Source organism: Streptomyces parvus, from assembly GCF_014648875.1.
Lineage (GTDB): Bacteria > Actinomycetota > Actinomycetes > Streptomycetales > Streptomycetaceae > Streptomyces > Streptomyces parvus.
The window spans coordinates 667,199-724,869 of record NZ_BMRY01000004.1; the positions used below are offsets into that span (position 1 = coordinate 667,199).

Annotated in this window: 52 protein-coding genes and 2 riboswitches (2 of these 54 running past the window's edge); of the genes, 37 read left to right on the forward strand and 15 right to left on the reverse strand. The window is 71.7% G+C overall.

Annotated features, from left to right (window positions below; genetic code table 11):
- The 13 genes from IE140_RS16520 to IE140_RS16580 form a co-directional block, all read left to right on the forward strand.
- On the forward strand, positions 1-384 hold the 3' portion of the coding sequence (locus IE140_RS16520; protein ID WP_189460474.1) for a GntR family transcriptional regulator. 375 nt of this gene lie to the left of the window's left edge; the window shows 384 of its 759 coding nt (coding positions 376-759); its start codon lies beyond the left edge, outside the window; its stop codon occupies positions 382-384.
- Positions 385-760: 376 nt separating this feature from the next.
- Positions 761-1,765 (forward strand): sugar ABC transporter substrate-binding protein, encoded by a 1,005-nt coding sequence (locus IE140_RS16525; protein ID WP_444545635.1) that lies wholly within the window; start codon positions 761-763, stop codon positions 1,763-1,765.
- Positions 1,762-2,817 (forward strand): ABC transporter permease, encoded by a 1,056-nt coding sequence (locus tag IE140_RS16530; protein WP_093443948.1) that lies wholly within the window; start codon positions 1,762-1,764, stop codon positions 2,815-2,817. Before IE140_RS16525 ends, IE140_RS16530 begins: the two co-directional genes overlap by 4 nt.
- Positions 2,814-3,668: an ATP-binding cassette domain-containing protein gene (locus tag IE140_RS16535; RefSeq protein WP_093443945.1), complete on the forward strand. Its 855-nt coding sequence runs from the start codon at positions 2,814-2,816 to the stop codon at positions 3,666-3,668. The genes IE140_RS16530 and IE140_RS16535 overlap by 4 nt, the downstream gene beginning before the upstream one ends.
- Before the next feature lie 134 nt (positions 3,669-3,802).
- Positions 3,803-4,969, forward strand: a complete 1,167-nt coding sequence (locus IE140_RS16540) for an ROK family glucokinase (RefSeq protein WP_030814486.1) — start codon at positions 3,803-3,805, stop codon at positions 4,967-4,969.
- 74 nt (positions 4,970-5,043) lie between these two features.
- Positions 5,044-5,640 carry a hypothetical protein gene (locus tag IE140_RS16545; RefSeq protein ID WP_093443943.1) on the forward strand — a complete coding sequence of 199 codons (597 nt, stop codon included), beginning with the start codon at positions 5,044-5,046 and terminating at the stop codon, positions 5,638-5,640.
- 487 nt (positions 5,641-6,127) lie between these two features.
- Positions 6,128-7,540: a family 2B encapsulin nanocompartment shell protein gene (locus IE140_RS16550; RefSeq protein WP_032775386.1), complete on the forward strand. Its 1,413-nt coding sequence runs from the start codon at positions 6,128-6,130 to the stop codon at positions 7,538-7,540.
- A gap of 80 nt (positions 7,541-7,620) precedes the next feature.
- Positions 7,621-8,931, forward strand: coding sequence for a family 2 encapsulin nanocompartment cargo protein terpene cyclase (locus IE140_RS16555; protein ID WP_150193550.1), 1,311 nt, complete (start codon positions 7,621-7,623; stop codon positions 8,929-8,931).
- A 17-nt stretch (positions 8,932-8,948) separates the two neighbouring features.
- Positions 8,949-9,833 carry a geranyl diphosphate 2-C-methyltransferase gene (locus IE140_RS16560; protein ID WP_093443941.1) on the forward strand — a complete coding sequence of 295 codons (885 nt, stop codon included), beginning with the start codon at positions 8,949-8,951 and terminating at the stop codon, positions 9,831-9,833.
- Positions 9,834-10,106: 273 nt separating this feature from the next.
- A complete protein-coding gene (pcaDC, locus tag IE140_RS16565; RefSeq protein WP_150193549.1) occupies positions 10,107-11,396 on the forward strand; it encodes a bifunctional 3-oxoadipate enol-lactonase/4-carboxymuconolactone decarboxylase PcaDC in 1,290 nt (429 codons plus the stop codon).
- 12 nt (positions 11,397-11,408) lie between these two features.
- On the forward strand, positions 11,409-12,062 hold the full coding sequence (locus IE140_RS16570; protein ID WP_150193548.1) for an MBL fold metallo-hydrolase: 654 nt from the start codon (positions 11,409-11,411) through the stop codon (positions 12,060-12,062).
- A 42-nt stretch (positions 12,063-12,104) separates the two neighbouring features.
- Positions 12,105-12,884: an exodeoxyribonuclease III gene (locus tag IE140_RS16575; RefSeq protein ID WP_093443935.1), complete on the forward strand. Its 780-nt coding sequence runs from the start codon at positions 12,105-12,107 to the stop codon at positions 12,882-12,884.
- Positions 12,885-12,962: 78 nt separating this feature from the next.
- A complete protein-coding gene (locus tag IE140_RS16580) occupies positions 12,963-13,709 on the forward strand; it encodes a Clp protease N-terminal domain-containing protein (RefSeq protein WP_150193547.1) in 747 nt (248 codons plus the stop codon).
- 36 nt (positions 13,710-13,745) lie between these two features.
- On the opposite strand, the gene IE140_RS16585 is transcribed toward IE140_RS16580, so the two are convergent.
- The gene (locus IE140_RS16585; RefSeq protein ID WP_093443931.1) at positions 13,746-14,525 is read right to left on the reverse strand and encodes an SDR family NAD(P)-dependent oxidoreductase; all 780 of its coding nucleotides are present in this window, start codon (positions 14,523-14,525) and stop codon (positions 13,746-13,748) included.
- 109 nt (positions 14,526-14,634) lie between these two features.
- On the opposite strand from IE140_RS16585, the gene IE140_RS16590 reads away from it, so the two are divergent.
- The 5 genes from IE140_RS16590 to IE140_RS16610 all read left to right on the forward strand — a co-directional run bounded on the left by IE140_RS16590 (position 14,635) and on the right by IE140_RS16610 (position 18,460).
- Entirely contained in the window at positions 14,635-15,075 is a 441-nt protein-coding gene (locus tag IE140_RS16590; protein WP_032767886.1) for a DUF6278 family protein, read from the forward strand.
- 145 nt (positions 15,076-15,220) lie between these two features.
- Positions 15,221-15,964, forward strand: a complete 744-nt coding sequence (locus IE140_RS16595; RefSeq protein ID WP_032775401.1) for an amino acid ABC transporter ATP-binding protein — start codon at positions 15,221-15,223, stop codon at positions 15,962-15,964.
- Between the two features lie 11 nt (positions 15,965-15,975).
- The gene (locus IE140_RS16600; RefSeq protein WP_150193546.1) at positions 15,976-16,905 is read left to right on the forward strand and encodes a glutamate ABC transporter substrate-binding protein; all 930 of its coding nucleotides are present in this window, start codon (positions 15,976-15,978) and stop codon (positions 16,903-16,905) included.
- A gap of 17 nt (positions 16,906-16,922) precedes the next feature.
- Positions 16,923-17,567 carry an amino acid ABC transporter permease gene (locus IE140_RS16605; protein WP_006128632.1) on the forward strand — a complete coding sequence of 215 codons (645 nt, stop codon included), beginning with the start codon at positions 16,923-16,925 and terminating at the stop codon, positions 17,565-17,567.
- The gene (locus tag IE140_RS16610; protein WP_093443927.1) at positions 17,564-18,460 is read left to right on the forward strand and encodes an amino acid ABC transporter permease; all 897 of its coding nucleotides are present in this window, start codon (positions 17,564-17,566) and stop codon (positions 18,458-18,460) included. Before IE140_RS16605 ends, IE140_RS16610 begins: the two co-directional genes overlap by 4 nt.
- A gap of 167 nt (positions 18,461-18,627) precedes the next feature.
- On the opposite strand, the gene IE140_RS16615 is transcribed toward IE140_RS16610, so the two are convergent.
- A complete protein-coding gene (locus IE140_RS16615) occupies positions 18,628-19,821 on the reverse strand; it encodes a L,D-transpeptidase (protein ID WP_150193545.1) in 1,194 nt (397 codons plus the stop codon).
- A 142-nt stretch (positions 19,822-19,963) separates the two neighbouring features.
- Here IE140_RS16615 and murJ point away from each other — a divergent pair, with 142 nt between their 5' ends.
- Positions 19,964-21,613, forward strand: coding sequence for a murein biosynthesis integral membrane protein MurJ (gene murJ, locus IE140_RS16620; protein WP_150193544.1), 1,650 nt, complete (start codon positions 19,964-19,966; stop codon positions 21,611-21,613).
- An 11-nt stretch (positions 21,614-21,624) separates the two neighbouring features.
- On the opposite strand, the gene IE140_RS16625 is transcribed toward murJ, so the two are convergent.
- On the reverse strand, positions 21,625-22,368 hold the full coding sequence (locus IE140_RS16625) for a hypothetical protein (RefSeq protein WP_150193543.1): 744 nt from the start codon (positions 22,366-22,368) through the stop codon (positions 21,625-21,627).
- A gap of 105 nt (positions 22,369-22,473) precedes the next feature.
- On the opposite strand from IE140_RS16625, the gene ggt reads away from it, so the two are divergent.
- Together ggt and IE140_RS16635 are read left to right on the forward strand one after the other, a co-directional pair.
- The gene (ggt, locus tag IE140_RS16630; RefSeq protein WP_150193542.1) at positions 22,474-24,291 is read left to right on the forward strand and encodes a gamma-glutamyltransferase; all 1,818 of its coding nucleotides are present in this window, start codon (positions 22,474-22,476) and stop codon (positions 24,289-24,291) included.
- Positions 24,292-24,372: 81 nt separating this feature from the next.
- Complete coding sequence (locus IE140_RS16635) at positions 24,373-25,074, forward strand: glycoside hydrolase family 75 protein (RefSeq protein ID WP_100561258.1); 702 nt, start codon at positions 24,373-24,375, stop codon at positions 25,072-25,074.
- 34 nt (positions 25,075-25,108) lie between these two features.
- On the opposite strand, the gene map is transcribed toward IE140_RS16635, so the two are convergent.
- Complete coding sequence (map, locus tag IE140_RS16640) at positions 25,109-25,876, reverse strand: type I methionyl aminopeptidase (RefSeq protein WP_150193541.1); 768 nt, start codon at positions 25,874-25,876, stop codon at positions 25,109-25,111.
- A 73-nt stretch (positions 25,877-25,949) separates the two neighbouring features.
- On the opposite strand from map, the gene IE140_RS16645 reads away from it, so the two are divergent.
- The 8 genes from IE140_RS16645 (at position 25,950) to IE140_RS16680 (ending at position 34,864) form a co-directional block, all read left to right on the forward strand.
- The gene (locus IE140_RS16645; RefSeq protein WP_150193540.1) at positions 25,950-26,255 is read left to right on the forward strand and encodes a helix-turn-helix domain-containing protein; all 306 of its coding nucleotides are present in this window, start codon (positions 25,950-25,952) and stop codon (positions 26,253-26,255) included.
- A gap of 41 nt (positions 26,256-26,296) precedes the next feature.
- The gene (locus tag IE140_RS16650; protein WP_150193539.1) at positions 26,297-26,677 is read left to right on the forward strand and encodes a PPOX class F420-dependent oxidoreductase; all 381 of its coding nucleotides are present in this window, start codon (positions 26,297-26,299) and stop codon (positions 26,675-26,677) included.
- A gap of 160 nt (positions 26,678-26,837) precedes the next feature.
- Positions 26,838-28,391 carry a hypothetical protein gene (locus tag IE140_RS16655; RefSeq protein ID WP_189460476.1) on the forward strand — a complete coding sequence of 518 codons (1,554 nt, stop codon included), beginning with the start codon at positions 26,838-26,840 and terminating at the stop codon, positions 28,389-28,391.
- A 197-nt stretch (positions 28,392-28,588) separates the two neighbouring features.
- On the forward strand, positions 28,589-29,431 hold the full coding sequence (locus tag IE140_RS16660) for a nitrilase-related carbon-nitrogen hydrolase (RefSeq protein WP_032767870.1): 843 nt from the start codon (positions 28,589-28,591) through the stop codon (positions 29,429-29,431).
- Entirely contained in the window at positions 29,428-30,711 is a 1,284-nt protein-coding gene (locus IE140_RS16665; RefSeq protein ID WP_150198316.1) for an aspartate aminotransferase family protein, read from the forward strand. Before IE140_RS16660 ends, IE140_RS16665 begins: the two co-directional genes overlap by 4 nt.
- 101 nt (positions 30,712-30,812) lie before the next feature.
- Positions 30,813-32,213, forward strand: coding sequence for a dihydropyrimidinase (hydA, locus tag IE140_RS16670; RefSeq protein WP_006128644.1), 1,401 nt, complete (start codon positions 30,813-30,815; stop codon positions 32,211-32,213).
- Between the two features lie 11 nt (positions 32,214-32,224).
- On the forward strand, positions 32,225-33,226 hold the full coding sequence (locus IE140_RS16675; protein WP_093439479.1) for a TIGR03842 family LLM class F420-dependent oxidoreductase: 1,002 nt from the start codon (positions 32,225-32,227) through the stop codon (positions 33,224-33,226).
- A gap of 90 nt (positions 33,227-33,316) precedes the next feature.
- A complete protein-coding gene (locus IE140_RS16680; protein WP_189460478.1) occupies positions 33,317-34,864 on the forward strand; it encodes an NCS1 family nucleobase:cation symporter-1 in 1,548 nt (515 codons plus the stop codon).
- On the opposite strand, the gene IE140_RS16685 is transcribed toward IE140_RS16680, so the two are convergent.
- Positions 34,851-35,612 (reverse strand): hypothetical protein, encoded by a 762-nt coding sequence (locus IE140_RS16685; protein WP_150195994.1) that lies wholly within the window; start codon positions 35,610-35,612, stop codon positions 34,851-34,853. The two genes, IE140_RS16680 and IE140_RS16685, sit on opposite strands and share 14 nt — an antisense overlap.
- A 200-nt stretch (positions 35,613-35,812) precedes the next feature.
- Here IE140_RS16685 and IE140_RS16690 point away from each other — a divergent pair, with 200 nt between their 5' ends.
- Complete coding sequence (locus IE140_RS16690) at positions 35,813-36,199, forward strand: hypothetical protein (protein ID WP_032775423.1); 387 nt, start codon at positions 35,813-35,815, stop codon at positions 36,197-36,199.
- Positions 36,200-36,370: 171 nt separating this feature from the next.
- Positions 36,371-37,894, forward strand: coding sequence for an amidase (locus IE140_RS16695; RefSeq protein WP_150195991.1), 1,524 nt, complete (start codon positions 36,371-36,373; stop codon positions 37,892-37,894).
- A 61-nt stretch (positions 37,895-37,955) separates the two neighbouring features.
- Here IE140_RS16695 and IE140_RS16700 read toward each other — a convergent pair whose 3' ends face one another.
- A complete protein-coding gene (locus tag IE140_RS16700) occupies positions 37,956-38,834 on the reverse strand; it encodes an RNA polymerase sigma factor SigF (protein ID WP_150195988.1) in 879 nt (292 codons plus the stop codon).
- Positions 38,835-38,967: 133 nt separating this feature from the next.
- Here IE140_RS16700 and IE140_RS16705 point away from each other — a divergent pair, with 133 nt between their 5' ends.
- The 3 genes from IE140_RS16705 (at position 38,968) to IE140_RS16715 (ending at position 43,297) form a co-directional block, all read left to right on the forward strand.
- Positions 38,968-39,156 carry a hypothetical protein gene (locus IE140_RS16705; RefSeq protein WP_229826818.1) on the forward strand — a complete coding sequence of 63 codons (189 nt, stop codon included), beginning with the start codon at positions 38,968-38,970 and terminating at the stop codon, positions 39,154-39,156.
- 176 nt (positions 39,157-39,332) lie between these two features.
- Positions 39,333-41,555, forward strand: coding sequence for an NADP-dependent isocitrate dehydrogenase (locus tag IE140_RS16710; protein WP_093444544.1), 2,223 nt, complete (start codon positions 39,333-39,335; stop codon positions 41,553-41,555).
- Between the two features lie 158 nt (positions 41,556-41,713).
- A complete protein-coding gene (locus IE140_RS16715) occupies positions 41,714-43,297 on the forward strand; it encodes a molybdopterin-dependent oxidoreductase (protein WP_150195986.1) in 1,584 nt (527 codons plus the stop codon).
- 12 nt (positions 43,298-43,309) lie between these two features.
- Here the strand turns inward: IE140_RS16715 and IE140_RS16720 are convergent, their stop codons facing one another.
- The 8 genes from IE140_RS16720 to IE140_RS16755 form a co-directional block, all read right to left on the reverse strand.
- Positions 43,310-44,959 (reverse strand): FAD-dependent monooxygenase, encoded by a 1,650-nt coding sequence (locus IE140_RS16720; RefSeq protein ID WP_109180689.1) that lies wholly within the window; start codon positions 44,957-44,959, stop codon positions 43,310-43,312.
- A gap of 81 nt (positions 44,960-45,040) precedes the next feature.
- Positions 45,041-45,907: an oxygenase MpaB family protein gene (locus IE140_RS16725; protein ID WP_109180690.1), complete on the reverse strand. Its 867-nt coding sequence runs from the start codon at positions 45,905-45,907 to the stop codon at positions 45,041-45,043.
- A 40-nt stretch (positions 45,908-45,947) separates the two neighbouring features.
- Positions 45,948-47,012, reverse strand: coding sequence for a lipoate-protein ligase LplAB (lplAB, locus tag IE140_RS16730; protein ID WP_150195984.1), 1,065 nt, complete (start codon positions 47,010-47,012; stop codon positions 45,948-45,950).
- Between the two features lie 152 nt (positions 47,013-47,164).
- Complete coding sequence (locus IE140_RS16735) at positions 47,165-47,974, reverse strand: enoyl-CoA hydratase (protein WP_150195982.1); 810 nt, start codon at positions 47,972-47,974, stop codon at positions 47,165-47,167.
- On the reverse strand, positions 47,971-48,894 hold the full coding sequence (gene mmsB / locus IE140_RS16740; RefSeq protein ID WP_150195980.1) for a 3-hydroxyisobutyrate dehydrogenase: 924 nt from the start codon (positions 48,892-48,894) through the stop codon (positions 47,971-47,973). Before mmsB ends, IE140_RS16735 begins: the two co-directional genes overlap by 4 nt.
- Positions 48,891-49,958: an enoyl-CoA hydratase/isomerase family protein gene (locus IE140_RS16745; RefSeq protein ID WP_189460480.1), complete on the reverse strand. Its 1,068-nt coding sequence runs from the start codon at positions 49,956-49,958 to the stop codon at positions 48,891-48,893. The genes mmsB and IE140_RS16745 overlap by 4 nt, the downstream gene beginning before the upstream one ends.
- Positions 49,955-51,109 carry an acyl-CoA dehydrogenase family protein gene (locus tag IE140_RS16750; protein WP_093444551.1) on the reverse strand — a complete coding sequence of 385 codons (1,155 nt, stop codon included), beginning with the start codon at positions 51,107-51,109 and terminating at the stop codon, positions 49,955-49,957. Before IE140_RS16750 ends, IE140_RS16745 begins: the two co-directional genes overlap by 4 nt.
- On the reverse strand, positions 51,106-52,608 hold the full coding sequence (locus IE140_RS16755) for a CoA-acylating methylmalonate-semialdehyde dehydrogenase (RefSeq protein WP_150195978.1): 1,503 nt from the start codon (positions 52,606-52,608) through the stop codon (positions 51,106-51,108). The genes IE140_RS16750 and IE140_RS16755 overlap by 4 nt, the downstream gene beginning before the upstream one ends.
- A 227-nt stretch (positions 52,609-52,835) precedes the next feature.
- Positions 52,836-53,014, reverse strand: a riboswitch (cobalamin riboswitch).
- 91 nt (positions 53,015-53,105) lie between these two features.
- On the opposite strand from IE140_RS16755, the gene cobF reads away from it, so the two are divergent.
- On the forward strand, positions 53,106-53,975 hold the full coding sequence (gene cobF / locus IE140_RS16760) for a precorrin-6A synthase (deacetylating) (protein ID WP_150195976.1): 870 nt from the start codon (positions 53,106-53,108) through the stop codon (positions 53,973-53,975).
- A gap of 10 nt (positions 53,976-53,985) precedes the next feature.
- Here cobF and IE140_RS16765 read toward each other — a convergent pair whose 3' ends face one another.
- The gene (locus tag IE140_RS16765; protein ID WP_006128668.1) at positions 53,986-54,183 is read right to left on the reverse strand and encodes a hypothetical protein; all 198 of its coding nucleotides are present in this window, start codon (positions 54,181-54,183) and stop codon (positions 53,986-53,988) included.
- Between the two features lie 327 nt (positions 54,184-54,510).
- Positions 54,511-54,700: riboswitch (cobalamin riboswitch) on the forward strand.
- Between the two features lie 176 nt (positions 54,701-54,876).
- Between IE140_RS16765 and metE the strand changes: the two genes are divergently transcribed.
- Entirely contained in the window at positions 54,877-57,201 is a 2,325-nt protein-coding gene (gene metE / locus IE140_RS16770; protein ID WP_150195973.1) for a 5-methyltetrahydropteroyltriglutamate--homocysteine S-methyltransferase, read from the forward strand.
- Positions 57,202-57,328: 127 nt separating this feature from the next.
- Positions 57,329-57,671 carry the start of an Imm49 family immunity protein gene (locus IE140_RS16775; protein ID WP_150195970.1) on the forward strand. It continues 623 nt past the right edge of the window, so the window shows 343 of its 966 coding nt (coding positions 1-343); its start codon is at positions 57,329-57,331; its stop codon lies beyond the right edge, outside the window.

Here is a 57,671-nt window from a genome sequence, read left to right on the forward strand (position 1 = left end):
GTCGCCGCCGCGCTCGGGGTCGCCGAGGGCAGCGAGGTCCATCTCGTGGAGCGGCTGCGCAGCGCGCACGGCGAACCGATGGCGCTCCTGCGCAACCACCTGCCGCCGGGGCTGGTGCCCCTGCGCATCGACGAGCTGGAGGCCACCGGCCTCTACCGGCTGATGCGCGCCGCCGGCATCACGCTGCACAGTGCCCGCCAGACGGTGGGCGCGCGCGCCGCGACGGTGGGGGAGGCGCGGGACCTGGACGAGGAGCCGGGGGCGCCGCTGCTGACGATGGAACGCGTGACGTACGACGACACGGGGCGGGTGGTGGAGTTCGGGTCCCACGTCTACCGCGCGGCGCGCTACGCCTTCGAGTTCCAGCTCCTGGTCCGCCCGTAGCCCACCCCAGCCCGTTCCCGGGTGCCCCATCCAGCCCGTCCGGCGTTTGAGGACGGAACCCTCGGGCTGGTGGCCCGCAGACTCCCAGGGGCCTGGGCCCCGGGAACCCCGCAGGCGCGGCCGACACCACCGCAACGGTTCCGTCCTCAATCGCCGGACGGGCTTGAAGGCGCGGGCCCGCCCAGGCCCGCCGGGCGGCGGAAAAGGTCCAGGCACACGGGTTGCGCTCGGCCGCCCCGTGCCCCAGGCTCCTGTGACCGTCGGCCACCCGCGCAAGGCCCCGGGGCAGGGCTCGGGGATACTGGGCAGCCGGCCCGGGACCGCACACCCCCGGCCAGGTCAGGCGAAGCGGACAGCAGAAGAAGGGCACGGTGTCGTGGCAAGGGTTCGGACAGGGGTACGCGCACTGGGCGCCGTGCTGGCAGTGATGCTGGCAGCCGCGGGATGCAGCAGCACCGGCGGCAAGCGGGCGGAAGAACGCGCGGCCGAGGCCGCCGAGGGGCGGGCCGCGGTGAACACCCCCCGCTGGACCTTCGCCATGGTCACCCACTCGGGAGACGGCGACACGTTCTGGGACATCGTCCAGAAGGGCGCCGAGCAGGCGGCCCTCAAGGACAACATCAACTTCCTCTACTCGCACAACGACGAGGCCAACCAGCAGGCCCAGCTCGTCCAGACCGCGATCGACAAGAAGGTCGACGGCCTGATCGTCTCGCTGGCCAAGCCGGACGCGATGAAGGCCGTGGTCGCCAAGGCCGTCAAGGCCGGCATCCCCGTCGTCACCGTGAACTCCGGCTCCGCCGAGTCGAAGGAGTTCGGCGCGCTCACCCACATCGGCCAGGACGAGACCATCGCCGGTGAGGCCGTCGGGGACGAGCTGAACAACCGGGACCGCAAGAAGGCGCTGTGCGTCCTGCACGAGCAGGGCAACGTGGGCCACGAGCAGCGCTGCGCCGGAGCGAAGAAGACCTTCGACGGCACGATGCAGAACCTGTACGTCGACGGCACCAACATGCCCGACGTCACCGCGTCCATCGAGGCCAAGCTCCAGTCCGACAAGAGCATCGACGCGGTCGTCACCCTCGGCGCCCCCTTCGCCGACGCGGCCGTCCAGGCCAAGCAGACGGCGGGCAGCAAGGCCGAGATCGACACCTTCGACCTCAACGCCAAGGTCGCCACCGGCCTCCAGAGCGACAAGCTCGGCTTCGCCGTCGACCAGCAGCCCTACCTCCAGGGCTACCAGGCCGTCGACCTGCTCTGGCTCTACCGCTACAACCGCAACGTGCTCGGCGGCGGCCAGCCCGTCCTGACCGGCCCGCAGGTCATCACCAAGGACGACGCCGACGCCCTGGCCGACTACACCAAGCGGGGCACCCGATGAGCGGCTCCACCGCCGCCCCGGAGAAGCCCGCGCAGCTCGACGAGCGCCTCGTCCACACCTCGCCGCTCCGCAAGCTGCTCGGCCGCCCCGAGCTGGGCTCGGTCGTCGGCGCGGTCGCCGTCTTCCTGTTCTTCGCGATCGTCGCCGACAGCTTCCTCCAGGCGTCCAGCTTCGGCACCGTCCTGTACGCGGCCTCGGTGCTCGGCATCATGGCCGCCCCGGTGGCCCTGCTGATGATCGGCGGCGAGTTCGACCTCTCCGCGGGCGTCCTGGTGACCAGCTCCGCGCTGATCTCGTCGATGTTCAGCTACCAGATGACGGCCAACGTCTGGGTCGGCGTCCTGGTGTCCCTGCTGGTCACGCTCGCCATCGGCGCGTTCAACGGCTTCATGCTGACCCGCACCAAACTGCCGAGCTTCATCATCACGCTCGGCACGTTCCTGATGCTGACCGGTCTGAACCTCGGCTTCACCAAGCTCATCAGCGGCACCGTCTCCACCAAGGCGATCGGCGACATGGAGGGCTTCGACTCGGCCCACGCCCTGTTCGCCTCCACGCTGACCGTCGGCAGCGTCGAGTTCAAGGTGACCATCCTGTGGTGGATCGCCCTCGTCGCCGTCGCCACCTGGATCCTGCTCCGTACCCGCTTCGGCAACTGGATCTTCGCGGTCGGCGGTCAGGCCGACGCGGCCCGCGCGGTCGGCGTCCCGGTCGTCCGCACCAAGATCGGCCTCTACCTCGGCGTCGCCTTCGCCGCCTGGATCTCCGGCCAGCACCTGCTGTTCAGCTACGACGTCGTCCAGTCCGGCGAGGGCGTCGGCAACGAGCTGACGTACATCATCGCCGCCGTCATCGGCGGCTGCCTGATCACCGGCGGCTACGGCTCCGCGATCGGCTCGGCGGTCGGCGCCTTCATCTTCGGCATGACCAGCAAGGGCATCGTCTACGCCGAGTGGAACCCGGACTGGTTCAAATTCTTCCTGGGAGCGATGCTGCTCCTGGCCACCCTGCTCAACGCGTGGGTGCGCAAGCGCGCGGAGGCGACGACATGACGGCCACGTCCGAGACGTCCGGGAAGACCGCCGGCCCCCTCGTCGAGCTGGACGACGTGTCCAAGTTCTACGGCAACATCAAGGCCCTGGAACACGTCTCGCTGGAGGTTCACGCGGGCGAGATCACCTGCGTCCTCGGCGACAACGGCGCCGGCAAGTCCACCCTCATCAAGATCATCGCAGGGCTGCACGGACACGACGCCGGACGCTTTCTGATCGAGGGCGAGGAGACGACCCTCGCCAACCCGCGCGACGCCCTGGACCGGGGCATCGCCACCGTCTACCAGGACCTCGCCGTCGTCCCGCTGATGCCGGTCTGGCGGAACTTCTTCCTCGGCTCCGAGCCCACGACCGGCGTCGGCCCCTTCAAGCGCCTCGACGTCCGGAAGATGCGCGAGACGACCCGTACGGAACTGCTCCGCATGGGCATCGACCTGCGCGACGTCGACCAGCCCATCGGCACCCTGTCCGGCGGCGAGCGCCAGTGCGTCGCCATCGCCCGCGCCGTCTACTTCGGCGCCAAGGTCCTCGTCCTGGACGAGCCGACCGCCGCGCTCGGCGTCAAGCAGTCCGGGGTGGTCCTCAAGTACGTGGCGGCCGCCCGCGACGCCGGCCTCGGCGTGGTCCTCATCACGCACAACCCGCACCACGCCCACCTCGTCGGCGACCGGTTCGTCCTCCTCAAGCGCGGAGTGATGTCCGGCAGCCACACCAAGGACGACATCACGCTCGACGAGCTGACCCGGCAGATGGCGGGCGGCAGCGAGCTGGAGGAGCTCAGCCACGAGCTGGAACGCACTCCCGCGCCCACCCTCCCGGGCACGTCCGCGGCGACCGAAGAAGGATCCTGACCGACGACCCGTCCCGGCGCGGCCGACCCCGCCCGTCGGCCCGCCGGGGCCGGGCAGTGGCAGAATCGAGCCCGGCGGGCGCCGTCCGCCGCCGGCCGCGACAGCGGCCCGGCCCCCCAGACCCCGCAGGGACGATGAGCACGTACCGCGACTTCGCCCACCGCGGCTCCGCCCGCGCCACCGTCCTCAGGACGGTCGGCACCAAGGAACGCCGCTCGCACCTGTCCGCGCCCCGCGTCCCCACGGTCGGGATCGACATCGGCGGTACGAAGGTGATGGCGGGCGTCGTCGACGCCGACGGCAACATCCTGGAGAAGGTCCGCACCGAGACGCCCGACAAGTCCAAGAGCCCCAAGGTCGTCGAGGACACCATCGTCGAGCTGGTGCTGGACCTCTCCGACCGGCACGACGTCCACGCGGTGGGCATCGGCGCGGCGGGCTGGGTCGACGCCGACCGCTCCAAAGTCCTCTTCGCCCCGCACCTCGCCTGGCGCGACGAGCCCCTGCGCGACGCCATCGCCTCCCGGCTCGTCGTCCCCGTCATGGTCGACAACGACGCCAACACCGCCGCCTGGGCGGAATGGCGCTTCGGCGCGGGCCGCGGCGAGGACCACCTCGTCATGATCACCCTCGGTACGGGCATCGGCGGCGCGATCCTGGAGGACGGCCAGGTCAAGCGCGGCAAGTACGGCGTGGCCGGTGAGTTCGGCCACATGCAGGTCGTCCCTTCGGGGCACCGCTGCCCCTGCGGCAACCGCGGCTGCTGGGAGCAGTACAGCTCCGGCAACGCCCTCGTCCGCGAGGCCAAGGAGCTGGCCGCCGCCGACTCCCCGGTCGCCCACTACCTGCTGGACCGGGTGAAGGGGAACGTCTCCGACATCACCGGGCCGCTCATCACCGAACTGGCCCGCGAGGGCGATGCGATGTGCATCGAACTCCTCCAGGACATCGGCCAGTGGCTCGGCATCGGCATCGCCAATCTGGCCGCCGCGCTCGACCCCTCCTGCTTCGTCATCGGAGGCGGCGTCAGCGCCGCCGACGACCTCCTGATCAACCCCGCCCGGGACGCCTTCAAGCGCCATCTCACCGGCCGCGGCTACCGTCCCGAGGCCAGGATCGCCAAGGCGCAGCTGGGCCCCGAGGCGGGTATGGTCGGCGCCGCGGACCTGGCGCGGCTGGTCGCCCGCCGCTTCCGCCGGACCAACCGGCGGCGCGTCGAGCGGTACGAGCGCTACGCCCAGATCTACGACCAGGCGGCGAGCACCATCCGCAACACGCGGTCCACCCGTACCGCCGACTGAACCGCGACCGCCCTTTCCGGCGTCCACCCCTCCGTACGCCTCACGTCGCCGCAGCACCTAGGGACCACCTGATCATGATCGCAGCCGAGCACCCCGTGGTGCCGCACCAGTCGGAGTCTCCGGGCGACGGCGAGGGCAGACCGCCCGAGGACCGCCGGCGGGTGTTCAAGCGGCGCTTCATCACCGCCACGATCATCGTGCTGCTGATCGGCATCCCGGCCGGCTACCTGCTGATCTCGGCCGGCCAGAGCCGCCGCTCGGGCATGGACAAGGAGACCGAGGCGGCCGCCCAGGGGCTGCGCGAGGGCTGGCCCTCCAAGATGCAGCGCCGGATCTTCGAGATCCCGGTGCCCGGCAACGGACAGGGCGTTCAGTACTACGAGACGAACAACTGGAAGGCCAGCCGGCTGTACGTGAAGTTCCGTACCACCTCCGCCGGTCTCGACCGCTTCCTGACCGGGGTGGGCACCGGACGTGCGGCGCTGGAGCCCGACAGGATCTCCATCAGCCCGCGGGACATCAAGATCACCGGCTGGTCCTTCGGCCCGGGCGAGCACTGGGCCGGCACCACGCACAGCAACAAGAAGCCGCGCCCCACCCAGAACATCACGGTCAACATGACCGATCCGGCCAGCCCCGTCGTCTATGTCGTATCGGCGGCGACCCCCTGACCGTGAGCCCGTGTGGCGACCCTTGGGCGTGAGCCCGTGAGCCCGTGAGGCGCCCCCCCCCGCGGAGCCTGAGCGAGTCGGCCCCGGCGGATATCCCACCCGCCGGGGCCGACTCGCGTGTGCGTGGCCACTCTCCGCAGCCGCCCTACCCTGTCCCGCGCGGCACTGCCACCGCCTGCCCGCCCAGGCAGGCCGGATTTCGTCGCGCATGGGCCGTTGTGGGCTCCACCAGCCCGGGACGCCTGCCGGACGGCCCTCGCAAGCACGGCTGAAATCCGTCCAACGCGGCCAAACGTTCCTCGGGCGCGATCATCGTATCGAGCTAACGTCGGTGGATTTCCTTGGTCCGAACGGTGGCGGGGCCCTTAGTGTTCCCCTGGATCTGGAGGGGGTTCATCTCCTTATCGGATCTTTCCTCCGCATTCCCACCCCTACGACCGTTCGCGTCGCATGCGCGCGTCCCGCCCGACCAAGGAGAGCCTGCCCGATGACTGTTGAATCGAGCCCGGAAGCCCGGCTGGAAGTGCCCCGGCAGTCCAGCCTGGGGACGGCCGCGGCCCGCAACCTCGCCAGCACGACGAAGTCCGCCCCGCAGATGCAGGAGATCACCTCCCGCTGGCTGCTGCGGATGCTCCCGTGGGTCGAGACCAAGGGCGGTGCCTACCGGGTCAACCGACGTCTCTCCTTCACGGTGGGTGACGGACGGGTGGAGTTCGTCCAGGACGGGGCCACGATCCGGGTCATCCCCCAGGAGCTGGGCGAACTCGCCCCGCTGCGGGACTTCGACGACATCGAGGTCCTGACCGCCATCGCCGACCGGTGTGTCCAGCGTGACTTCCGGGCGGGGGAGACGCTGGTCGAGCGAGGCGCGGCCGCGGACCAGCTCCACCTCGTCGCGCACGGCCGGATCGGCCAGACCTCCGTCGGCAGCTACGGCGACGAGGTCACCCTGGACGTCCTGGCGGACGGGGACCACTTCGGCGAGCACGTCCTGCTGGACGACGACGCCCGGTGGGCGCACACCGCCACCGCCGAGACCGCCGGCACCCTGCTCACGCTCTCCCGCGCGGACTTCGAGGCCATCGTGTCGAGCTCGGCCGAGCTCCGGGCCCACCTCGCCGAGTTCACCGCACGCTCCCGGCAGCGGCAGAACCACCGCGGTGAGGCGGAGATCGCGATGTCGGCCGGCCACGTCGGCGAGCACGAGCTGCCCGGCGCCTTCGCCGACTACGAGCTGCGCCCGCGCGAGTACGAACTCTCGGTGGCCCAGACCATTCTGCGGGTCCACACCAGGGTCGCCGACCTCTACAACGGTCCGATGAACCAGACCGAGGAACAGCTCAGGCTCACCATCGAGGCGCTGCGGGAACGCCAGGAGCACGAGCTGATCAACAACCGGGACTTCGGTCTGCTCCACAACGCCGACTTCAAGCAGCGCATCCAGCCGCACTCCGGCCCGCCGACCCCGGACGACCTGGACGAGCTGCTCTGCCGCCGCCGGGGCACCAAGTTCTTCCTCGCGCACCCCCGGACGATCGCGGCGATGGGGCGCGAGTTCAACGCGCGCGGCCTCTACCCGGACCACACCGACCTCGGTGGCCAGCAGGTCCCCGCCTGGCGAGGCGTCCCGATCCTGCCCTGCGGCAAGATCCCCATCACCCCGGAGAAGACCAGTTCGATCCTCGCCATGCGTACCGGCGAGGAGAACCAGGGCGTCATCGGTCTCCGGCAGACCGGGCTGCCGGACGAGTACGAACCGGGCCTCTCGGTGCGCTTCATGGGCATCGACGACAAGGCGATCATCTCCTACCTCGTCAGCACCTACTACTCCGCCGCCATCCTGGTGCCCGACGCGGTCGGCGTGCTGGAGAACGTACAGATCGCCCACTGGCCCAGGTAGTGGGCGCGGCGCGGAGCCCGCAAGCGGACCGCGTGCCCGGACGTCGTCGAAGACCAGCCCACCTCATCAAGGAGCCACGCATGCCCGTGCCCGACCTGCCGCTTCCGCGGTCGAGCCTGCCGGAGGCCCTCTCCCGCTTCGGGGCGACCGCGGGCGCCGCGGTCGAGGCCTGCGCCCCTGGCCTCGGTGCCGCCGCCTGCGCACCGTCCGAAGCAGCCGCGACGCCCCCATCGGTCGGCCTCCCCCCGGGCCCTTCACCGGTCGTCCCACCGCAGGCCGGTGGGACGGAGGCCGCGTGGACGGGCCGGGCGGGCGGCCTGGAACGGCTGTTGAGCGGACCCCACGGCCTGGGCACGGCAGGTCTGCGGCTGACACCGCGCGAGGAGCCTCCCGCGCCGGCGGCCGCGGAGCGCGGCCGACCGGTTCCGGGTCTCTACCACCACCCGATCCCCGAGCCCGACCCGGTGCGGGTCGAGGAGGTCAGCCGTCGCATCAAGGACTGGGCCCTGGACGAGGTCTCCCTGTACCCCGAGGAGTGGGAGGAGCAGTTCGACGGCTTCTCCGTGGGCCGGTACATGGTCGGCTGCCACCCGGACGCGCCCACCGTCGACCACCTGATGCTCGCCACCCGCCTGATGGTCGCCGAGAACGCCGTGGACGACTGCTACTGCGAGGACCACGGCGGGTCGCCCATCGGCCTCGGCGAGCGGCTTCTGCTCGCGCACACCGCGCTGGACCCCCTGTACACCGCGCGCGAGTACCAGCCGGACTGGTCGGCCTCGCTCCACGCGGACGCCCCCCGGCGCGCCTACCGCTCCGCCATGGACTACTTCGTCCGCGCGGCGGCACCCTCCCAGGCGGACCGGCTCCGCCACGACATGGCGCGCCTGCACCTGGGGTATCTCGCCGAAGCGGCCTGGGCCCAGCAGGACCGGGTCCCGGAGGTCTGGGAGTACCTGGTGATGCGCCAGTTCAACAACTTCCGGCCCTGCCCCACCATCACCGACACCGTCGGCGGCTACGAACTCCCGGCGGATCTGCACGCCCGCGCCGACATGCAGAAAGTCATCGCCCTGGCCTCCAACGCGACGACGATCGTGAACGACCTCTACTCGTACACCAAGGAACTCGACGCTCCGGGCCGGCACCTGAACCTGCCCGTCGTGATCGCCGAACGCGAGGGGCTGTCGGACAAGGACGCCTACCTCAAGTCGGTCGAGATCCACAACGAGCTGATGCGCGACTTCGAGACCGAGGCCGCCGCACTGGCCCTCTCCTGTCCCCTTCCGGGCGCGCAACGCTTCCTGCGAGGCGTCGCCGCCTGGGTCGACGGCAACCACCACTGGCATCAGTCGAACACCTATCGCTACAGCCTCCCCGATTTCTGGTAGAAGAGAAGGAAACATCTGTGACCAGCGCCGAACTGACCGCCACCGCTCCCGCCGCACTGCACATCCCCGGCCCGGCGACCCCCTACCAGGGAGACATCGCCCGCTACTGGGACGGCGAGGCCCGGCCCGTGAACCTGCGACTCGGCGACGTCGACGGCCTCTACCACCACCACTACGGGGTCGGCGATGTCGACACCGCCGCGCTCGGCGACCCGGAGGACAGGGGGTACGAGGACCGACTGATCGCCGAGCTCCACCGCTTGGAGTCCGCGCAGGCGGACGTTCTCCTCGGACACCTCGGCGCCATCGGGCGTGACGACACCGTCGTGGACGCGGGCTGCGGCCGCGGCGGCTCCATGGTGATGGCGCACCAGCGCTTCGGGTGCTCGGTGGAAGGCGTGACCCTGTCGGCCAAGCAGGCCGACTTCGCCAACGGGCGTGCCGCGGAGCTGGGCATCGACGACCACGTCCGCGCCACGGTGTGCAACATGCTCTCCATGCCCTTCGCGACCGGCTCCGCCGCGGCCTCCTGGAACAACGAGTCGAGCATGTACGTCGACCTGGGCGATCTCTTCGCCGAGCACGCCCGTGTCCTGGAGGTCGGCGGCCGCTACGTGACCGTCACCGGCTGCTGGAACCCGCGCTACGGTCAGCCGTCGAAGTGGGTCTCGCAGATCAACGCGCATTTCGAATGCAACATCCACTCCCGCCGGGAGTACTTGCGCGCCATGGCGGACAACCGCCTTGTGCCGCAGGCCGTGATCGACCTCACCCCCGACACCCTGCCCTACTGGGAGCTGCGGGCCACGTCCTCGCTGGTCACGGGGATCGAGGACGCGTTCATCAACTCCTACCGGGACGGGTCCTTCCAGTACGTCCTCATCGCGGCCGACCGCGTCTGACGGCACCGGCCCAGGGGCGGCCGGCGCCGGGGATCTCCCGGTGCCGGCCGTTCTCGCGTCGGGCGTGAAGCGCCGCGGCCGCGGGGTCGGGCCGGAAGCAGACGGTCCGTACAGCCCGGTCAGGCCGGAAGCAGACGGTCCGTACATCGGCACAGCCGGACGCGTCGCCGCTCGAACGGCCGGCGCCGAGGCCGGCGGCCCGCGAGGCCGGTCGCGCGGGACACCGGCCACCTGAGTTGGGGGAGGCGGTAGCCGGATGAGAGGGTCGAGCGGGTGAGCGACACACCACGGAACACCCTCAAGTACTGCGTCGACGGTCCCGAGGACGCCCCGGTCCTGGTCATAGGTCCCTCGCTGGGGACGACCTGGCACATGTGGGACCGCCAGATACCCGAGTTGTCCCAGCACTGGCGGGTCTTCCGCTACGACCTGCCCGGCCACGGCGGCGCGCCCGCCCACGCCGCCGCCTCCGTCGCCGAGCTGGGCGACCGGCTGCTCGCGACCCTGGACGGGCTCGGCGTCCAGCGCTTCGGCTACGCGGGCTGCTCGATCGGCGGGGCGATCGGCGCGGACCTGGCCCTGCGCCACCCGCACCGGGTCGCCTCGCTGGCCCTCGTCGCCTCCTCGCCCCGGTTCGGCACGGCCGACGAGTTCCGTCAGCGGGGCGTGATCGTCCGCACCAACGGGCTGGAGCCGATGGCCCGCACCGCGCCCGAGCGGTGGTTCACCCCCGGGTTCGCCGCGGCCCAGCCCGCCATCGTGGAATGGGCCGTGCAGATGGTCCGCACCACCGACCCCGGCTGCTACATCGCAGCCTGCGAGGCGCTCGCGGCGTTCGACATCCGTGGCGCCCTGGGCCGGATCGGCGTCCCCACCCTCGTGCTGGTCGGGGCGGAGGACCAGGTCACCGGGCCCGCCGAGGCCCGCACGCTGGTCGCCGGGATACCGGACGCCCGCCTCGCGCTCGTCCCCGGCGCCTCCCACCTCGCGCCCGTCGAGCAGCCCGCCGCCGTCAGCGACCTGCTGCTGATGCACTTCTCCACCGCCTGGCAGCAGGACACCTCGGCCGCGATCCCCGTGCTGCCCCACGTCACCGCGCCCGCCGCCACCGCCGTGCCGTTCGTCCCGGTGGCCGAGATCGCCCCGGCCGCCACCGCCCCCGACGCCGTCGCGCCGACCCCGGACGACCGGTACGAGCAGGGCACGAAGGTCCGCCGCGAGGTGCTGGGGGACGCCCATGTCGACGCGGTGAACGAGACGGCCGACGCCTTCACCGAGGACTTCCAGGAGCTGGTCACCCGGTACGCCTGGGGCGAGGTCTGGAGCCGCGACGGCCTCGACCGCCGCACCCGCAGCGTCATCACGATCACCGCACTCGTCGCCTCCGGCCACCTGGAGGGCCTCGCCGCGCACACCCGGGCCGCCCTGCGCAACGGTCTGACGCCCGCCGAGATCAAGGAAGTCCTGCTCCAGACCGCCGTCTACTGCGGCATCCCGGCCGCCGGAGCCGCCTTCGCCGTGGCGCAGAAGGTGATCCAGGAGGAAACCACCCCGCCCGCGTAGCAGGATGGGGCCATGAACGCATCGCCCGGGGCACTCACCCTCACCAAGAAGACCCACTCCTGCGTCCGGATCGAGAAGGAGGGGCGCATCCTGGTCATCGATCCCGGAGGCTTCTCCGAGGACGACGCGGCGCTCGGCGCGGACGTCATGCTGGTGACGCACGAGCACCCGGACCACTTCAACGAGGCACGGCTGCGCGCGGGCCTGGAGGCCAATCCGGCGGCCGAGATCTGGACGCTGCGCAGCGTCGCCGAGCAGCTCTCGGCCGCCTTCCCGGGCCGGGTGCACACCGTGGGCGACGGGGACGCGTTCTCCGCCGCCGGATTCGACGTCACCGTGCACGGCGAGCTGCACGCGGTCATCCACCCGGACATCCCGAGGATCACCAACGTCGGCTTCCTGGTGGACGGTTCGGTCTTCCACCCCGGCGACGCGCTCACCGTTCCCGAGCGCCCCGTGGACACGCTGCTGCTGCCGGTGATGGCCCCCTGGAGCAAGATCTCCGAGGTCATCGACTACGTACGCGAGGTGAAGCCGCGGCGCGCCATCGACGTCCACGACGCCCTGCTGACCGATCTGGCCCGCCCGATCTACGACAACCAGGTCGGCGCCCTGGGCGGCGCGGACCACGGCCGGCTGGCCCCGGGCGGCACCACCGAGCTGTGAGCCCGGCGGCCGCTGTCAGTGGGAGCGGCTAGGTTGGCTGCCATGCGCATCGCCACCTATAACGTCAATTCGATCACCGCCCGGCTGCCGAGGCTTCTGGCCTGGCTGGAGAGCAGCGGCACCGATGTGCTGTGCATCCAGGAGACCAAGTGCACGGCGGAGCAGTTCCCCGCCGAAGCCCTGCGCGAGGCGGGGTACGAATCCGCCGTCAACGCCACCGGCCGGTGGAACGGGGTCGCGCTGCTCTCCCGCGTCGGCCTCGCCGACGTCGTCACCGGGCTGCCCGGCGGCCCGGAGTACGACGGCGTGCAGGAGCCCCGCGCGATCTCGGCGACCTGCGGCCCGCTGCGCCTCTGGTCGGTGTACGTGCCCAACGGCCGCGAGGTCGAGCACGAGCACTACGCGTACAAGCTGCGCTGGCTGGAGGCCCTGCGGAAGGCCGTGGCGGCGGACGCCGCCGGGTCCCTGCCCTTCGCGGTCCTGGGCGACTTCAACGTGGCCCCGACCGACGAGGACGTCTGGGACCCGGCGCTGTTCGAGGGCGCCACGCATGTGACGCCCGCCGAGCGCGCCGCCCTCGCGGCCCTGGAGGCGGAGGGTCTGAGCGAGGTCCACCCCCGCCCCCTCAAGTACGACCGCGCCTACACCTTCTGGGACTACCGCGAGCTGCGGTTCCCCAAGAACAAGGGCATGCGGATCGACCTGACCTTCGGCAACGCGCCGTTCACGGCCGTGGTCAAGGACAGTTACGTCGACCGCGAGGAGCGCAAGGGCAAGGGCGCGTCCGACCACGCTCCCGTGGTCGTCGACCTCGACCTCTGAGCAGGGCGGGCGGGAGACCGCAGGGCATGTGACAACCCAAGGTTGACACCCTCTCGGGTGTCAACCTACGGTTGTCACATGACGCAGCCTCTTCCCGTCACCCCTTCCGTACGCCTCGACGATCTGATCGAGGCCATCAAGAAGACCAACGGCGACGCCCTGGAGCAGCTCTCCGGCGCGGTCCTCGCCGCCGATCACCTCGGAGACGTGGCCGACCACCTCATCGGCCACTTCGTGGACCAGGCCCGCCGCTCCGGCGCCTCCTGGACCGACATCGGACGGAGCATGGGGGTCACCCGCCAGGCCGCCCAGAAGCGCTTCGTGCCCAAGAAGGGCGAGGGCTCATCCGACCTCGACCCGAACGAGGGCTTCAACCGCTTCACCCCGCGCGCCCGCAACGTGGTGGTCGCCTCCCACAACGAGGCCCAGGCCGCCCGGCACGCCGAGATCGTCCCCGCCCATCTGATCCTCGGCCTGCTCGCCGAGCCCGAGGCCATCGCCGCCCGCGTCCTCGTCGGGCAGGGCGTGGAGCCGGACGTGCTGCGGGCGGCGGCGACCGCGGCGCTGCCCGCCCCGGTGGACGAGGCGCCCGAGCTGATCCCGTACGACGCGGACGCCAAGAAGGTCCTGGAGCTGACCTTCCGCGAGGCCCTGCGCCTCGGCCACAACTACGTCGGCACCGAGCACATCCTGCTGGCCCTGCTGGAGTTCGAGGACGGCTCCGGCGTGCTGACCGGCCTCGGCCTCGACAAGGAGGCCGTGTCCGCCGCGGTGGAGCGGGCGGTGGGCGAGGCGGCCGGGGCCCTCCGGCAGCAGAAGCCCTGAGCCCCGCGGCAACCCCCGTGCCCGTGGACGGCGGCCTCAGTGCACCGAGAACCCGCCGTCCACGAACACCGACTGCCCGGTGACGTACGCCGATGAGCGCCCCGCCAGGAACACCGCGGCCCCGGCGAAGTCCTCCGCGAGGCCGTTGCGGCCGACCATCGTCCGAGCCGCCAGTGACGCCACCTTCTCCGGGTCCGACTGGAGGCGCGCGTTCAGCGGGGTCAGCACGAACCCGGGCACCAGACTGTTCACCGTGACGCCGTGCGACGACCACGCCTCGGCCTGCGAGCGGGTCAGCGACTCCAGACCGCCCTTGGACACCCCGTAGGCGCCACTGCTCACGAAGGCCCGGTGCGCCTGCTGCGACGTCACATGGATGATCCGCCCGTACCCCCGCTCGGCCATGCCCGGCCCGAACCGCTGCCCCAGCAGGAACGGTGCCTTCAGGTTCACCGCCATCGTGGTGTCCCAGACGTCCTCGCCCAGCTCGGTCATCGGCGGGCGCAGATTGATCCCGGCGCAGTTCACCAGGATGTCCGGCTCCCCGAACGCCGCCGCGGCCTCCTCCGCCCCGACGCGCACCCCCTCGACGGTGCTCAGGTCCGCGCTCACCCAGGAGGCCCGGCAGCCCTCCCCGGTCAGCTCGTCCACGGTCTCCCGCAGCTCCGCCTCCCGGCGGGCCACCACGACGACACTCGCGCCGGCCCGGGCCAGGGCGCCGGTGATCGCCCGGCCGATGCCGGAGCTGCCTCCGGTGACCACCGCCACCCGGCCCTCCAGTGAGAACAGTTCCGCGATGTAGGTCTGTGCACTCATGTACGCACCTTAGATATGCGCTCGGATTCACGGCCGGGGCGGGGTGGGGGACCGGTGAACGCCGCGCGCCCTGTGGTGCGGAACCTGGCCGGGATGGGACCCTAGTGGTATGAACATCCCTTTCTTGGACAACTGGCGTAAGCGTCAGGGTGGTACGCAGTCGGGCACGCTCGCCGCCGCCGTCGAGACGGACCCCGACGGTGTGGCCGAGCTGCTCGCCGAATGCGAACTGCTGCGCGTCCGGGCGGGGCAGCAAGGACTCGAACTCGACGACACACCCGCCTCGTTGGCCGCGCTCGACCAGCTGCCGCCCCGCTGGCGCGACGACCCCGAGGAACTGCCCTGGCTCGGCAACGACGCCGGCCTCTATCTCGGCACGGTGATCGTACGGACGGTGCCGGGCGCCGCGTGGGACATCTGGCCGAGCGGCCAGCCCGTGGTGCGGCTGGAGTCCGGCCGGGAGATCGACGTCGTCTCGGCCGGGCTCGACTGGGCGATGGCGGGCAGTCCGGAGCTCTCCCAGGTGTACGCGGAGTCCGCCGAGAACTGAGCGGGGGCCGGAGAGCGTCCGCTCTCCTCGGCTAATCCAGTTAAAAAGCCTTTTGCGCCATTTACGCGTGTCGGGTGCGAAGTCCCTTTTCGCGATGGATAGTTTGCGCTGACCTCGACACAGCGACAAGTGGGTAGGGCAGCGCATGGCCGTCGATCCTTTGATCGAACTGAGGGACGTCAACAAACACTTCGGAGAGTTGCACGTACTTCAGGACATCAATCTCACCGTCGGCCGCGGGGAGGTGGTGGTGGTCATCGGCCCCTCCGGCTCGGGGAAATCGACCCTGTGCCGGGCGATCAACCGGCTGGAGACGATCGAGTCCGGCAGCATCACGATCGATGGCAGACCCCTCCCCGAGGAGGGCAAGGGCCTGGCCCAGCTCCGTGCCGAAGTCGGCATGGTCTTCCAGTCGTTCAACCTCTTCGCCCACAAGACCGTGCTGGACAACGTCTCGCTGGCGCAGCTCAAGGTCCGCAAGCGCAAGAAGGACGAGGCCGACCGGCGCTCCCGCGAACTGCTGGAGCGGGTCGGGCTGGCCGCGCACGCCGACAAGTTCCCCGCCCAGCTCTCCGGCGGCCAGCAGCAGCGCGTGGCCATCGCCCGAGCCCTGGCCATGGACCCCAAGGCACTCCTGTTCGACGAGCCGACCTCGGCGCTCGACCCGGAGATGATCAACGAGGTCCTGGAGGTCATGCAGCAACTGGCCCGGGACGGCATGACGATGATCGTCGTCACGCACGAGATGGGCTTCGCCCGGTCCGCCGCCAACCGCGTGGTGTTCATGGCCGACGGCTGTGTCGTCGAGGACCGGGTCCCGGAGGACTTCTTCACGTCCCCGTCGAGCGACCGCGCCAAGGACTTCCTGTCCAAGATCCTCAAGCACTGAGGGGGGATTCCATGTTGCGTACGAGGAACACGCGTACGGGCAGGGCCGCCGCCCTCGTGGCCGGTCTCCTGCTCGCCGCACTCGCCGCGGGCTGCGGCAAGGACGGCAGCCCGCCGGTCAAGGGCCCCAAGGCCGAGGCCCTGCCGGTGTACCAGGTCGACACCGGCTTCGAACTGCCCGACTCCCGCACCTGGACCAAGGCGAAGCGGCGCGGCTATCTCATCGTCGGCGCCAAGGAGGACCAGCCCTACCTGGGGGAGAAGGACCCGGCGAGCGGCATCTACTCCGGGTTCGACATCGAGATCGCCCGCATGATGGCGGCCTCGCTCGGCTTCGAACCGAAGACGATCCGCTTCCGCACGATCGCCTCCGCCAACCGTGAGACGGCCCTGCAGAACGGCCAGATCGACTACTACGTCGGCACCTACACCATCAACGACATGCGCAAGAAGCTCGTCGGCTTCGCCGGCCCGTACTACATGGCCGGCCAGGGACTGCTGGTGCGCACCGACGAGGACGACATCAAGGGGCCCCAGGACCTGGCGGGCAAGACCGTGTGCTCGGCGGCCGGCTCCACGCCCTACCAGCGGATCGCCGCCGACTACCCCAAGGCGACCCTCGTCGCCTACGACACGTACTCGATCTGCGTCGACAACCTCCTCACCTACCAGGTCGACGCCGTCACCACCGACGACGCGATCCTGCTGGGCTTCGCCGCCAAGGCGCCCGAGGAGATGAAGGTCGTCGGCAAGCCCTTCTCCGAGGAGCCGTACGGCATCGGCGTACCGCGCAGCGACAACGCCCTGCGCAACGCCCTCAACGACGCCCTGGAGGCCAACGAGAAAGACGGCAACTGGAAGAAGGCGTACGACGCGACGCTCGGCCTCTCCGGAGCGCCCGCGCCGACCCCGCCGCCCATCGACCGCTACCCGGCGACCTGAGGGGACGCGCCTCACCCATGGACGTACTGACAGAGAACTTCTCCCTCTACGGCAAGGGCTTCCTCGGCACCGTCGAACTGACCGTCTACGCCTCGGCGCTGGCGCTCGTCCTCGGCTTCCTGATGGCGTCCTTCCGGGTCGCGCCCGTCGGCTCCTTCCGGGTGCTGGGCACGGTCTGGGTCACCGTGCTCCGCAACACCCCGCTGACGCTGCTGTTCTTCGCGGTCCTGCTCGGCCTGCCCCGCTTCGGGCTCGTCCTGCCGTTCCAGCTCTTCGCCGTCATCGCGCTCGGCTGCTACACCTCGGCGTTCATCTGCGAGGTGCTGCGCTCCGGCATCAACACCGTGCCCAAGGGCCAGGGCGAGGCGGCCCGCAGCCTCGGCATGAACTTCGGGCAGACCCTGAGCACCGTGGTCCTGCCGCAGGCGTTCCGGTCGGTGATCCCGCCGGTCGGCTCGACCCTGATCGCGCTGGCGAAGAACTCCGCCATCGCCGGGGCGTTCAGCGTCACCGAACTCCTCGGCACCTACAAGACGCTCAACGAACTGGGCTACAGCATCATCTGGTCCTTCATCTGGATCGCCGTCGGCTACCTGATCATCACCCTGACCATCAGCGCGGTGTTCAACGTGATGGAGAAGCGCTGGGGAGTCGCACGATGACCAAGACCCTCACCCGCAAGGCGTCCCGGGCTTCGGCGCCCGAGGCCACCGCGCTCTACGACATCCCCGGACCGGTGACCCGCAGACGGCACCTGATGTACGGGATCGCCTCCACGGTGGTGATCCTGGCGCTGTTCGGCTGGATCGTCTACCTGCTCTTCGACACCGACCAGTTCACCGCGGAGAAGTGGACGCCCTTCGAGTACAAGGGCATTCAGGAACTGCTGCTGCGCGGCCTCGGCAACACCCTCAAGGCGTTCGCGTACGCGGCGGTCCTCTCGCTGGCGCTCGGCGCGGTCCTCGCCGTCGGCAGGCTCTCCGAACACCGGGTGCTGCGCTGGATCTCCACCCTGCTGGTCGAGTTCTTCCGGGCCATGCCCGTGCTCGTGATGATCTTCTTCATCTTCGTGGCGCTGAAGGTCCAGCCGCTGCCCGCCCTCGTCGCCGGGCTGACCCTCTACAACGGCTCGGTCCTCGCGGAGGTGTTCCGCACCGGGATCAACGCCGTGGACCGGGGCCAGCGCGAGGCGGCGTACGCGCTCGGCATGCGCAAGACCCAGGTCACCACGTACGTCCTGGCGCCCCAGGCCGTACGCGCGATGCTGCCGACCATCATCAGCCAGCTGGTGGTCGCGCTGAAGGACACCTCACTCGGCTATCTGATCACCTACGAGGAATTCCTCCACGCCGGAAAGCTGATCGCGTCGAATCTCGACTACGATCTTCCCTTCATCCCCGTCGTGATGGTGATCTCGCCGATCTACATCGGGATGTGCATGCTGCTCTCGTGGTTCGCCACCTGGGTGGCCAAGCGGCAGCGGCGCAACCTGAAAACCAGAGCGGTCGGGGTCGCCCCGGCCGAACCGGGGACGCTGCTGCCGGGAGGGCAGTAGCCGGGCAGTGCCCGCCCGGCAGCAGCCGGTGATCACTTCTCGCGCAGCGGGACCGGGAGATGACCCGGGTCCGTGCCGGGCGAGGAGAAGGTCAGCTGATGCCGGTCGGGTTGTGCTCGATGTACAGCGGATCGACGGTGTCCGGGGGCCGAACGGGCGCTACCGGGTCACTTCAGGGCGCTCTTGGCCTGCCAGTCCGCCCACGAGACGTTCCACGCGCCGTACCCGTTGCCCTTGGCCTCCGCGCCGGTCATCTCGAACGGGTCGCCCACCCGCACCTGCCCGTACAGCGCGGCGGCGTCGCCGTCGCTCATCCCGAGGCAGCCCGAACTCCGGTTGGCCCGGCCGAAGAAGCCCGCGTTCCACGGTGCCGCGTGGGCGTACATCCCCGACCAGGTCAGCCGCATCGAGTAGTCGACCATCTTGTCGTAGGCGTCGCCGAGGCCCACCGTCTCGGAGCGCATGTTGATCGTGCCCTCCTTCGACATCAGGACCGCCGTGCCCCGCCAGGAAGCCTTCTCGCCGCCCGGGGTGCCCGCCGACATCGGCAGGTCCATGACCTGCTTCCCGTCCCGGTGCAGGGAGAGCCGGTGCCTGTCGAGGTCGACCCTGACCACCTGGGCCGCGCCGACCGTGAACGTCGTCGCGTAGTCGCGGACGAACCAGCCGCCGTCCGCCCCCGTGTCGACTCCGTTCAGCCGCGCGTCCAGGGTGACCTTCGTGCCGGGCCTCCAGTACTCCTTCGGCCGCCAGTCGACACGGTCCTTGCCCGAGTAGTCCTGGAGCCAGCCCCAGGAGCCCTCGGTGTCGTTCGAGGTGGACACCTTCAGGGCCTTCTCCACCGCCGCCTTGTTCTTCACCGGGTGGTCGAAGACGACGGACAGCGGCTGCCCGATGCCCACGGTCGTGTCCTTGCCCGGTGCCAGCGACAGCTTGTTGACCTTCCCGGCCTCGGCGGTGGCGAACGTCGCCCGGTCGCTGCCGCCGTCCGCGTCCGTCGCCTCGACCGTGTACGCGGTGCCCGGCGCGGCGACCCGGTCGGACGTCCAGGTCCGGCCGTCGGCGGATATCTTCCCGGCCAGCGGGCCGCCCTCGCCCGGCTTCACCGACACCGCTTTGAGCTTCCCGTGCGCCAGCGTCACCTTCACCGGCTCACCGGGTGCCGCCGCCTCGCCCCGGAGGTTCACCGTGATGCTGGTGTCCGGCGCCTGGCCGTCCCCGCCCGCCTCGGCGGAGCCCGAAGCGCCGCCCGAGCACGCGGTGAGCGCGGCGGCGAGCAGCGCCGCGGGCCCGGCCAGGGCGAACCGGGCCCTCCGGCCGGCCGGGGCGGAACGACGGATGCGCGGGCGTGCGGAACTCACGGAAAGACCTCCAGGGCTGGGTGCTCAGCAGGGGAGAGGTATTTCCCCCATGTCGGGTTCCTTCCGTGCACCGGAAAATCCGGCCGCACGCGCCGCGTTACGATCGCCCGTCGGACGGCACGAGGAACGCGGGGGACCACCAGTGAGCGCGACCACCACCAGCACCACCGGCCCCCCGGCCCGGACCGCCTCGGTGCTGCGCAGCGGGGCCGTGATGGCGGCCGGCTCCGTCGTCTCCCGCGCCACCGGTTTCGTGCGCTCGGCGGTCGTGGTCGCCGCACTCGGCACCGGCCTCACCGCCGACGGCTACACGGTCGCCAACACCGTCCCCAACATCCTCTACATCCTCCTCATCGGGGGCGCGCTCAACGCCGTCTTCGTCCCCGAACTGGTCCGCGCGGCCAAGGAACACGCCGACGGCGGAGCCGCGTACACCGACCGGCTGCTCACCCTGTGCACGGTCGGCCTCCTCGCCCTCACCGCGCTCGCCGTGGCGGCGGCGCCCGTCGTCGTGGGCCTCTACACCGACTACGACGGCCGCCAGGCCGAACTGACCATCGCGCTGGCCCGCTACTGCCTGCCGCAGATCCTCTTCTACGGGCTCTTCACCCTGCTCGGCCAAGTTCTCAACGCCCGTGGCCGGTTCGGCGCGATGATGTGGACACCGGTCCTCAACAACATCGTGATCATCGGGGTGTTCGGCCTCTACATCGCCGTCGCCGCGAACGCCGACGGCACCCTCACCGACACACACGCCCACCTCCTCGGCTGGGGCACCACCGCCGGGATAGCCGTGCAGACGCTCGCCCTGATCCCCGCGCTGCGCGCCGCGAAGTTCCGCTGGCGGCCCCGGTTCGACTGGCGCGGCAGCGGACTGACCCGGCCGGTACGCGCGGCCGGCTGGCTGGTGCTGCTCGTCCTCACCAACCAGCTCGCGTACTGGGTCGTCACCCGGCTCTCCACCGCCAGCGGGCTCCACGCCGTCGAGCAGAGCGTCGCGGGCGGGGCGGGCTACACCGCGTACAGCTACGCCTACCAGCTCTGGGTCGTCCCGCAGGGCATCATCACGGTCTCGCTGGTCACCGCCCTGATGCCCCGGATGAGCCGGGCCGCCGCCGACGGCGACCTCGCCGGAGTGCGGCGCGACGTCGCGTACGCCCTGCGCACCAGTGCCGCAGCCGTGGTGCCCGCCGCCACGGCCCTGCTGGTGCTGGCACCCTGGGTGATCGGCTCCGTCTTCGGGTACGGGCGCACCACCCCCGCCGACATCACGGTGATGGCCGGAATCATGATGGCCTTCGCCCCCGGACTGATCGCCTTCTCCGGGCAGTACGTCCTCTCGCGCGGCTTCTACGCGATGAGCGACACCCGCACCCCCTTCCTCCTCAACCTGGTGATCGCCGCCGTCCAGGCGGGCCTGACGGTCGCCGCCTACCTGCTGCTCCCGGCGCGCTGGGCGGTGACCGGAATGGCGGGGGCGAGCACGGTGGCCTTCTGCGCTGGATTCGCCGTCACCGCCCACGTCCTGAGCCGCCGGCTCTCCGGGCCCGGCGCCGGCTCCCTGCTGCGCTCACCGACCCTCGGCGCGCACGCCCGCCTGATCGCCGCGTGCGTGCCCGCCGGAGCCCTGGCGTACGGCGCGGCGCGGATCGCTGAGAGGGCGGGCGACGTGGCGGCGGCCGGGGCCGGGACGCTCGTTCTGCTCCTCGGCGTGGTGCTGCTGGCCCGGCCGCTCGGGATAGGGGAGATCACCACGATGCTGGCGTCCGGCCAGGCCCGGCTGCGCCGCTGAGGCTGGCCCGGTCAGCTGCCCGCCCGGTGGGAGACGGGCGTACTGGGGGTGGGGGACTGGGCCTCGCGGGTCACGTCGCCGACCAGTTCGACCACATCGGGGCCGTACGCCTGGGAGTTGACGACCTTCAGCAGCAGGCAGAACGACTTGTTCCCGTGCTTGCGGCGCAGCTTGTCGTAGTTGCGGGCGACGTAACGGGTGGCCGCCTGGTTGGTGATGGCGCGCTGGCCGCAGAACAGGAAGACCGGACGCGCCTCCTGACCACCCGTCAGGCGGGCGAGCAGGACGTACTCCGCGGTGCCCGGCTCCATCCGGTAGCGTTCCGAGCCGACCTGGAACGCCACCCGGTCCGGTCCCGGTTCCTGCTCGACGTTGATCCTCACCCCGGGCAGCAGGGTCCGCAGATGCGCCGCCATCCGCTGGTTGGACGTGGGGCCGCCGACGCAGTACTCCGTACGCTCCCCGAACCCCTGCTGGGCCGTGTCGTGGGTGATGATCTGCGCGTGGGCCCCGCAGTCCTTGATGAGCGCGGAGAGTTCGAGCAGGGCGAAGGCGTCGTGCCGGTGCACCGCGCCCTCGGCGCCCGCGTAGCGGTTGACGACCAGCAGGCATTCGGAGTTCGCCGGCAGCCCGAAGAAGGCCTGTTTGCGGCGGAGTCCCCGCCGCCAGAGATAGGTTCGGGCGAGCCAGCCCAGCGAGGCACTGATCCCGGCGGCTATCACGCCCAGCACGATGTTGCGCACGTCGTCCGTCATGGGCGCGCATGGTATCGGTCATTCGGGTAACCGTTCGAGGCGGTCCTGACGATCCGGGATTCCCGGGGCTACCCTGCGGGCGAGATCCGTTGACTGGAGGTTCGTATGCGCCGTTCCGTCGGTCGGAACACGTCCCTGCTGGCCGTCCTCGCCGTGGTCGCCTCGGTCGGAGCCGCCGCCCCGGCGACCTCGGAAGCGACCACCACGCCGCGCCCCGCGCCGCCCAAGTCCCCCGTGGCGGTGGGGCACGGGGGAGCGGTGTCGAGTGTCGACGCGGACGCGTCGGCCGCCGGGATCGAGGTACTGCGCAAGGGCGGCAACGCGGTGGACGCGGCCGTGGCCACGGCGGCGGCGCTCGGTGTGACGGAGCCCTATTCGGCGGGCATCGGCGGCGGTGGCTACTTCGTCCACTACGACGCCAAGACACGCCAGGTGCGGACCATCGACGGCCGCGAGACCGCCCCGCGCAGCGCGGACGCCTCCCTGTTCCTGGAGAACGGCGAGCCGATCCCGTTCGAGGAGGGGGTGACCAGCGGCCTCGGAGTCGGCACGCCCGGCACCCCGGCCACCTGGGAGCGGGCACTGGACGCGTGGGGCAGCAAGTCCCTGCGTACGCTGCTGAAACCGGCCGAACGCCTGGCCCGGGACGGCTTCGTCGTGGACGGCACCTTCCGCTCGCAGACGGCCTCCAACCAGGCCCGGTTCGCCGACTTCCCGGCCTCCGCGAAGCTCTTCCTGCCGGGCGGTGAACTCCCCGTCGTCGGCTCGGTGTTCAAGAACCCCGACCTGGCCCGTACGTACGAGAAGCTCGGCCGCGAGGGCGTCGGCGCGCTGTACCGGGGACCGTTGGCCGACGACATCGTCCGTACGGTGCGCAAGCCGCCCGTCGACCCGGACGCCACCCGCGTCGTCCGCCCCGGCGATCTGACCCGTAAGGACCTGGCCTCCTACCGGACCCTGCGCCAGGACCCGACCAGGGTGAACTACCGGGGCCTGGACGTCTACGGCATGGCCCCCTCCTCCTCCGGCGGGACCAGCGTCGGCGAGGCCCTCAACATCCTGGAGTCCACGGACCTCTCCCGGGCCGACCGGACCCAGTACCTCCACCGGCTCATCGAGGCGAGCCGGATCGCGTTCGCCGACCGGGGCCGCTGGGTCGGCGACCCCGCCTTCGAGGACGTACCGACGAAGGAACTGCTGAGTCAGCGGTTCGCGGACGCCCGGGAGTGCCTGATCCGCGACGACAAGGCGCTGACCAGCCCGCTGGCGCCGGGAGACCCGCGAAACCCGGAGCGGTGCGGCAGCGGCGGGACGGCCGTGCCGACGACGTACGAGGGCGAGAACACCACCCACCTGACGACCGCCGACAAGTGGGGCAACGTCGTCGCCTACACCCTGACGATCGAGTCCACCGGTGGCAGCGCCATCACCGTGCCCGGGCGCGGCTTCCTGCTCAACAACGAGCTGACCGACTTCTCCTTCGCCCCTGCCGACCCGGCGGTCCACGACCCGAACCTGCCGGGACCGGGCAAGCGGCCGCGCTCGTCGATGTCCCCGAGCATCGTGGTCGAGCACGGCAAGCCGGTGCTCGCCCTCGGCTCGCCGGGCGGGGCCACCATCATCACGACGGTCCTCCAGTCGCTCACCGGACACCTGGACCGGGGCCTTCCGCTGGTCGAGGCGATCGCCGCGCCCCGCGCCAGCCAGCGCAACGCGCCGACGACCGAGATCGAGCCGGACCTGTGGAACAGCCCCGTCCGCGCGGAGCTGGAGAAGCTCGGCCACGCCTTCAGGCAGAACCCGGAGATCGGCGCCGCCACCGGGGTGCAGCGGCTGCCCGACGGCCGCTGGCTGGCGGCGGCGGAAAAGGTGCGCCGGGGCGGGGGCTCGGCCATGGTGGTGCATCCGGGCGGCAGGCACTGAGACGGGACGGGTGCGCCACCGGACGCGTCGTCAAGGGGACCCGTACGGGCCCCTCGCCCACGGGAAGGGTCCTTCCGCACCATGCGCACCCGCATGCTCGCCCTGACATCCGCCGCCTGCGGCGCCGCACTCCTCGGAGCGGCGGCGCTGCCCGCGTCCGCTTCCGGCTCCGGCCAGGACGCGGACGCGGGGCCGGACGAGGTGACCGCCGCCGAACTCCTCGCCGAGGTCCGCGCCTGTTCGCGGATCTCGAAAGGCAGGTACCGCACCGACAGCGGCAGAGCGAAGGCCACGGTCCCGGTCTGCGGCACGCGGAACGCCGTGTTCTGGAAGGCGGACATGGACATCGACTGCGACGGCCGGAAGACCAGGGCCTGCAACCGGAAGACCGATCCGTACTTCCTGCCGGAGACCGCGTTCCAGAGCTCCCGCGGCGAACCCCTCGACTCCGCCGCGCTGCCCCATGTGGTCGTACCGGGCCCGGGCAAGGTGTGGGACTACCGGAAGTCGGGGCTCACCGGCGGCAGCGTCGTGGCGGTCGTGTACCGGGACCGGGTGCGGTACGGCGTGATCGGTGACACCGGCCCCACGGGCATCATCGGGGAGGCGTCGTACGCGATGGCGAAGTCGCTGGGCATCGACCCCGACCCGTCGACCGGGGGCGCCGAGTCCGGCGTCACCTACATCGCGTTCAAGGACTCCCGGATCTCCCCGATCGAGAGCCGCGCGCGGGCGCAGAGCCGGGGAGCGGCCCTGGCCAGGGAGTTCGTCGGACGCTCGTAGCCCGTGCGCGGACCCGGACCGCCGTACCGGGTACTCAGAGCGCGGTCAGCACGCGCGGGCCGTCGTTCGTGATCGCCACCGTGTGCTCGGCGTGCGAAGCCCGGCTGCCGTCCGTCGTCCGCAGCGTCCAGCCGTCGGGGTCGTGGCGGAACTCGTCGAGGCCCCCGGCGAGCAGCATCGGCTCGATCGCCAGGACCATGCCGTGCCGCAGCACCATGCCGCGCCCCGGCCGTCCCTCGTTCGGCACGGAGGGGTCCTCGTGCATGGACCGGCCGATGCCGTGTCCGCCGTAGCCCTCCAGGATCCCGTAGCCGGCGTCGCGGCAGACCGTGCCGATCGCGTGGGCGATGTCGCCGATCCGGTTGCCGGCCACGGCCGCGCCGATCCCGGCGGCCAGGGCCTCGTTCGCGGTGGCGATGAGCCGGGTGTCCTCCGGGCGGGCCTCGCCCACGGTGAAGCTGATCGCCGAGTCGCCGGCCCAGCCGTCGAGTAGGGCGCCCGCGTCCACGCTGACCAGATCCCCGTCCCGCATCGGTTCGGCGGACGGGACGCCGTGCACGACCGCGTCGTTGACCGAGACGCAGATGACGGCCGGGAACGGGGTGGGCGCGAAATGCGGCTTGTAGTTCAGGAAGGGGGAGGCGGCTCCGGCCTTGCTCAGCACCTCGCGGGCGGCCTCGTCCAGCCGGCGGGGGGTCACGCCGACCGCCGCCACCTCCCGCGCCCGGGTCAGGATCTGCGCGACGACCCGGCCGGCCTCGCGCATCGCTTCGATCTGTGTGTCCGTCTTGATGTGCACCATGCCCATTACTATACCGGTCGGAGCGGTATAGTAATGACGGTATAGAAATGGCATTCCGTAGTAGGATGGGCCCATGGTCCGCACCCCTCTCACCCCCGAAGAGCGCCTGCGCGGCGAACGGCTCGGCGCGCTGCTCCGCGCGGCGCGCGGGGAGCGCAGCATGGCCGCCGTCGCCGCGAGCGCCGGAATCTCCGCGGAGACCCTCCGGAAGATCGAGACCGGCCGCGCCCCCACGCCCGCCTTCTTCACCGTGGCCGCCCTCGCCGGTGCGCTGGGCCTCTCGCTGGACGAGATCCTCGGCCGCTGCGCGGCGGAGGAGGCCGTGGCGTCGGCTGACCGGCCGGCTCCGGTGGCTGCCGCGGTGCCGCTGATCGCGTAGCGGCTCGGCGGCCGGAACGGGCAGGGCGTAGGGTCACGCCCGTGACTCTCCAGGACTTCGCGCGCAGCGAGTACGTCAGCCTGACCACGTTCCGGAAGAACGGCACACCCGTCGCCACGCCCGTCTGGGCCGCCGCCGAGGGGGACGTGCTGTACGTCTGGACCCGCTCCGACTCGTGGAAGGTGAAGCGGCTCCGCAACAACGGCAAGGTCGTCGTCACCGTCTGCGACGTTCGCGGCAGGATCGCCGAAGGAGCCCCCAGCGCGGAGGGCACGGCCCGTCTCCTCGACGAGGACGGCACCCGTGCGGCGCGCAAGCTGCTGGCCCGCAAGTACACCTGGAAGTTCTGGCTCGTCGACTGGCCTGCCACCATCGCCCGGCTCGGCAAGCGGCCGCACACCGGGATCGCCATCACCTTCTGAACCTTCCGAACCTTCTGGGCCCGGGCGCGCGGCCCGGCGGGCCGTGCTCCCGCCGCAGCGCGCTGGAAAGCTGCGCGTAGCCGCCCTGTAACACGACTGCGGTCGAATGCCTCCGGACCGGAAGGCTCCAGTCCACGGTCGGCGGTCGGCGAGGGCGACGATGACGGTGCATCAGCAGGCGTACGAAGCAGGGGCGTTCGCGCAGTACCTGCGGGATCTGGTGGCGCGCCTGGACCCCGGGCGGGGTTGGTACGGGGTCTTCGCCCGACGCGACCCGGCGGGTATGCGGTCCTGCCTCGACGGGGTGGAGATCCCGCCCTGGGACGTGGTGGAGTCGCTGCTGGCGGACCTCGCGGCCCTGCACGGCGCCCGGTTCGCCGAGCAGGTCTCGGTCCGGGCCGCCGCACTGTACTCCGCGTCCGCCGCAGCCCACGACCGGCGGCCCGGCGGGCGCCAGGAGCTCGTCCACCGGCTGGAGTTGATGGTCCGCGAGCAGCACCGGGCGGCGGAGCGCCTGAGCGATACGGGGCTTGGCGCCCCGGACCCGGCCGAAGCGGACGCGCTGGCCTGGGCCCGCGACGACCACGACCGGGCCACCGCCCGCTGCACGGAGCTCCGCAAGCGGCTGGCTGCGGTGGCGGCCCCCGAGGGCTGGTTCCGGGCGGAGGGCGGAGAGGGGCCGCGCGCAGGGGTGGACGGGGCGGCGGTCTCCGGGTCCGCCGGGGCGGCCAGGGTTCCGCGGTCGCGCGCCGAGGCCGGGGACGCGGTGGTCGGGCGCCCGCACCGCCGGGGGCTTCATGCCGAGGGTGAATCCTGGGCCGACGCCCCCGCCGAGGTCTCCGAGGCCGCCGAGCCTCACGAGGCGCCCGAGCCCCACCGGCCCGCCGAGCCCCACGGGGCGCCCGGGCCTTCCGGTGACGCGGACGCCCCCGCCCCCCGCCGCAAGAAGCCCCGCGGCGCCCGGTTCGCCGGTCTGGACGTCGACGACGAAGAGGCGGCCGCGTACGCCCCCTCGCCGCTGCCCGGCCCACCCGAGCCCGATCGCTCCGGTGCCCCCGCCCCACGCGGCGCCCGCTTCGGCGGTGCGGAGGCGGAGGCGGAGGACCACGGAGGCCGAGGGCGGGGCCGTGCCGGGCGCGGCCGGGGTGCGGACGGGGCGGCGGATCCGGTCGTCCCGGATCCGGCCGCCGGGCAGGCCGTCGCCGGTGCCGTCGCCCAGCTGCTCCGGCTGCGCGCCGAGGGCCGCAGCGGCGAGGCGCACGTCGTGCTCTGCGAGGTCGCGTCCTGGCCCGCGCCCCGGCTGCCCGTGCTCGCGCTCGCCCTGCACCGCGCCGGGCTCGCCGCCGACTGGACGACCCTGCTCTGGGAGGCGTCCTCGCTCCCGCCCGCCGGGTTCGCCGCCGCGGCGGGAGCGCTGGCCGCCGCCGGACGGGAGACGGACTGCGGGCTGCTCCTGCGCCAGGGGGTCGCCCGGCCCGCCGCCGAAGTGGCCGACGCGGCGCTCGCCCTGGACGGTGCGGGCCGTCAGGAGCAGGCCCGGGACCTGCTCGCCGCCTTCGTTCGCGTACACACTCCGCAGGAAGCCGCCGAGCTGGCCCGGGCGGCCGGAACCCGATTGCTCCCGCTGCTCCGGGCCGCGGCCCGCGAGGTGTCGGGGGAAGCGGAGTGGGACCTGGTCCACGCGCTGCGGGTGGCGGGCGTGCCGGGGGTGTGAGGTCCCTTGAACACCGCCGAGGATCACCAGCGTGTCCGTTGTGGACCGGTCGGGTGCGAAACATGATCGACTCCGCCGGTTCACGGCGATGGTCTTGCCCCGCCGGACGGAGGGGCTTACGTTCTCCATCCATGCACCGATCTACGTGCGTAGAGAACGCGTGCAGGCTCTCTGACGCCGCGTCGAAGGAGCAGCTCATGTCCCACGTCGTACGCGCCGCACTCGTCCAGGCGACCTGGACCGGCGACACCGAATCGATGATTGCCAAGCACGAGGAGCACGCGCGCGAGGCCGCCCGGCAGGGGGCGAAGATCATCGGCTTCCAGGAGGTGTTCAACGCCCCCTACTTCTGCCAGGTCCAGGAGCCCGAGCACTACCGCTGGGCCGAGCCGGTCCCCGACGGCCCGACCGTCAAGCGCATGCAGGACCTGGCCCGCGAGACCGGCATGGTCATCGTCGTCCCGGTCTTCGAGATCGAGCAGTCCGGCTTCTACTACAACACCGCCGCCGTGATCGACGCCGACGGCTCCTGTCTCGGCAAGTACCGCAAGCACCACATCCCGCAGGTCAAGGGGTTCTGGGAGAAGTACTACTTCAAGCCCGGCAACGCCGGCTGGCCGGTCTTCGACACCGCTGTCGGCAAGGTCGGCGTCTACATCTGCTACGACCGGCACTTCCCCGAGGGCTGGCGGCAACTCGGGCTCGGCGGCGCCCAGTTGGTGTACAACCCGTCGGCGACCTCGCGCGGACTCTCCAGCCACCTCTGGCAGTTGGAGCAGCCGGCCTCCGCCGTCGCCAACGAGTACTTCGTCGCCGCGATCAACCGCGTCGGCCGCGAGGAGTACGGCGACAACGACTTCTACGGCACGAGCTACTTCGTCGACCCGCGCGGCCAGTTCGTCGGGGAGGTCGCGAGCGACAAGGAGGAGGAACTCGTCGTACGCGACCTGGACTTCGGTCTGATCGAGGAGGTCCGCACCCAGTGGGCCTTCTACCGGGACCGACGGCCCGACGCCTACGACGGGCTGGTGGAACCGTGAGCGGACTGTACGAGCGCCATCTCGCCGTCAGCCCCGAATGGCTGGCCCTCTACTACCGCCACCCCATCGAACTCACCCACGGTGAGGGCCGCCACGTCTGGGACGCCGACGGCAACCGCTACCTCGACTTCTTCGGCGGCATTCTCACCACGATGACCGCCCACGCGCTGCCCGAGGTGACCAAGGCGGTCGCCGAGCAGGCCGGGCGGATCATCCACTCCTCCACGCTCTACCTGAACCGCCCCATGGTGGAGATGGCCGAGCGGATCGCCAACCTCTCCGGCATCCCCGACGCCCGGGTCTTCTTCACCACCTCCGGCACCGAGGCCAACGACACGGCTCTCCTGCTGGCCACCGCGTACCGCAGGTCCAACCAGATCCTCGCGATGCGCAACAGCTACCACGGCCGGTCGTTCTCCACGGTCTCGATCACCGGCAACCAGGCCTGGTCGCCCACGAGCCTGTCCCCGCTCCAGACCTTGTACGTCCACGGCGGCGTCCGCACCCGGGGCCCGTACGCCGAGTTGAGCGACGAGGCGTTCATCCGGGCCTGCGTCGACGATCTGGAGGATCTCCTCGGGCACACCCGCAACCCGGCGGCCCTGATCGCCGAACCCATCCAGGGTGTCGGCGGGTTCACCTCCCCGCCCGACGGGCTGTTCGCCGCGTTCCGCGAAGTCCTGGACCGGCACGGGGTGCTGTGGATCTCCGACGAGGTGCAGACGGGCTGGGGCCGGACCGGTGAGCACTTCTGGGGCTGGCAGGCGCACGCGGAGAACGGGCCGCCGGACATCCTCACCTTCGCCAAGGGCATCGGCAACGGCATGTCCGTCGGGGGCGTGGTGGCCCGCGCCGAGGTGATGAACTGCCTCGACGCCAACTCCATCTCCACCTTCGGCGGTTCACCGATCACCATGGCGGCATCGCTCGCCAACCTCTCGTACCTCCTGGAACACGATCTCCAGGGCAACGCCCGGCGCGTCGGCGGACTCCTCATCGAGCGGCTGCGGTCCGTCGCCGCAGCTTCCCCCGCCGTACGCGAAGTGCGCGGCCGGGGCCTGATGATCGGCATCGAGCTGGCGAAGCCCGGCACCGACGAGGCCGACCCGGAGGCCGCCGCGGCCGTCCTGGAAGCGGCCCGCGCGGGCGGGCTCCTCATCGGCAAGGGCGGCGGCCACAACACCAGCGTGCTGCGCATCGCCCCGCCGCTGACCCTGACCGTCGCCGAGGCCGAGGAAGGCGCGGCGATCCTCGCGGACGCCCTGCACGCGGCGGGCTGACCCCGCTCCCCGTCGGTCCGTACGCCCACGAACCACGCGGGGCCGCCCTCGCGCCGCGCCCACCGGCCCGGCGCGGGGCGCCCCGAGCTGAGGAGATTCCCATGAGTCGTACCGTCATCCACGGTGGCCTGGTCATCACCGCGTCCGACGAGATCCACGCCGACGTGCTCGTCGAGGGCGGCCGGATCGTCGCGCTCGCTGCCCACGGGACCGACGCCGCCGAGAGCTGGAGCGCCGACCGGCGGATCGACGCGACGGGCAAGTACGTCATCCCGGGCGGCGTCGACGGGCACACCCACATGGAGATGCCGTTCGGCGGAACGTACGCCGCCGACACCTTCGAGACCGGCACCCGCGCCGCCGCCTGGGGCGGCACGACCACCATCGTCGACTTCGCCATCCAGAGCGTGGGCAAGTCCCTGCGCGAAGGGCTCGACGCCTGGTACGCCAAGGCCGACGGCAACTGCGCCATCGACTACGCCTTCCACATGATCCTCGCGGACGTGAACCCGTCCTCGCTCAAGGAGATGGACCGCCTCGTCTCCGAAGGCGTTACCTCCTTCAAACTGTTCATGGCCTACCCCGGGGTCTTCTACTCCGACGACGGCCAGATCCTGCGCGCCATGCAACAGGCCTCCGGTAACGGCGGGTTGATCATGATGCACGCCGAGAACGGCATCGCCATCGACGTCCTGGTCGAACAGGCTCTCGCCGCCGGGCACACGGACCCCCGCTACCACGGCGACGTCCGCAAGGTCGCCCTGGAGGCCGAGGCCACACACCGCGCCGTCCAGCTCGCCCGGGTCGCCGGATCCCCCCTCTACGTCGTCCACGTCTCCGCCGACGAGGCCGTGGAGGAGATCGCCGCCGCCCGCCACAAGGGCCTCCCCGTCTTCGGCGAGACCTGCCCGCAGTACCTGTTCCTGTCCACCGACAACCTGGCCGAGCCCGACTTCGAGGGCGCCAAGTACGTCTGCTCCACCCCGCTGCGCCCCAAGGAACACCAGGAGACCCTGTGGCGGGGCCTGCGCAACAACGAACTCCAGGTCGTCTCCACCGACCACTGCCCGTTCTGCTTCTCCGGGCAGAAGGAGATGGGCCGCGGCGACTTCTCCAAGATCCCCAACGGCATGCCCGGCGTCGAACACCGCATGGACCTGCTGCACCAGGCCGTCGTGGACGGACACATCACCCGCCGCCGCTGGATCGAGATCGCCTGCGCCTCCCCGGCCCGGATGTTCGGCCTCTACCCCAAGAAGGGCACCATCGCCCCGGGCGCCGACGCCGACATCGTCATCTACGACCCGGAAGCCCAGCAGACCCTCTCCGCCGAGACCCACCACATGAACGTCGACTACTCGGCGTACGAGGGCAAACGCATCACCGGGCAGGTCGAGACCGTGCTCTCGCGCGGCGAAGTCGTCATCGACGGACGGAAGTTCACCGGCCGCGCCGGTCACGGTATCTACACCCCCCGCGCCACCTGTCAGTACCTCGACTAGGAGATCCCGCCATGGACTTCGGACTCGTCCTCCAGACGGACCCGCCCGCCTCCGCCGTCGTCGGCCTGATGCGGCGCGCCGAACGCAACGGGTTCCGCTACGGCTGGACCTTCGACTCGGCGGTGCTCTGGCAGGAGCCGTTCGTCATCTACAGCCGCATCCTGGAGCACACGGAGAAGCTGACCGTGGGCCCGATGGTCACCAACCCGGGCACCCGCACCTGGGAGGTCACCGCCTCCACCTTCGCCACCCTGAACGACATGTACGGCAACCGCACCGTCTGCGGCATCGGGCGCGGTGACTCCGCGATGCGCGTCGCGGGCCGCAGGCCCAACACCCTGGCCCGGCTCGGCGAGGCCATCGACGTCATCCGGGACCTCGCCGAGGGCCGGGAGGCGACCGTCGACGGGCAGCCGCTGCAGATCCCCTGGGTGAAGGACGGGCGGCTGCCGGTGTGGATGGCGGCGTACGGGCCCAAGGCCCTGGCCCTGGCCGGGCAGAAGGCCGACGGCTTCATCCTCCAGCTCGCCGACCCCTTCCTCACCGAGTGGATGATCAAGGCGGTGCGGGACGCGGCGGCCGACGCCGGACGCGACCCCGACTCCGTCACCATCTGCGTCGCGGCCCCCGCGTACGTCGGCGACGACCTGGCCCACGCCCGGGAGCAGTGCCGCTGGTTCGGCGGGATGGTCGGCAACCACGTCGCGGACCTGGTCGCCCGCTACGGCGAACACTCGGGCATGGTGCCCGACGAGCTGACCGCGTACATCGCCGGCCGTTCCGGCTACGACTACAGCCACCACGGCCGCACCGGAAACCCGGACACCGCCTTCGTCCCCGACGAGATCGTCGACCGGTTCTGTCTCCTCGGGCCCGCCGAGGCGCACGTCGAGAAGCTCCAGGCGCTGCGGGACATGGGCGTCGACCAGTTCGCGCTCTACAACATGCACGACGCCCGGGAGGCGACCATCGACGCCTACGGGTCCGAGATCATCCCCGCCCTCACCTCCTGAAGCACATCCACCGGCCCCGCTGCCCGTCCGCACGCGCCCCGCACGCATCGCCCCGCACGGCACCGCTCCCGAGCGAAGGGCTCCACCGCCATGACCGCCACCGTCCCACCCACTCCACCGCCCCCGGACGCGATACCCGCGCCCGCTGCCCCGTCCGGCCGCGTCGAACTCGCCCCCGGACAGCTCCCCGACGACCCCCGCTTCACCAACGACGACCTGCTGCCCGTCCCCGTGGAGCGGCGCACCTGGACGACGTACAACTTCGCGGCCCTGTGGATCGGGATGGCCCACAACATCCCGTCCTGGCTGCTCGCCTCCGGTCTGGTGGCGCTCGGCATGGACTGGAAACAGGCTGTGTTCACCATCGCGCTCGCCAACGTGATCGTGCTGGCCCCGATGCTGCTGACCGGCCACGCCGGACCCAAGTACGGCATCCCCTTCCCCGTGCTGGCCCGTGCCTCCTTCGGCCTGCGCGGCGCCAACTTGCCCGCTCTGATCCGGGCCGCCGTCGCCTGCGCGTGGTTCGGCATCCAGACCTGGATCGGCGGCGTCGGCATCTTCACGCTGCTGGGCAAGATCTTCGGCGGCTGGGCGGGCGCGGCGGAGATCGGCGGGCAGCCCTGGACGCTCTGGCTCTGCTTCGTCCTCTTCTGGGCCCTCGAACTGGCCATCATCTACCGGGGGATGGACACCCTGCGCCGCTTCGAGAACTGGGCGGCACCCTTTGTCCTGGTCGGCGCGGTCGTGCTGCTCATCTGGGTCGCCGTCAAGGCGGGCGGGTTCGGCCCGCTGCTGGACCAGCCGTCCGCGCTCGGCTGGGGCGCCGACTTCTGGCCGGTCTTCTTCCCCTCGCTGATGGGCATGATCGCCTTCTGGTCGACGCTGTCCCTCAACATCCCCGACTTCACCCGCTTCGGCGCGGGCCAACGCGCCCAGATCCGGGGCCAGTCGCTCGGGCTGCCGACCACGATGACCTTCTTCGCCCTGCTCTCCGTCTTCGTCACCTCCGGTTCGCAGGCGGTGTACGGGGTGGCCCTCTGGGACCCGGTCCAGCTCGTCGCCCGAACGGACAACGTCTTCGGTCTGGTCTTCGGTCTGGTCACCGTGCTGATCGCGACGGTCTCCGTGAACATCGCGGCGAACGTGGTCTCACCCGCGTACGACCTGGCGAACCTCGCGCCGAAGCTCATCAGCTTCCGGACCGGGGCGCTGATCACGGGCGTGATCGGGGTCGTCATCATGCCCTGGAAGCTCACCGAGACGCCCGAGCTGTACATCTTCACCTGGTTGGGCCTGGTCGGCGGCCTGCTCGGTACGGTGGCGGGCATCCTGATCGCCGACTACTGGATCGTCCGCCGCACCGTCCTCGACCTGCCCGACCTCTACCGGCCGGGCGGCCGGTACTGGTACCGGAGCGGCTGGAACTGGCGGGCCGTGGTGGCCTTCGCGGTCGGAGGGGTCCTCGCGGTGGGCGGTTCTCACTCGGCCCCCGGGAAGGGCCCGTTCCCCGCCGACGGCCTGATCCCGTTCCTGAAACCGCTGGCCGACTACGGCTGGGCGGTCGGGCTCGCCTCCTCGCTGCTGCTGTATGTGGCGCTGACGCGTCGGTCGACGAACCGGCCGGTCACACCGGTTTGATGCTGCGGCCCAGCAGGGCGGTGATGTCCACCGTCTCGTCCGCCGAGGGGGTGGCCGTGGGCACCGGCCGGTCGAAGCCGGAGAAGTCCACGGTCCCCTCCTCGTCGCCGCCCCGCACGGTGATCCGCACCGGGTACGGCGTGCCCTCGGCGGCCACGTAGGCCGTCATGCGCTCACCGCCCTCGGCCCGGGTCACCGGGACGGCCGGCGCGCCGTTCACCTCGGTCCTCGCGCCCTTCGTCAGCCCGTCGAAATCGGCGTCGCCGGCGTTGTCCGTCATCAGCTCGCGGAACGTGTCGAGATCGCAGAACTCGGTTACTTCCAGCATGCGGGGGTCGTCGGCCCCGGCCTTCATGTAGCGGCCGTCGAGGATCTTGTCGAAGGTGGAACCGCCGATCGGCACGTGGTTCTCCCAGAAGGCGGCGTCCGGCTTCAGCCAGACGTCGTCGCCGCGTTTCACGATCTCCACCGAACCGTCGTCGCCCATGTCCACCCCGCCCGCGCAGTTCCCCTCGCGGTCCAGCGTGAGGTCGACGCTCCCTTCCTCGCCGGTGGCGCCGACGCTGCCGCGCGCGCTCAGATGCAGGGACCGGGCGTCGAGCAGGGCGTCGCGGGCGCGTTCGGCGATCTCCTCCGCGGGGAGCGTGTCGATGTCGTCGTCAGCCCGCGCGAGGGTGCCACCCGTCACGGTGAGAGCGACGGCCGCCGCACCCGCGGCCGCCCGGGCGGCCCATCGGTGTCCGCTCACGTCGCCTCCTCGAAAAGGCCCCGGTCAGGGCGTACGAACCAGGATGACCGGCACATTCGAGCGTACGCCGGGTGAGGGGGCGCCGCCCGGCGTACGTACGGAGAGTGAAGCGCCACGGTGTTTTCGACCACGGAGCGTGGGCAAAGCTGCGGTGATCCCGCCCGGGATCACGTACGCACGCCGCATGAAGGAGACCATGGATGAACCTGTTCACGGGGACGAGGCGCAGGGGCGGTACGGCCGCGGGGAAGGGCTCGCGGTCCGTCCTGCGGGCGCTCGCCGCCGCGGCGACGGTGGCCGCGCTGGCGGTCTCGGTCACGTCGGCGACCGCGACCGCCGCCCCGGCCGCGATCCCGCCCGGTCTGTCCTGCGACACCGGCAAGCACGCCATCGACGAGTACACGGGCTTCGCGCTCTGTCGCAACAACGGCAGCCAGACGCAGACCTTCTGGGTCCACCTGGTCTGCGGCTGGGCCCCGGACGTCGACGGCAACCACGTCACTCTCAGGCCCGGCGAGTCCGGCCAGTCCACCGCCCACTGCGGGAAGATCGGCACCGGAATCGGCGAGATCCACGTACGCCCGTGACGCCGGGGCTGTGAGAACCCGCACCACCTGCCGCACCGGCCATTCCCGCAACGGCTGGAGCGGCCCGAACGGTTGAGCATGCCGCCTCCTCTCGTTACCCTCCAGTAAGTAGGCGTGGGCGCAGCCGGGACGACCGGCCGGCCCCGCGACACGAGGGAGGCGGCACCCCCCATGTCCTCAGCGGAGCCCACCGAAGCCGAGCCGACCGCACCGCAGCCGACCGCGGCGGGACCTGCCGCCCGGACCGGTCCGGCCGTACGGGAGCCCGGTCGCGCCGCCCGTCCGGCGGCCCCCGTTCCGTCGCCGCTCCCCGGACTCGCGGAGAGTGCCCGCCTGCTCGCCGACGCCACCACCACCTCCACCGCGCTCGTGGCCGACGCCCTCGCCCGTATCGAGGCCTCCCAGCCCACCCTCAACGCCTTCCGCCACCTGCGGGCCGCGGCCGCGCTCGCCGAGGCCGAGGAGGCCGACCGCAGGCTCGCGGCGGGGGAGCGGCTGCCCCTGCTCGGCGTGCCGGTCGCCGTCAAGGACGACACCGATGTGGCGGGCCTGCCCACGCACTTCGGCTGCGACGGGGACCTGCCCCCGGCCGGGTCCGACAGCGAGGCGGTCCGCCGGCTGCGCGCCGCCGGAGCCGTCGTCGTCGGCAAGACCAACTCCTGCGAACTGGGCCAGTGGCCCTTCACCGAGGGAACCGCCTTCGGCGCCACCCGCAACCCGTGGAACACCGGGCACACCCCGGGCGGCTCGTCCGGCGGTTCCGCCGCCGCTGTCGCCGCCGGGCTCGTCCCCGCCGCCCTCGGCTCGGACGGTGCCGGATCCGTCCGCATCCCCGCCGCCTGGACGCATCTCGTCGGCATCAAACCGCAGCGCGGGCGGATCTCGGTCCACCCGCACAGCGACTCCTTCCAGGGGCTCACCGTGAACGGCCCCCTCGCCCGTACGGTCGCCGACGCCGCGCTGCTCCTGGACGCCGTGGCCGGCGCCCACCCCGAGGACTTCCACCGGCCGCCCGCCGTGCGCGCCGCCGACGCCGCCCGCCGCGACCCGGGCCGTCTGCGCATCGCGCTCGCCTGGCGTCCCCCGCTCACCCTCACCGGTGCCGGGCCGGACCCGGAGGTGCGCCGGGCCGTCACCGCACTCGCCGACACCCTCGCCCGGCTCGGCCACCACGTCGAGGAGGCACGCCCCCGGTACGGGCTGATCGGCCTCGCCTTCGTGCCCCGCGCCACCGTGGGCATCGCCGAATTCGCCGCCCGGCACCCCGAACCGGCCCTGCTCGACCCGCGCACCCGCAGCGCCCTGCGCACCGGGACGCGGCTGGGGGGCCGGGTCGTGCGGGCCGCCCGCGCCCGCGAAGTGCGCCAGCACCGCAGGATCGGCGCCCTCTTCGATGCCTCCGGGTTCGACGTGCTCCTCACCCCGACCACGGCCGCGCCGCCGCCCCGGATCGGCCGGTTCGACGACCTGAGCGCCTGGCGCACCGACATCGCGATGGCCGCCGCCTGCCCCTACGCCTGGCCGTGGAACGTCCTCGGCTGGCCCGGGGTGAACGTCCCGGCCGGCTTCACCCGCTCCGGCCTCCCGGTCGGGGCCCAACTGCTCGGCCCCTCCCGCAGCGAGGAGCGGCTGATCGCGCTCGCCGCCCAACTGGAGGACGACCTGCGCTGGTTCGAGCACCGGCCGCCGGTCTGACGAGGCCTGTGCTCACGCCCGGGCCGCCGGCCCGTCGCCTGATGACACGTCTCCACTTACGTCACTTCTCGGTGAGCATGTCCTTGCGGAGCTTCGTGAGCAGCCGGGACAGCAGCCGGGAGACATGCATCTGGGAGATGCCGAGGTGCTCGCCGATCTGGGCCTGTGTCATCTCCTGGCCGAACCGCATCGCGACGATCTCCCGCTCCCGTTCGTCCAGCTGCTCCAGCAGCGGAGCCAGGGTGTGCAGGTCCTCGACCAGTTCCATGGCCGGGTCGACGTCCCCCTTGATGTCGCCGTAGGTGACCGTCTCAGCGCTGTTCTGGTCGGCGCCGATGGGCAGGTCGAGGGAGCCCGCCGTGTAGCCGTTGGCGGCTATGAGTCCCTCGATGACCTCTTCTTCGGTGAGTTCGAGATGCCGGGCCAGTTCGGCGACCGTGGGCTCGCGATCGAGCCGGGAGGCGAGCGCTTCGCGGGTCTTGGCCAGGGTCACGCGCAGTTCCTGCAGACGGCGGGGAACGTGGACGGCCCACGTCGAATCGCGGAAGAACCGCTTGATCTCGCCGACGATGTACGGGATGGCGAACGAGGTGAACTCCACCTCCCGGCTGAGCTCGAACCGGTCGATCGCCTTGATCAGCCCGATCGTGCCGACCTGGATGATGTCCTCCATCTCACCGCTGCCACGGTTGCGGAAGCGCTTCGCCGCGAAGTGCACCAGCGAGAGGTTCATCTCGATCAGGGTGTTCCGCGCGTACTGGTACTCGTGCGTTCCCTCTTCCAGCACCTGCAACTGCCCGAAGAACAGGGCCGCCATCGCCCGTGCGTCCTTCGGCGCGATCTTCGCGGGGTCATCGATCTGAGGAAGGGCCGCGGGAGCGGCGGGCGTGTCGTGCTCCGGGGTGGTGGAGAGCTGAGGGTGCTGCGTTGTGGTCGGCACGAGAGTCTCCCGGTGACTGATGCGTGTGGACAACACGGGAGGGCACCGACAGGGAACACCTCACGGCGGCCGATGCCGCTCCCGCGAGCGTGTGCCTATCTGCCTAAGCACGTCGATTCCGCTTCTTTCCCCGATGGGTGCTCTCAAACACACGCACTGGCCGCAGACCCCGTTCCTGCTGGAGGTGGGTGCGGGCGCGGCGGAGGCGGTGCGGCCCGGGGTTCCGGCGCGGCCGGCCCGGCTGCCGACGAACCTGCTGGACAACGCGGCCACGTTCAGCCCGCCGGGCACCCCGGTGGCGGCGGGGCGCTGTTCACGCTGACGCTCGGCGCCCAGGGCCCGCCGGGAGGTTCTCACGCGCCGTGAGCGCGCGGTCACGGCCCCGCTCGCCCGCACGGCGTCCTGGCCACGAAGCCGTGCGGGGGCCTTGTGGAGCCCGGCACGCCGAAGAGATATCTTGATGTCAAGCAATGTTGCAGACGTGGAGCGGAGCACCCGGTGACTGACTCGACCATCATCTATACGCACACCGACGAGGCCCCTGCCCTGGCGACCTACTCGTTCCTGCCCGTCGTCGAGGCCTACGCCTCGACCGCAGGTGTCACGGTCGAGCGCCGTGACATCTCCCTCGCGGGCCGGATCATCGCCAGTTTCCCGGAGCACCTCAAGGCCGAGCAGCGTATCGATGACGCACTCGCCGAGCTGGGCGAGCTGGCCAGGACGCCCGGCGCGAACATCATCAAGCTGCCGAACATCTCGGCGTCGATCCCGCAGCTCAAGGCCGCCATCGCCGAGCTCCAGGAGCAGGGCTACGCCCTCCCGGACTACCCGGACGACCCGCAGACCGACGCGGACAAGGACGTCCGCGCCCGCTACGACAAGGTCAAGGGCAGCGCCGTGAACCCGGTGCTGCGCGAGGGCAACTCCGACCGCCGCGCCCCCGCCTCCGTCAAGAACTACGCCAAGGCCCACCCGCACCGCATGGGCGCCTGGACGGCCGACTCGAAGACGAACGTCGCCACCATGGGCGTCGACGACTTCCGCTCCACCGAGAAGTCCGCGGTCGTCGCCGAGGACGGCACGCTCCGCATCGAGCTGGGCGCTGACGACGGCACCACCACCGTGCTCCGCGAGTCCGTACCCGTCCTCAAGGGCGAGGTCGTCGACGCGGCCGTCATGCGCGTCGCCGCGCTGCGCGAGTTCTTCACCGCGCAGGTCGCCCGCGCCAAGGCCGAGGGCGTGCTGTTCTCCCTGCACCTCAAGGCCACCATGATGAAGGTCTCCGACCCGATCATCTTCGGCCACGCGGTACGCGCCTTCTTCCCGAACACCTTCGCCAAGTACGGCGACCAGCTCGCCGCCGCCGGCCTCACCCCCAACGACGGTCTGGGCGGCATCCTCAAGGGCCTCGGCTCGCTGCCGGACGTCGGCGCCGAGATCCAGGCGTCCTTCGAGGCCGAGCTCGCCGAGGGCCCCGCCCTCGCGATGGTCGACTCCGACAAGGGCATCACCAACCTGCACGTCCCCAGCGACGTCATCGTCGACGCCTCCATGCCCGCCATGATCCGCACCTCGGGTCACATGTGGGGCCCGGACGGCAACGAGGCCGACACCATCGCCGTCCTTCCGGACAGCAGCTACGCCGGTGTCTACCAGGTCGTCATCGACGACTGCCGCGCCAACGGCGCCTTCGACCCCGCCACCATGGGCTCGGTGCCCAACGTCGGTCTGATGGCGCAGAAGGCCGAGGAGTACGGCAGCCACGACAAGACCTTCGAGATCCCCGCCACCGGCACCGTGCGCGTCGTCGATGCGAGCGGCGCGGTCGTGCTGGAGCAGGCCGTCGGCGCCGGCGACATCTTCCGCATGTGCCAGACCAAGGACCTGCCGATCCAGGACTGGGTCAAGCTCGCCGTCACCCGCGCCCGCGCCACCGGCACCCCGGCCGTGTTCTGGCTGGACGAGACCCGCGCGCACGACGCCAACCTGATCGCCAAGGTCAAGACGTACCTCGCCGACCACGACACGGACGGCCTGGACATCTCCATCAAGTCGCCGGTCGAGGCCACCGCCTTCTCCCTGGAGCGCATCCGCCGCGGCGAGGACACCATCTCCGTCACCGGCAACGTGCTCCGTGACTACCTCACCGACCTCTTCCCGATCCTGGAGCTCGGCACCAGCGCGAAGATGCTCTCCGTGGTCCCGCTGATGAACGGCGGCGGCCTCTTCGAGACCGGCGCGGGCGGCTCGGCCCCCAAGCACGTCCAGCAGCTCGTCAAGGAGAACTACCTCCGCTGGGACAGCCTGGGCGAGTTCCTGGCCCTCGCGGTCAGCTTCGAGCACCTGGCCACCACCACGGACAACGCGCGGGCCCAGGTCCTCGCCGACACCCTGGACCGGGCCACGGGCACCTTCCTCAACGAGGACAAGTCCCCGAGCCGCCGCCTCGGCGGCATCGACAACCGCGGCAGCCACTTCTACCTGGCCCTCTACTGGGCCCAGGAGCTGGCGCAGCAGACCGACGACGCCAAGCTCGCCGAGGCGTTCGCCCCGCTCGCCAAGACCCTGGCCGAGCAGGAGGAGACCATCGTCGCCGAACTGATCGCGGTGCAGGGCTCCCCGGCCGAGATCGGCGGCTACTTCCAGCCCGACCCGGCCAAGGCCGCGGCGGTCATGCGCCCGTCCGCCACGTTCAACCAGGCGATCGCGTCCCTCGCCTGACGTGACATGAGCCGGGGGCGGCCTCATCGCCCCCGTCCGTGACCGCCCCGGTCGGCCCTGGTGCCTGCCGGGGCGGTTCGTGTGTGGGCGCCCCCGAACGGGTGGGATCGCGGAGCCGTACGGGGGTTCGGAGCAATCCGGCCGCTTCCCGGTTCCGAATGAGGACCGTGAGGATCAACCGCACCGCCCTGACCCGCAACGCCCTCGCCGCACTGAGCGGACTGCTCGCGGGGTTCGCCGCGCTGACCGCCGCCGAACTCGTATCGGCCGCCGTCAGACCCGAGGCGAGCCCCGTCACGGCGGTCGGCGGAGCCGCCATCGACCGGACGCCCACGGGGGTGAAGGACTGGGCGATCCGGACGTTCGGCGAGAACGACAAGATCGTCCTCCAGCTCGGCATCGTCGTCACGCTCGCCCTCTTCGCCGTCGCCGTCGGTCTGCTGGCGCTGCGCCACCGGCGTACGGGCTCCGCCGCCGTCCTGGTCTTCGGCGCGGTCGGCACGGCGGCCGCCGTCAGCAGGCCGGACTCCACCGGGTTCACCGACGGGCTGCCGTCCCTGGTCGGCGCGGTGGCCGGGGCGATCCTGCTGTACGTCCTCGTCGGCAGGCTCACCCGGCCGCGCACCGTCGCCGGGGAGGAGGACGAGAGCGGCTGGGACCGGCGCGGCTTCCTGATCGCCGCCACCGCGGCGGCCGCCGCCTCCACCGCCGCCGGGGCCGTCGGCCGGGCACTCAACAGCCGCAGCGCCCAGGACGCGGTCGCCTCCCGGGACGCGGTCCGGCTGCCCGCCCCGGCCTCGGCCGCGAAGCCGATCCCGGCGGGAGCACAGCCGAGGGTGCGCGGCATCAGCTCCTTCACCACGCCCAACGACGACTTCTACCGGGTCGACACCGCCCTCGTGGTCCCCAAGGTCGACGCGAACACCTGGCGGCTGCGCATCCACGGCAAGGGCGTCCGCCGGGATCTGGAGTTCAGCTACCAGGACCTGCTGGACCGACCGCTGATCGAACGCGAGATCACCCTGTGCTGTGTCTCCAACGAGGTCGGCGGCCCCTACATCGGCCACGCCCGGTGGATCGGCGTCCGCCTGGCCGATCTGCTCAAGGAGGCCGGGGTGAAGCCGCCGTCGCGGGGCGGCGAGGCGGACCAGATCATCTCCCGCTCGGTGGACGGCATGACGCTCGGCACCCCCGTGGAGGACGTCATGGACGGCCGGGACGCGATGCTCGCCGTCGGTATGAACGGCGAACCGCTGCCGTTCGTCAACGGGTTCCCCGTCCGAATGCTCGTGCCCGGACTGTACGGGTACGTCTCGGCCTGCAAGTGGATCGAGGACATCGAGCTCACCACGTTCGACGACTACGACGCGTACTGGGTGAAGCGCGACTGGGCCCGGGAGGCCCCGATCAAGACCCAGTCCCGGATCGACACGCCCAAGCCCTTCGCGCGCCCCGAGGCGGGCACGGTCATGGTCGCCGGGGTGGCGTGGGCCCAGCACCGGGGCATCGAGAAGGTCGAGATCCGCGTCGACGACGGCCCCTGGCGGCCTGCCCAGCTCGCCGACGAGGCCACCGTCGACACCTGGCGCCAGTGGACCTACCCGTGGAAGGCGACCCCGGGCAGCCACACCCTCACCGTCCGCGCCACGGACGGGACGGGCGAGACGCAGACCGAGAAGCGCACGAAGACCGTCCCGGACGGGGCGAGCGGATGGCACTCGGTCGTGGTCACCGTCGACTGACCACGACGGCCCTCACGGGAGGAAGACCCTGGCCACGGCCTCCTTCAACCCGGCCACCGTCGGCGGACGGAGACAGGCCGTCAGATATCCGTCCGGGCGTACGACGAAGGCCGCGCCCTCGCCCGACCCGTACTGGAGCGCGAACTCGCCCCGGCTGTCGTGGTGATGCGGGATGCCCGTCCACCGGTCCGGGGCGCCGGCGGGCAGGATCCGGTGCGTGTCCATCCGGCCGCCGGTCAACTCCCGTGCGGCGGAAGCGAGATCGAGGGGCGTGTCGCCCGCCGGGTGGTCCCCGTACACCAGCAGGACGTGACCGCGACCGCGCAACAGGTCGAAGAGGCGCACCGGGTGGGCGGCGATGTCCCCGGTGAGGCCTCCGCAGTCCGGGGCCCGGTCGCCCGGCCGCAGCGGGGCCGGGTCGTCCGGGGCGAGGGGCGTCACCAGCGGGCTCTCCCGGTAGCCGACCAGGAGCTGGGCCTCGCGCAGCAGCAGCGTCTCCCGGTCGTCCGGGTCGGCCTGCACCCCTTCGGCGGCGTGCCGGACGGTCCGGCCCACCACCTCCTCGCCGACCGGGTGCCGCTCCGCGTCGTACCCGGCGAGCACCTGCGGCCCCGCCGCGCCCTCGACGGCGAGCGCCAGCTTCCACGCCAGGTTGCAGGCGTCCTGGATCCCGGTGTTCATGCCCTGGGCGCCAGTCGGCGGATGGATGTGCGCCGCGTCCCCGGCGACGAACACCCGGCCCTCCCCGTACCGGTCCACCAGCCGGTGGCTGATCCGGAACACCGACGACCAGCGCAGCGCGGACGCGGTGACCGGCTCCGGCGCCAGCCGGTCGAGGACCTTCTGGATGTCCGGGAGCGCGGGGGCCGTACCGCCTTCCAGGCCGTGCGTCACCCCGTCACCGCCGCCCGCCGCCCCGGCCGCCTCCGCCTGCCGCGCGGCGGACAGCTCCGGCGGCACCAGCATCGACATCCGGTAGCGGCCGTTCCCCGGAAGCGGGATGCAGACCAGCAGATCGTCGATCGCGCCGTCCTCGCCGCGGTGCATCGAGCGCACCCCGTACCCGGCCGGCAGATCCCACCCCACCTCCACATCGGCGAGCATGTACTCCTCGGGGAACGCACCGCCCTCGAAGCTGAGCCCGAGCCCCTTGCGCACCGCCGAGTGCGCACCGTCGCAGCCCACCAGGAACCGCGAGCGGACCTCCACCTCGTCCCCGGACGTGGTCGTCAGCCGGCTGGTCACCCCGGCGGGGTCCTGGGCGAAGCCCACCAGCGCGGTCGACCGCTCGATGCCGGTCCCGTAGCGCCCGAGGAACTCCTCCAGCAGCCGTTCCGTGTCGCACTGCGGCAGCGCGGCGAAGCCGTACGGCACCTCGGGCGGCAGGACCAGCTCGACCCGGCCCTGCTCGGCCCCGTTCTCGTACGTCAGCTGCCCGCGCATCGGGACCGCCGCGTCCAGCACCTCGCGCACCAGGCCCATTCGCTCGAAGAGCTCCAGGGTGCGCGGCTGGACGCCCACCGCCTTGGCGTACGGCAGCCGGGCGGGCAGCCGGTCCACGATCCGGCAGGCCACCCCCGCACGCCGCAGTTCGGCGGCGAGCGTCAGGCCGACCGGGCCCGCGCCCACCACGAGGACGTCCGTCGATTCGCTGCGTGCCACCGGGGTCTCCCGTCGTGGGCCCCCCTCGTACGGTCCCCTCCATCGTCCTGTCAACGGCGGCACCCGGCACCCGGGCGGCGCTCAGCCTCCCGCGGGCGGGGTCATCGCCCACCGGATGGTCCTGGTCAGGGCCTTACCGGCGGGCCGTACGCAGACCTCCTCGACCCCCGGCACCCGGGGCAGCCGCAACGGCTCCCGGGCCCACGGCGGGAGTGCGGCCACGGCGTTGGCGGCGAGTACGGCGTACGGGGGGCGGACCGGCCAGGGCAGCGGCGGGTGCAGGAGGATGAAGCGGGCCGCGTCCAGGGCCTCCCGGGTGGCGCGCAGCTCCGGGCGGTAGGCGGCGATGCGCTCCGCCAGCTCCGCCCGGTCGTGCGGCGGGTCGGGGATGCCGAGGGCGTGGGCCACCGTCGCCATGTCGTGGATGTACCCGTCGCACCCGGCACCGTCCAGCGGCCGTGCCCCGTACCGCTGATGGGCGCGGAGAAAGCTGTCCACCTCGGCGATGTGTACCCAGCACAGGAGGTGCGGATCGGCCGCGTGGTACGGCTCCCCGGAGGGCGCCCTCCCGCGTACCCCCTCGTGCACGGACCGTACGCGGTCCACCGCCTCCTGGGCGTGCTCGGCCGTGCCGAACGTGGTCACCGCCAGGAACGTGCTGGTCCGCTGGAGCCGCCCCCACGGATCGCCCCGGAACCCCGAGTGGCCCGCGACGGCGGCCATGGCGAGAGGGTGCAGAGACTGGAGGAGCAGGGCGCGCAGCCCGCCGATGAACATGGACGCGTCCCCGTGCACCCGGCGCACCGGCCGGTCCGGGCCGAACCAGCGGGGGCCGGGCGTCTGGTGGATCCGGGCCCGGTTCTCCGGCCCGGAAGGCCCCGCCACCCGGGCGAACAGGCTCCTGCCGAGACGTTCCCGCACTCCGGAGCCGGACGCCGCCTTGTCCATACGACCCAGTATGCGGCGGCGCCCACCCGCCCAGGGAGCCCTACGGCACCCGGGCCGTCCACTCCGGCGTGGCGAACTTGGTCCGTACGAGTTCCTCCGCGCGGGCCAGCTCGGCGTCGGTCACGCTTCCGGTGGTGAGGCCGTGGCGCCTGCGGAACGAGTCGATCATCCGCTCGATCACCACCTGGCGCGGCAGCCCGGTCTGCCGCCGCAGCGGGTCCACGCGCTTCTTCGCCGACCGGGTGCCCTTGTCCGACATCTTCTCCTTGCCGATGCGGAGCACCTCCAGCATCTTGTCGGCGTCGATGTCGTACGCCATCGTCACGTGGTGCAGCACGGCCCCCGGCCCGCCGTCCGGCCCCACCACCCGCTTCTGCGCGGCTCCCGCGATCTTGCCGACCTCGGTGGCGATGTCGTTGAGCGGCTGGTACCAGGCCTTGATGCCCATGTCCGCGAGGGCTTCCAGGACCCAGTCGTCCAGATAGGCGTAACTGTCGGCGAAGGACAGCCCCGACACCAGCGCCTGCGGCACGGCGAGCGAGTACGTGATGGTGGAGCTGGGCTCGGCGAACATCGCGCCGCCGCCCGAGATCCGGCGCACGACGTCCACGCCGTGCCGCTCCACACCCGCCGGGTCCACCTCGTTGCGCAGCGACTGGAAGCTGCCGATGATCACGGCGGGGGAGTCCCACTCCCAGACCCGCAGGGTCGGCGGCCGCAGTCCCGCCGCCACCTCGGCGGTGATCACCTCGTCCAGCGCCATGTGCAGCGCCGGCGACTGGGGCGTGTCGTGGATCAGCTGCCAGTCGTAGTCGCTCCACTCCGTGGCCCGCGCCAGCGCCCGGCGTACGGCGATGGCGACGCCCTCCGAACTCAGTCCCAGCATCACCGTGGAGTCGGGCAGCGCCGCCTCGATCCGGGCCGCGAGCCCGGCGGTGTCGGTGGTGGCCGGAGCGCCCTCCAGCGCCGCGTCGATCGCGAGGATCGCCTCGTCCGGTTCGAGGAAGAAGTCCCCGGCGACCCGGACGTTCCGCAGCGCCCCGCCCGCCACCTCCAGGTCCACCACGACCAGCTTGCCGCCGGGAACCTTGTACTCACCGTGCACAGCGCCGCCTCCAGCTCTCTCCGATGGCCCGGCTCGCCGCATGGAGCCGGACACAACCGGATACAACGCTCATCGCGGAGTGAATCATCCCGGCGCCCGACCCGCGCCGGCCTCTGCGGCGGCGCGGGTCGGCGGCGGACTCGGTGGCGGGCTCAGCGGTGCGTGAACTCCGCGGGCCGCTTCTCGGTGAACGCCTTCATGCCCTCCTTCTGGTCGGCCGTCGCGAACACCGCGTGGAACAGGCGGCGTTCGAAGCGCACCCCCTCCGCGAGCGTCGTCTCGAAGGCCCGGTTCACGGCCTCCTTCGCCATCATCGCGACCGGCGCCGACATGCCCGAGACCGTCCCCGCGACCGCGAGCGCCTCCTCCAGCAGGTCCGCGTCGGGCACGATCCGGGAGACGAGTCCGGCCCGCTCCGCCTCCTCGGCGTCCATGTTCCGGCCGGTCAGACAGAGATCCATCGCCTTGGCCTTGCCGACCGCCCGGGTCAGCCGCTGGGAGCCGCCGATGCCCGGGATCACCCCGAGCCGGATCTCCGGCTGCCCGAAGACCGCCGACTCCGAGGCGATCACCAGGTCGCACAGCATCGCCAGCTCGCAGCCCCCGCCCAGGGCGTAGCCCCGTACGGCGGCGATCGTCGGGGTGCGGAGCTGTCCGAGCCGGTCCCAGGCGGTGAACCAGTCGCTGAGATACATGTCCATGTAGCTCTGCGGCTGCATCTCCTTGATGTCCGCCCCGGCCGCGAACGCCTTCTCCCCGCTGCCGGTGATGACGATGCAGCCGACGTCCGGGTCGCGGTCGAGCGCCTCCGTGGCCTCGACGGTCTCCCGCATGACGTCCAGGCTCAGCGCGTTGAGCGCCTTGGGCCGGTTCAGGGTGAGCAGGGCGGTACGGCCGCGCCGCTCGACCAGGATGGTGCTGTACGGGCCAGGGGTGGCCGCGCTCTGGTTGTTCTCGCTCACGGGGTGGCGCCCTTCTCTGCGTCGGCGGTGGTGGAAGCGGCCCGGATGGCCCGGACGATCCCGGAGAAGTCCTGGTCCGCCCCGCTGCCCTCGGCGAATTGGGCGTACAACTCCGCTGCCCTGAGCCCCAGTTCGGCGTCGACCCCGCCCGCGCGCACCGCGTTGGCGGCCAGCCCGAGATCCTTGGCCATCAGCGGGGCGGCGAACCCGGGGCGGTAGTCGCGGTTGGCGGGGCTGCCCGGGACCGGGCCGGGGACCGGGCAGTTGACGGTGAGCGCCCAGCACTGGCCGGACGCCGCCGACGCCACGTCGAACAGCGCCTGATCGGAGAGGCCGAGGCTCTCGGCGAGCACGAACGCCTCGCTGACGGCGATCATCGAGACGCCGAGGATCATGTTGTTGCAGATCTTCGCGGCCTGCCCGGCGCCCGCCGCCCCGCAGTGCACCGCCTTCTTCCCCATCACGGACAGCAGCGGCTCGGCCTCCGCGAACGCGGCTTCCTCGCCCCCGGCCATGAAGGTGAGCGTGCCCGCCTCGGCCCCCACCACCCCACCGGAGACCGGGGCGTCCAGGGAACGGTGACCCGCCGCCGAGGCCGCCGCGTGGGCCGTCCGGGAGTCGGCCACGTCGATGGTCGAGCAGTCGACGAACAGGGTGCCGGGGCGGGCGGCGGCGAGCAGTCCCTCCGGCCCGTACAGGGCGAGGACATGGCGGCCCGCGGGCAGCATCGTGATCACCGCATCGGCGGTCGCGGCGGCCTCGGCGGCGCTCCCCGCCCGCTCCACACCGCTCTCCACGGCGGCTGCCAGGCACGACTCCACCAGGTCGTGGCCGAGGACCCGGTGTCCTGCCCGGACGAGGTTGGCGGCCATCGGGCCGCCCATGTGGCCCAGTCCGATGAAGGCGACGGTCGTGGTCACCAGGGCACCTCCTGCGGTGAGTCGGATACGGCGAGGGACAGCCCCTCGTCGCCGGTCGGTGCGAAGTACCGGGCCACGTCCGCGTCCGTGACCTCCACCAGCGTCCCCGGGGTCCAGCGCGGGTCCCGGTCCTTGTCGATCACCTGGGCCCGGATGCCCTCCACCAGGTCGGCGGAGGAGAGAGCGGCGCAGGAGACGCGGTACTCCTGTTCCAGCACCCTTTCCAGCGGGCCGAGTTCGCGGGCCCGGCGCAGTGCGGCGAGGGTGACCTTCAGTGCGACGGGGGAGCGGCCGAGGATCGTGGCGGCCGCTTCCTGGGCCGCCGGGGCGTCGGAGGCGAGCAGCCGCTCCACGATCTCCTCGACCGTGTCGGCGGCGTAACAGTGGTCGATCCAGGCGCGGTTGTCCTCCAGCACCCCGGGCGGCGCCTCCCGGACGTGGCGGTGCAGCACCGCCGCCGGGGGCTCGGTCCGCAGCGCGGCGAGGAGCGCGGGCAGCTCGTCCGCCGGTACGAAGTGGTCGGCGAGCCCGCACAGCAGCGCGTCCCGGGCCCCCACCACGGCACCCGTCAGGGCGAGATGGGTGCCCAGCTCCCCGGGGGCCAGCGCCAGCAGATACGTCCCGCCGACGTCCGGCACGAAGCCGATCCCGGTCTCCGGCATGGCCACCTTGGACCGCTCGGTGACGATCCGGACGCTGCCGTGCGCCGAGACGCCGACGCCGCCGCCCATCACGATGCCGTCCATGACCGCCACGTACGGCTTGGGGTAACGGGCGATCCGGGCGTTGAGCCGGTACTCGTCGCGCCAGAACGCCGCCGACGCCTTCCCGCCCGCGCGGGCGTCCTCGTAGATCGACCGGATGTCACCGCCCGCGCACAGACCGCGCTCCCCGGCCCCGGTGATGACGACGGCTTCCACCTCGGGGTCGTGCTCCCACCGGTCGAGCGCGGCCGTGATCGTCTCCACCATGGGACGGGTGAGGGCGTTGAGCGCCTTCGGGCGGTTCAGGGTCACCACCCCCGTACGCCCCTCGGTGTGCACGAGCACGTGCTCCTCGGTCATCGCAGGGCCCCCGTCAGGCTCCGGGCCACCATGACGCGCATGATCTCGTTGGTCCCTTCCAGGATCTGATGGACCCGCAGGTCCCGGACGATCTTCTCGATGCCGTACTCGGTCAGATAGCCGTAGCCGCCGTGCAGTTGGAGCGCCCGGTCGGCCACCGAGTAGCCGGTGTCCGTCGCGAAGTGCTTGGCCATCGCGCACAACTGCGGGGCTCCCGGGGCGTTCCGGTCGAGTGCCTCGGCGGCCTGCCGCACCAGGGCCCGGGCGGCGGCCAGTTCGGTCGCCATGTCGGCCAGCCGGAACTGCAGCGCCTGCGCGTCCAGCAGCCGGCCGCCGAACGCCTCCCGGTCCGCGAGGTGGGCCAGGCTGCGGTCCAGGGCGCTCTGCGCGCCGCCCAACGAGCAGGCGGCGATGCCGAGCCGCCCGCCGTTCAGCCCGTTCATCGCGATGCGGAAGCCGCCGCCCTCCTCGCCGAGCAGCCGGTCCGCCGGGATCCGCACCCCGTCCAGCAGGACCTGCCGGGTGGGCTGGGCGTTCCACCCCATCTTCTTCTCGTTGGCCCCGAACGACAGCCCGGGATCGTCCCGTTCGACGACGAACGCGGAGATGCCGCGCGGTCCGTCCTCGCCGGTGCGGGCCAGCACGATGTAGAGGTGCGAGGCGCCCGCCCCGGAGATGAACTGCTTCGTACCCGTCAGCACGTAGTGGTCGCCGTCGCGCACCGCGCGGGTGCGCAGCGCGGCGGCGTCGGACCCGGCGCCGGGCTCGGTCAGGCAGTAGCTGCCGAGCTGCTCCATGGTGCAGAGATCCGGCAGATAGCGGGCCCGCTGGTCCTCGGTGCCGTAACGGTCGATCATCCAGCCGACCATGTTGTGGATGGACAGGTAGCCCGCGATGGACGGGCAGCCGGTGGCCAGGGCCTCGAAGACGAGGACCCCGTCGGAGCGGGTCAGCCCGGACCCGCCGAGGTCCTCCCGTACGTAGACGCCGCCGAGGCCGAGACCCGCCGCCTTGCGCAGGACGTCGACGGGGAAGTGCTTGTCCTGGTCCCAGGCCACCGCGTGCGGGGCCAGGTGTTCCTGGGCGAAGTCCAGGGTCGTCTCGACGACCGCGAACTGGTCGTCGGTGAGGAGCGTGGTCACGGTGCTCACCCCATGGTCGGAATCGTGAAGCTCGCGCCGTCCCGGATTCCCGAGGCGGGCCAGCGCGAGGTGACGGTCTTGGTCCGGGTGTAGAAGCGGATGGCGTCCGGGCCGTGCTGGTTCAGGTCGCCGAAGCCGGACCGCTTCCACCCGCCGAACGTGTGGTACGCCACCGGCACCGGGATCGGCACGTTGACGCCGACCATGCCCGTGTCGACGCGGCGCGTGAAGTCGCGGGCGGTGTCGCCGTCGCGGGTGAAGAGCGCGACGCCGTTGCCGTACGGGTGCTCCGAGGGCAGCCGCAGCGCCTCCTCGTAGTCCGCCGCACGGACCACGGACACCACCGGGCCGAAGATCTCCTCCTGGTAGATCCGCATGTCCGGAGTGACCCGGTCGAAGAGGGAGGCGCCCGCGAAGAAGCCGTCCTCGTGGCCCTCCAGGGTGAAGTCGCGTCCGTCGACGACCAGTTCGGCGCCCTCCTCGACACCGAGGTCGACGTAGCCGCGGACCCTGTCCACCGCGTCCCGGCCCACCAGCGGCCCGAAGTCGGCGTCCGGGTCGTCCGAGCGGCCGATCCGCAGCTCGGCGATCCGCTCGGTGAGCTTGGCGACGAGCGCGTCGGCGGTGGCCTCGCCGACCGGCACGGCCACCGAGATCGCCATGCACCGCTCGCCCGCCGAGCCGTACCCGGCGCCGATCAGCGCGTCCACGGCCTGGTCCAGGTCGGCGTCCGGCATCACGATCATGTGGTTCTTCGCCCCGCCGAAGCACTGGGCCCGCTTGCCGTGGGCGGCGGCGGTGGCGTAGATGTGCGCGGCGATCGGCGTCGAGCCGACGAAGCCGAGCGCCTTGACGCGCGGGTCCTCCAGCAGGGTGTCCACGGCCTCCTTGCCGCCGTTGACGACATTGAGGACCCCCGGCGGAAGGCCCGCCTCCAGGAAGAGTTCGGCCAGCCGCAGCGGCACCGACGGGTCGCGCTCCGACGGCTTGAGAATGAAGGCGTTCCCGCAGGCCAGAGCGGGCGCGGCCTTCCACAGCGGGATCATCGCGGGGAAGTTGAACGGAGTGATGCCCGCGACCACCCCGAGCGGCCGGCGCAGCGAGTGGACGTCGATCCCGGCGCCCGCGTTGTCGCTGAACTCGCCCTTCAGGAGGTGGGGGACACCGGCCGCGAACTCCACCACGTCGAGACCGCGTGCGATGTCGCCGTGCGCGTCGGCCACGGTCTTGCCGTGCTCGGAGGAGAGCAGCCGGGCCAGGGAGTCCTTCTCCTTCTCCACCAGCTGGAGGAAGCGCAGCAGCACACGGGCGCGGCGCTGCGGGTTCCACTCGCCCCACTCGCGCTGGGCCTCGACGGCGTCGGTGATCGCCGCCTCGGTCTCGGCCCGGTCGGCCAGCGGAACCCGGGCCTGCACCCGGCCGGTGTTGGGGTCGAAGACATCGCCGAAGCCGCCCGAGGTGCCGGACGTGTGCTTGCCGCCGATGAAATGGGTGAGCTCGCGGACCATGGAGACCTGCTCTCGTCGGTGAGATCGTCAGGAGAGATCCGGGGATGGCGCACGGCTGCCACCGGCCCACGCACCGGTCGGGTGCACGGGGGCGCGGAAGGGCTGCCGCCGAGAGGGGACGCGAAGGGCGGAGGCCGTCAGGGAGCGGGGAGAACCGCTCGCCGGGACGTACCTGCGGGGCCGTGGGTGCGGACCGGTGCCATGCGTGTCTGCTCCATCCTCGTGGAAACACGGAACAACCCGCGGCCGGTATCCTGACTCCCGGATCGCCGCCCGTCCCCCTGCCTTCCCGACGGCTGCTGCACCGTCAGTGGCGTGTCCTGCGAGGACGGACTCCCCGGTCACAGTGGCGGGACCGCGCCGGAATCACACCGGCTTCCCTGACACCACGGGCCTTGAGGGTGTCCGGCTGTACGCCGGCCACCCCGCTGCTCACGAACATATAGTTGGACGTCCTAGTAAGTCCACCCCGCCTCGCCCTGGCATGATCGGCAGACATGGCAGACAGCAGCGAGGCACCCCGGCACCTCCTCGTCATCGGCATGGGTGCCGGCGACCCCGACCACCTGACCCTCGCCGCGGTGAAGGCCATGCGGCGGGCCGACGTCTTCTTCGTGCTCGGCAAGGGCAAGGAGAAGGAGTCCCTGACCCGGCTGCGGCGCGACATCCTCGACGAACACCTCACCGGCCCCTACCGCGTGGTGGAGGCCGACGATCCGTGGCGCGACCGCACCCAGGACGATGCGGCGCGCTACACCTCGGCGGTGCACGACTGGCGCCACCGCCGCGCGGACATCTGCGAACGCCTGATCATCGAGGAGCTCGCACCGGGGCAGTGCGGAGCCTTCCTGGTGTGGGGCGATCCGGCCCTGTACGACAGCACGCTCGCGATCCTCGACGACATCCGGGGTCGCGGCACGGTGGAATTCGGCCACGAGGTGATCCCCGGCATCAGCAGCGTCTCCGCCCTCGCCGCCCGGCACCGCGTCACCCTGAACCAGGTCGGCCGCCCCATCCACATCACCCCCGGCAGGCGGCTGGCCCAGGGGTTCCCCGAGGACGACGGCGACATCGTCGTGATGCTCGACGGCCATGAGACCTTCGCCCATCTGACGGGCCGGGGCCTGTGGATCCACTGGGGCGCCTACATCGGCACCCCCGACGAGATCCTGGTCTCCGGCCCGCTCGACGAGGTGGCCGACGAGATCAGCCGCGTACGCGCGGAGGCCCGCGAACGGCACGGCTGGATCATGGACACCTACCTGCTGCGGCAGGGGCCGCGCGACGGGGAGGCGTCGGGCGGCGAGAGGGCGGCGGGCCGCCAGGTGGACGGCGCGGACGGTCCGGTGGGCGGCCCGCTCGGCTGACGGGTTCGGGTCAGCGCCGGGACTCGTGTTCCCGGATGACGCCCAGTCCATGACCGAGGCTCGGGCACTCGGCGCTCAGGTCGTCACCCCGGACCAGGTAGTTGTCCACCCGGCCGCCTGTCGGCCGCTCGATGGCGCGGTACTGCGTGCCGTTCACGGTGATCGTCCAGTCGTCGCCGTCCTGGGCCCACCCGACTGTCTTCTTCATATGACGTCTTCCGTTCCTCGATCAGCCCTGCCGGGGATCGGCGGGGCCGTGTAGTGGGAAGAAGAACGGCTTGTGACGCTCCGTGGTTCCGCATTCCCCTACGCCATTCGGTTACATCTGGGTCACTGCCTCCGCACAGTCGAGACGAGCGACCTGACCGGCGGTCAGGGAGGGGATGGCGAACAGTCGAACGGCCGGGGAACCTGATGGGCGTCGGCGCGCCGCTCGCGGACCGGGGCTGCCGGAAGACCGCCCGTGTCTCACATCGCCGTCCGAAGTGTGAACAACGGTGTGCGCCCGGCGGTCGTCCGCTTAGGCTGGCCGGCGCAGCTGGTTCGCCCTGTCCGCCAGGCAGGGTGTCGCAAGAGGGAACCCGGTGGGAATCCGGGACTGCCCCGCAGCGGTGAGTGGGAACGACCGCCGTCATACGCACTGGGCCCGAACGGGTCTGGGAAGCGACGGCCACTAGGTGTCTGCCCCGGCAGACGTGCCCGCGAGTCCGAAGACCTGCCCGTTGCCCGCACGCGACCGTTCGCGTGCGGAGATCTCGGTGACCTCGTGGGCGGGTCGGCGTAGCCGTCAGGTGGACGGGCACGGTTCGATGTGTCCGGTGTCCGCCCGATACGTCACCCCTTCGCGTCCGCGTCCCGTCCCGGGGTCTGCACCGCAGACACGCTCGCGAAGGAGAGTCACGTGACAGCGAAGCCCGCAGCCGCGGCAGCACGGGCCACCGTGTACGGCTACCCCCGCCAGGGTCAGAACCGTGAACTGAAGAAGGCCGTCGAGGGTTACTGGAAGGGCCGCGTCAGCGCCGACGCCCTCCGGCAGACCGCAGCCGATCTGCGCCGGGGAACCTGGCAGCAGCTCGCCGAGGCCGGCGTCCACGAAGTTCCGACCGGTGATTTCTCGTACTACGACCATGTTCTGGACACCAGCGTCATGGTCGGCGTGATCCCGGCGCGGCACCAGGACGCCGTGAACGCGAACGCCCTCGACGGCTTCTTCGCCATGGCGCGTGGCAACCAGGACGTCGCTCCGCTGGAGATGACGAAGTGGTTCGACACCAACTACCACTATCTGGTGCCCGAGTTGGGTCCGGACACGGTGTTCACGGCGGACTCGGCCAAGCAGGTCGCGGAGTTCAAGGAGGCCCTGGCGCTGGGGCACACCCCGCGTCCGGTCCTCGTCGGCCCCGTGACCTACCTTCTCCTCGCCAAGGCGGCCCCCGGTGTGGCCGCCGACTTCGAGCCGCTGACCCTGCTGGACCGGCTGCTGCCGGTGTACGCCGAGGTCCTCGCCGATCTGCGTGCGGCGGGGGCGGAGTGGGTGCAGCTGGACGAGCCCGCTCTCGTGCAGGACCGCACCCCGGCCGAGCTGAACGCCGCCGCCCGCGCCTACCGCGAGCTCGGCGGACTCACCGACCGGCCCAAGCTGCTGGTCGCCTCCTACTTCGGGAGGCTCGGCGAGGCGCTGGCGGTCCTGGCCAAGGCCCCTGTCGACGGGCTCGCCCTCGACTTCACCGAGACCGGCGCCGGCAACCTCGACGACCTCGCGGCCGCCGGCGGGCTGCCCGGCAAGCGGCTGGTCGCCGGTGTCGTCAACGGCCGCAACATCTGGATCAACGACTACGAGAAGTCCCTCGCCACGCTCGGCACCCTGCTCGGTCTCGCCGACCGGGTCGACGTCTCCGCCTCCTGCTCCCTGCTGCACGTCCCGCTGGACGCGAAGGCCGAGCGCGACATCGACCCGCAGATCGCCCGCTGGCTCGCCTTCGCCCGGCAGAAGACCGAAGAGATCGTCGTCCTGGCCCGCGGTCTGGCCTCCGGCACGGACGCCATCGCGGCCGAACTCGCCGCCAACCGGGCCGACCTGGCCTCCCGCGCCGATGCCGCGATCACCCGCGACCCGGCGGTGCGTGCCCGTACGGCGGCGATCACGGACGCGGACGGCCGCCGTTCCCAGCCGTACGCCGAGCGGACGCTCGCCCAGCGCGCTCATCTCGGGCTGCCGTTGCTGCCGACCACCACGATCGGCTCGTTCCCGCAGACCACCGAGCTGCGCACCGCACGCGCCGACTTGCGGGCGGGACGGATCGACGAGGCCGGGTACGAGGAGCGCATCAAGGACGAGATCCGCGAGGTCCTCTCCTTCCAGGAGAAGGCCGGGATCGATGTCCTGGTGCACGGCGAGCCCGAACGCAACGACATGGTGGAGTACTTCGCCGAGCAGCTCACCGGCTACCTCGCCACCCAGCACGGCTGGGTCCAGTCGTACGGCACCCGTTACGTCCGCCCGCCGGTCCTCGCCGGGGACATCTCGCGCCCCGAGCCGATGACGGTGCGGTGGACCGCGTACGCGCAGTCGCTCACCGACCGCCCGGTCAAGGGCATGCTCACCGGGCCGGTCACCATGCTCGCCTGGTCCTTCGTCCGCGACGACCAGCCGCTCGGCGAGACCGCCCGCCAGGTCGCCCTCGCCCTGCGCGACGAGGTCAACGACCTTGAGGCGAACGGCACTTCGGTGATCCAGGTCGACGAACCCGCGCTGCGCGAGACGCTCCCGCTGCGCGCCGCCGACCACGCCTCCTACCTGGAGTGGGCCACGGAGTCCTTCCGGCTGAGCACCAGCGGGGTGCGGCCTCAGACCCAGATCCACACGCACATGTGCTACGCCGAGTTCGGTGACATCGTCCAGGCCATCGACGACCTCGACGCCGACGTCATCAGCCTGGAAGCCGCCCGCTCCCACATGCAGGTCGCCCGCGAACTGGCCGCCCACGGCTACCCGCGCGAGGCCGGTCCCGGCGTCTACGACATCCACTCGCCCCGCATCCCCAGTACCGAGGAGGCAGCGGCCCTTCTCCGCAAGGGACTTGAGGCCATCCCGGCCGAGCGGCTGTGGGTGAACCCCGACTGCGGCCTGAAGACCCGTGGCTGGCCCGAGACCCGGGCCTCCCTGGAGAACCTGGTCGCCGCCGCGCGGGAGATCCGCGCGGAGCTGCCCACCGAAGCGGCGTGATCCGGGCCCGGTGCGGGAGCGGCCACCGCCGCTCCCGCACCGGGCCGTCCCCGTCCGCACCCGTGGGTGTCCGAGCCCGCTGATAGCGTGCCGCTTCCGGACCGAAGATCACGAAAGGACGGGGTACATGCGGGAAGTGACCTGCCATGAGGTGGACTCCCGGCGCCTGGACGAGGCGTCGGAAGGCATCGTCGGGCGGACGGCGGGGCGGTGGCACGGCATGCGCTACGACGACCCGGCCCCGCGGCGCATGCGCGAACTGGCCGGGGAACTGCTCGACCATGTCGCCGCCCGCATCGCGCAGGGAGCCGCGCTCGACGACGTGACGCGCTCCGCGCTGCTCACGGCGGCGGAGTGCCGGCTGGGGGAGATGAGCGTCGGCTGCTTCCCCGACGGTGACCAGGAGATCTTCTTCCCGCTGATCGGGGAGAACCTCAGCACCGAGGACATATCCTTCGGTGATGTCGTCG

Coding starts and splice junctions, on each gene's coding strand:
- IE140_RS16530 (WP_093443948.1), top strand. CDS start 1,762: ATGAGCGGCTCCACCGCCGCCCCGGAGAAGCCCGCGCAGCTCGACGAG.
- IE140_RS16610 (WP_093443927.1), top strand. CDS start 17,564: ATGACCAAGACCCTCACCCGCAAGGCGTCCCGGGCTTCGGCGCCCGAG.
- map (WP_150193541.1), bottom strand. CDS start 25,876: ATGGTGCACATCAAGACGGACACACAGATCGAAGCGATGCGCGAGGCC.
- IE140_RS16655 (WP_189460476.1), top strand. CDS start 26,838: ATGACGGTGCATCAGCAGGCGTACGAAGCAGGGGCGTTCGCGCAGTAC.
- IE140_RS16550 (WP_032775386.1), top strand. CDS start 6,128: ATGACTGTTGAATCGAGCCCGGAAGCCCGGCTGGAAGTGCCCCGGCAG.
- IE140_RS16585 (WP_093443931.1), bottom strand. CDS start 14,525: ATGAGTGCACAGACCTACATCGCGGAACTGTTCTCACTGGAGGGCCGG.
- IE140_RS16645 (WP_150193540.1), top strand. CDS start 25,950: ATGGTCCGCACCCCTCTCACCCCCGAAGAGCGCCTGCGCGGCGAACGG.
- ggt (WP_150193542.1), top strand. CDS start 22,474: ATGCGCCGTTCCGTCGGTCGGAACACGTCCCTGCTGGCCGTCCTCGCC.
- IE140_RS16600 (WP_150193546.1), top strand. CDS start 15,976: ATGTTGCGTACGAGGAACACGCGTACGGGCAGGGCCGCCGCCCTCGTG.
- IE140_RS16725 (WP_109180690.1), bottom strand. CDS start 45,907: ATGGACAAGGCGGCGTCCGGCTCCGGAGTGCGGGAACGTCTCGGCAGG.
- IE140_RS16540 (WP_030814486.1), top strand. CDS start 3,803: ATGAGCACGTACCGCGACTTCGCCCACCGCGGCTCCGCCCGCGCCACC.
- IE140_RS16755 (WP_150195978.1), bottom strand. CDS start 52,608: ATGGTCCGCGAGCTCACCCATTTCATCGGCGGCAAGCACACGTCCGGC.
- IE140_RS16555 (WP_150193550.1), top strand. CDS start 7,621: ATGCCCGTGCCCGACCTGCCGCTTCCGCGGTCGAGCCTGCCGGAGGCC.
- IE140_RS16715 (WP_150195986.1), top strand. CDS start 41,714: ATGAGGACCGTGAGGATCAACCGCACCGCCCTGACCCGCAACGCCCTC.
- IE140_RS16605 (WP_006128632.1), top strand. CDS start 16,923: ATGGACGTACTGACAGAGAACTTCTCCCTCTACGGCAAGGGCTTCCTC.
- IE140_RS16625 (WP_150193543.1), bottom strand. CDS start 22,368: ATGACGGACGACGTGCGCAACATCGTGCTGGGCGTGATAGCCGCCGGG.
- IE140_RS16690 (WP_032775423.1), top strand. CDS start 35,813: ATGAACCTGTTCACGGGGACGAGGCGCAGGGGCGGTACGGCCGCGGGG.
- IE140_RS16535 (WP_093443945.1), top strand. CDS start 2,814: ATGACGGCCACGTCCGAGACGTCCGGGAAGACCGCCGGCCCCCTCGTC.
- IE140_RS16705 (WP_229826818.1), top strand. CDS start 38,968: ATGGGTGCTCTCAAACACACGCACTGGCCGCAGACCCCGTTCCTGCTG.
- IE140_RS16570 (WP_150193548.1), top strand. CDS start 11,409: ATGAACGCATCGCCCGGGGCACTCACCCTCACCAAGAAGACCCACTCC.
- IE140_RS16545 (WP_093443943.1), top strand. CDS start 5,044: ATGATCGCAGCCGAGCACCCCGTGGTGCCGCACCAGTCGGAGTCTCCG.
- IE140_RS16575 (WP_093443935.1), top strand. CDS start 12,105: ATGCGCATCGCCACCTATAACGTCAATTCGATCACCGCCCGGCTGCCG.
- IE140_RS16580 (WP_150193547.1), top strand. CDS start 12,963: ATGACGCAGCCTCTTCCCGTCACCCCTTCCGTACGCCTCGACGATCTG.
- IE140_RS16595 (WP_032775401.1), top strand. CDS start 15,221: ATGGCCGTCGATCCTTTGATCGAACTGAGGGACGTCAACAAACACTTC.
- IE140_RS16660 (WP_032767870.1), top strand. CDS start 28,589: ATGTCCCACGTCGTACGCGCCGCACTCGTCCAGGCGACCTGGACCGGC.
- IE140_RS16680 (WP_189460478.1), top strand. CDS start 33,317: ATGACCGCCACCGTCCCACCCACTCCACCGCCCCCGGACGCGATACCC.
- IE140_RS16745 (WP_189460480.1), bottom strand. CDS start 49,958: ATGACCGAGGAGCACGTGCTCGTGCACACCGAGGGGCGTACGGGGGTG.
- hydA (WP_006128644.1), top strand. CDS start 30,813: ATGAGTCGTACCGTCATCCACGGTGGCCTGGTCATCACCGCGTCCGAC.
- IE140_RS16765 (WP_006128668.1), bottom strand. CDS start 54,183: ATGAAGAAGACAGTCGGGTGGGCCCAGGACGGCGACGACTGGACGATC.
- IE140_RS16675 (WP_093439479.1), top strand. CDS start 32,225: ATGGACTTCGGACTCGTCCTCCAGACGGACCCGCCCGCCTCCGCCGTC.
- IE140_RS16695 (WP_150195991.1), top strand. CDS start 36,371: ATGTCCTCAGCGGAGCCCACCGAAGCCGAGCCGACCGCACCGCAGCCG.
- IE140_RS16635 (WP_100561258.1), top strand. CDS start 24,373: ATGCGCACCCGCATGCTCGCCCTGACATCCGCCGCCTGCGGCGCCGCA.
- IE140_RS16590 (WP_032767886.1), top strand. CDS start 14,635: ATGAACATCCCTTTCTTGGACAACTGGCGTAAGCGTCAGGGTGGTACG.
- cobF (WP_150195976.1), top strand. CDS start 53,106: ATGGCAGACAGCAGCGAGGCACCCCGGCACCTCCTCGTCATCGGCATG.